This window comes from Sutcliffiella horikoshii, assembly GCF_021991925.1.
Lineage (GTDB): Bacteria > Bacillota > Bacilli > Bacillales > Bacillaceae_I > Sutcliffiella_A > Sutcliffiella_A horikoshii_F.
The window spans coordinates 115,343-172,313 of the sequence record NZ_RXZI01000004.1; the positions used below are offsets into that span (position 1 = coordinate 115,343).

Sequence of the window (56,971 nt, forward strand, 5' to 3'; positions counted from 1 at the left end):
CCGGTACTAATTGCAAAATAACTATAATTTTAAATGTTGCAGGTTTCCATTAGGGAATCTGCTTTTTTTATTTGGCTCTTTTCTTAAGATTGTTGCTATTCACGAGTAAAAAGTCGGCAATTGGACTTTTTACTGGATACCAACTCTAGAAATGCTCGTAAAATGTTTTGTCGTGCAAGGAAAAGAGCACGACAGCAAGGAATATATCGGTTTGTTTATTGATGCGAAAAAAACAAAGTATGGAAAACAACCTTTTATTTTCACCATCCTCTGGGCATATGCATAACGTATAGGGAACTTACTTGAAGGGAGAAATCCTATGTATCCTTATCGTCAACTTAGTTTCCCGCCATTTGGACCGCCTCCCGGTGGTGGCCAAGGTCCTGGCTTTGGACCACCATCTGGAGGCCCTCCTGGCTTCGGGCCCCCTGGAGGACCTGGCTTTGGACCACCGGGTGGGGGACCTCCTGGAGGAGGACCGGGAAGTGGGCCACCACCAGGACCACCACCTTCCAGCCCGCCACCTCAAACAGCAGCAAGTTTAGGGGCACCAGGTGGGCCAACAGCATTCGCGGTGGATCCCGGAGCATTTTTCGGTTGCTTGTACCGCTATACATGGGTCAGATTAAATAATGGGGAACAATTCTGGTTCTATCCCACTTTTATCGGAAGAAGATCGGTCGCTGGTTATCGTTGGTTCTTCTTTACTTGGGTGTATTTCGGAATTGATACAAACCGCATCCGTTCTTTCCAATGTATCTAATGGTTTTCCATTACAACAAAACACACCACATCTTTCAGTGGTGTGTTTTGTTATCCCTGTATTTTCTTTGCTTCAATATTTACCTCTTCATCATTTTCCTTCATCTTATTTACCATATTATGAAAAGCGCTCCATTTGGAAAGCTTATCAATGGCTTCCTGTTCTGAATTAACACCTGTGACTTTGAATGAATTATCGTTCACATACACTTCATACGCAGGTTGTGCCGCTTTTTGCTCTTTACGATTCTTTTCCCGCTCCATGTGCCGGTTAATCCTCCGAACGCTCTTTGCATCTTTCTTCAGGCCAGATCCTTCTTCTGCATACTTGGCCTTTTCCATCAAATTCTGATTCTTCTTTTTCAACGTATTTTCACCCAAAGCAGTCCCCTCCTTATTGTTGCTGTTCTTTTGGTGTAGGTCGATGTGTATTGCTTTGTGCTCTCTGACGCGAGGCCACTAACCGATTGGTGTGTCCAATGGCACGGTGCTCAGATTGTGATTTAAAAAGAGCTTGTCTCTTCTCCAACTTAGCTTTCAACCGTTTTTTCACATCAATTCCTCCCTCATCTCTTAACGTTTAAATACCCCAATGGTTAAATATAAAACCCAGAATATTTGATTTACCCTACCGGCCGTTATATAATGATTTTGCACCTAACGAACGTTAGGTAGTTTTTTGTAAGGAGAATATTTTATGTCAACTTCCACACCTGAACGAATTAAACATAGCGCCATTCAGCTCTTTGCCCAAAAGGGGTATTACGGAACGTCGTTAAATGAGGTGGCGTCAATGGTAGGAATAAAAAAACCTTCCCTTTATGCACATTTTAAAAATAAAGATGATTTGTACCTTTCTATTCTCCGGGAACTGATGGATACGTTTTTAGAACGTGTAAGCATTGACCCATCTGTTATGGACCAGCATTCCACCAAAGAAGTATTATATATGTTCTTAAAGAACATGGTGGACTTTTGGAAGGATGAAACATTGGGGCTTTTGTACAAAAGGACCTTTTTATTCCCTGAAGAGCAATTCCGCGTTTTCATCCATGAACAATTCATCCAAACAGAAGCACATACCACGGCTATCCTTAGAAAAATTATGGGAGCGGGACAATTAAATAAAGAGATTTCCAATCAGTCCATCGAACCATTAATCGATTCTTTTTATTGTCTGATTGACGGCCTCTTTGTCCAGCGTTTCTTCTACCCCTTACCTGAGTACGACAAGAAGGTGGAGCATGCCTTTGAGCACTTTTGGAAAGCCGCAAAGATTGGAGGTCAATAATCATGCAATGGGTGTACATTTTTATAGCTGGGCTTTTAGAAATAATTTGGGTTTTAGGCTTGAGGTTTTCAGAGGGATTTACGGTTCTGGTACCAAGCATTGTCACTGTCATTACGTTGGCAATCAGTTTTTATCTATTCTCTAAGTCACTTAAATATATCCCTATTGGGACAGCTTATGCCATTTTCACCGGATTTGGAGCTGCTGGCACTGCTGTTGTCGGAATATTGTTTTTCGGAGAATCGGCCAGCTTTTCAAAGATATTTTTTATCAGTCTTATGTTGATTGGGATTATCGGGTTAAAAATGACCACTCCTGATGAAGACAAAGAAATGGTTAAGGAGGGGATTTGAGATGGCTTGGATATTTCTTACGATTGCAGGTGTATGCGAAATTGGAGCGGTAGTTTCATTAAAAATGGCTGATGGGTTCAAAAAACTCATACCTTCCATCAGCTTCGTCGTCATCGGAATGTTGAGTTTTTACTTCCTATCGCTTGCCTTAAAAGAAATCCCCATGGGTACCGCTTATGCAGTATGGACGGGAATCGGATCAGCAGGGAGTGTATTACTTGGGATGATCTTATTTAAAGAATCCAAAGAGAGAATTCGAATTGTGTTACTATCTCTAATTATCATTGGGGTGATTGGGTTGAAGATTACTCAATAAGCAATATAAAAAAGCCATTCCGACCATAATGATCTGGAATGGCTTTTCCTTCTTATATTTGTTGTTCTTTAGGTATATTGATTTCGCCTTCTTCGGACTTCGCCACAATAAAGGCACATGCGGCGTCACCGGTGATGTTGACTGCCGTTCTTGTCATATCCAATAAACGGTCAATACCTAGAATAAGAGCAATTCCTTCAACCGGAAGGCCTACCTGGCCAAGCACCATGGCTAGCAGGATAAAACCTACTCCAGGAACACCAGCTGTTCCGATACTCGCTACAACTGCTAACCCTACAACTGTAAGCAGCTGAGTCAAGGACAGGTCAATACCATATACCTGAGCAATAAAGACAGTGGCTACACCTTGCATGATTGCAGTGCCGTCCATGTTGATAGTCGCACCGAGCGGCTGGACGAAACTGCTGATTCGTTTTGGAACGCCAAGGTTTTCCTGAGCCACATCCATCGACATCGGAAGGGTTGCATTACTGCTGGATGTACTGAAAGCAACACTCATTGCAGGAATGAATCGTTTAAAGAACGTAAACGGATTGATTCTTCCTAATAAGAATAAAGCGCCTCCGTAAGTGATAAAGAAATGCAGGAACAAAGCGATCAGTACGACGATGAAATAGGCACCCATCGCTTTAATAGCGTCTATCCCTAGTCCACCAACCGCTGAAGCGATTAAACCGAATGCCCCATATGGCGCGGTTTTGATAACAATATGGACAAGGAACATTACAATATCATTTGCTTGCTCTAGTAAAGTTTTCACTCTGCCTGCTTTTTCTCCCAATGCATTAATGGCAAAACCAAGGAGTACGGAAAAGGAAATGATTTGGAGCATTTCCCCCTCTGCCATAGCCTTGATAGGGTTTGTCGGAATGATATTTAATAGTGTTTCCATAACTGGCGGGGCTTCTTCTGGTTTTTCTTCTTCAGACAGCTCATCCACCATCATATTTTCAAAGTCACCTGCAAGTCCCGGCTGGATGACAGAAGCAAGTGATAGGCCAATTGTGATGGCAATACACGTGGTAGCCAAGAAGAAAAAAATCGTCTTTAACCCGATGGTTCCCAATTTCTTGGTATCACCCAATCCGACAACACCAAGTGTGATGGAGATAAGGACTATCGGAACAACCAACATGGTGATAAGATTCAAGAATATCTTCCCTAAAGGTTGAAAGAGATATGTATCAAATGGTTTAAATAGCGATGGAGCATAAATATTCAAAGCAAGACCAACTAAAATACCTAAGATAAGACCGATAATTATTTTCTTTGTTAATGTCATTTTCACATGAAATACCTCCCTTTTGTAATATTAATATAATTTCTTTCTTCAGAATCTTCGGATGAATTCTGCAATTCGACAAAAGGCGACTTTTTTCATTCTAAGGGGTATTTTTAAATCTGTAAAGTGATTTATGATAGACCGGTCTATGGTTGTCTGTTATAATACACTATAAAAAGTCCAAAAGCCTTATTGTTTTCCTTTCTACTTTTTGATATATTTAACAACGATTTTCTACTTTTATTTACCCATAAATTTAACTTTTATAGCATTTACAAATAGAAAATTTTTCATGCAATGATGGAGGGGTTCAGATGAAATTACTTTGGAGGGTTATTGTGGCAATATTCATCCTTGTTGCAGCTAAAGTTGCCATAGATTCTTACCAAATCATTAAAATGGCTGCTGGCGGGGAACACATTAGAATAGATCCTGCTCTCTACTTTAACTTGTCGTATGTCATTTTCGGCTGTGTCGGATTGATGTTTTTGTCTGATGTGTACAAAAAATTCGTGGAAAAGAGAAACAATCAATTTAAGTTTTGATGGAAAAAATGGATATCGCAATTAAAAAAACCAGGACATATGTCCCGGTTTTTTTATTATTAAAATATAATATTTATGCCACTTCATTTCCTTTAGACGATTCCAGTATTTCAAACCACTGCTGCCTTGAAAGTTTAAGTCCCAATGCGTCAACCGCTGATTTTACTCGATTAAGTTTCCCCGACCCGACTATCGGTATGATCTTAGCAGGGTGAGAAAGCAACCAAGCATATAATACTTGATCGATGGAGGTAGCCCCTGTTTCTTCTTTTATTTTCTCCAAAACATTCCGGACGCGTACCATTTTCTTGTCCCCACTCGTGAAAATACTTCCTCCACCAAGTGGAGACCATGCCATCGGAGTGATACGATCGGTTTGGCATTGCTCTAACGTTCCATTCTCAAAATGCTCCAAATGCGTTGCGGAAATCTCGATTTGATTGGTCACCAATGGATCTTCCAAATAGGAGTTTAGCAAGTTATATTGGGACGGTAGGAAATTCGATACACCAAAGCGCTTGACCTTCCCCTCCCCTTTCAATCGGGTAAATGCTTCTGCCACTCCACTTGGGTCCATCATGGGATCTGGTCTATGTATTAACAAACAATCGATATAATCTGTTTGGAAGTTTCTTAAAGATTGTTCTACAGACTGAATGATATGTTCCTTGCTTGTATCATAATGTTTAATTTTGTGTTCAGGTCTATTGCTAGAAATCAATTTTATCCCACATTTTGTTACCAGTTCTATCTGCTCTCTTAGCGAAGGCTTCAGTGCCAATGCTTGGCCAAACTGTTCCTCCACCGTGTAATTCCCGTATATATCAGCATGATCAAAAGATGTAATTCCCATATACAAACAGCTTTCAATAAAATTCAAAGTCTCTTCCTTGCTGTATCCCCAATCATTCAACCTCCACATACCATGAACGATTCTCGACAAAGATACATCTTCCGCTAACTGAACCCGCTCCATACTATCACTCCTATTCATAAATTATTTAAAAATTATACCCCTTCCACTCCCCATATGCCAAAAATACGCCTTTCTTCTAGCTTATTCCACTAAAAGATATACAACTCATAAACTTTTCTTTAAAATAGTTAATAACTATTACAGGTTTAGAAGAAAGGAATACCTATTATGACATCGGCACAAACACTGATAGGGAATAGATTGATAGATTCACAGTATGAGGTAGCAGAAAACATACTTAGAGAAATCCAGAAAACATATCCAGAAGTCCCTCAATACAGAATGGAAGAGACAGAAGAAAAAATCAAAGAAATCTTCCAGACCCTCATTCAGTTTCTGGGAGAATACGTACTGGACTCAGAGAAATCCATATTAGAGCATGCCAAAAATTGGGGGGGATCCATAGGTTTCTTGTCTGTAAAAGCTGGAGGGTCATTAGAAGAAACGCTTTCTAACATGACATTGTATAAGAGGTGCTTATGGGCCTTTATCCAGAAGGAAGGGACAAATGAAGGATACCAGATGAAACAAATCACGGAGATCTTCATCCTTATAGATGAGTTGTTCAATATTATCGTCTACGGATTCAGTCAGGCCTTTTCCATTGCAACCGAACAGAAGATGTTGGATACAAGAGCCTCCCTGATCAGACTGTCCATCCCCATTGTCCCACTACACCAAGGAATGGCCGTACTCCCCCTTGTCGGGGAAATGGACGATGTACGTGCAAGCATCCTGATCGAGGAGACATTGGAAAAAAGCAAAAACCTCTCCATCTCCAAACTGATCATTGATTTTTCCGGTATATACAAATTGGATAGAACGGTCCTTCATACCATGGACCTCCTCCTCCGCTCCTTAAAATTGATCGGCATCACGCCTATCATAACAGGACTTCGGCCGGAACTAAGCCTGCAATTCATCAACTCAGGGCTTATCCTTCGGGACATTCCTATCAGTGGATCTATTGAACAGGTATTACAACAGCAATAATAAAAAATTCCTGCCGGGGTCAGACCCCGGCAGGAATTTTTCACTTCATGTCGAACCCTCAAAAAATCCTACTACCCATTCTAAAAATCTTGCACATGAAATGTCTTGCCATTTGATTATGTTTCATTTATGATTATACTATCGCTCATGAATAACACTATATATTGTGTTCTAAACAAAACACAACAACTACATACAGTATTTAAATTGATAATGCGGTAAAGGTGTCTTTTAATAGACTTAATAGGGAATCTGGTGAAATTCCGGAACTGTCCCCGCAACTGTAAGTGCAGACGATCTTGAAAAACCACTGTATAAATGGGCTTAACGGCTCTTATATGGGAAGGATCAAGATAGGAAGAAGCACGAGTCAGGAGACCTGCCTTTAGCGATTAGTTTCTCTTTCTTCGGGAGTTGAGAAGATGAAACGATCACTAGAACCATATGGAGAGAGCAGGTATATCTGGAAACCCCAATATTCCGCTGGCACTGTTTTTGGATAACCCCCTTCCTCCATTCTCCCTTTCTATGATCGTTTGATCCACTCAGCTGCCTGAGTGGATTTTTTTATTCCCGTAATTTCCTCCCCTCATGCCCCATTTGGGGAACGAATACAGCCTTAATTAAAAACGAAACGGAGTGAAGAAAGATGACCATACATACAGAAACACCACCCAAAGAGAATCTGCAATCGTTACAAGCCTTTCAAGTATTGCTTGAATCAACCCTAAGGGAATTCCCTCATCTTGAAGCGGACTTATTTTTACAAAAAGCGGAGAAGCTTTCCGAGAAGCTGTTACCCCTAAACCAAGTACAAGAACTTTATAATCAACTAATTTTAGAAGCGCTCAGTCATTTGACGGAAGAAGAGCCAGATTGGACCTATATAGCATCCAGGCTGCTTGCTCATCAACTTCAACAGAATGTCTGCCATAACCGGAAGACGACGATCTCTTATACAAATCTGTACCAATTAATTGAAGCGTTAACCGATAAAGGAATCTATCATTCTCAACTTTTAGAGTCTTACACAGAAAAGGAAATCCAAGAATTAGAGGCTTTCTTACAACCTGAAAGAGACCATCTTTTCACTTATATTGGCTTGAAGACTCTTTCCGATCGATATTTAACACGTGACCACAATAAACAGCTTTGGGAGCTTCCACAAGAGCGGTTCATGATAATCGCCATGACACTTATGAGAAAGGAACAGAAAAATAGGCTTCAGTATGTAAAAGAGGCTTATTGGGCTATGAGCAATTTATATATGACTGTAGCCACCCCCACCTTTGCAAATGCAGGTAAAACCTACGGCCAGCTTTCTAGTTGTTTCATTGATACTGTCGATGATAGTTTACAAGGAATATATGACAGCAATACAGATATTGCCAACCTCTCCAAATCCGGCGGAGGAATCGGTGTATACCTCGGTAAAATCCGAAGCCGTGGCAGTGATATCCGTGGTTTTAAAGGAGTATCCAGTGGCGTCATTCCATGGATGAAACAATTGAACAATACAGCAGTCAGCGTGGACCAACTTGGCCAAAGGAAAGGGGCAATTTCGGTCTATCTCGATGTTTGGCATAAAGACATCTTTTCCTTTCTCGACAGCAAGCTGAACAACGGGGACGAGCGGATGCGTACACATGACCTTTTCAATGGTGTCTGTATTCCCGATATTTTTATGGAGCAAGTAGAGAAAAGGGGGGATTGGTATTTATTTGACCCCCATGAAGTAAGAAAGACGATGGGATACTCCTTGGAAGATTATTTTGATGAGGTAAAAGGCACCGGTACCTTCCGGTTAAAATATGAGGAATGCGTGAACCACCCTGATCTTGCAAAAGAAAAAGTGGCAGCCATCGACATCATGAAAGCGATCATGAGAGGGCAGCTTGAAACGGGAAGTCCATTCATGTTTTACCGTGATGAGGTAAACCGCATGAATCCCAATCATCATAAAGGGGTGATTTATTGTACAAACCTGTGTACAGAAATAACCCAGAACCAAAGTGCCACGGTAACCCATACTCAAGCCGTGAAGGACGGAAGCATCATCACTGTCAAAACACCAGGGGATTTCGTTGTTTGCAATCTATCGTCCATAAACCTTGCACGTGCGGTGAAAAAGGATGTGCTAGAGCGTCTTATTCCCATTCAAGTCCGCATGCTTGATAATGTGATTGATTTAAATGATATTCCTGTCCTTCAGGCAAAAATAACCAATGAAAAGTACAGGGCTGTGGGGCTTGGCACCTTTGGCTGGCATCACCTGCTGGCATTGGAAGGCATCAAATGGGAATCTGAAAAAGCGGTAAAGTATGCGGATGAACTTTACGAAAAAATCGCCTTTTACACGATTCAAGCAAGTGCGCTTCTTGCCAAAGAAAAAGGTGCTTACCCTGCTTTTGAAGGATCGGACTGGCAAACGGGGAAATATTTTTCAAAAAGAAATTATGATTCCAAAGCGGGATTGGACTGGGCTGTGCTTAAAAAGAAAGTGGCAACTACTGGTATCCGTAATGGCTATCTGATGGCAGTTGCCCCAAATGCGACCACTTCAATCATTGCCGGAAGCACAGCGAGTATCGATCCGATTTTCCTGAAGGTTTATTCAGAAGAGAAAAAAGACTATAAAATACCGGTAACGGCACCTGACTTAAATTCAGAAACTACCTGGTTTTATAAGTCAGCCTATCATATCGATCAGCATTGGAGCATCAACCAGAATGCAGCAAGGCAAAAGCATATTGACCAGGCCATCTCCTTTAACCTGTATGTCACCAACACCATAAAAGCCAAGGCCTTATTAGATCTTCATTTGGAAGCATGGAAGCAGGGTCTTAAAACCACCTACTACGTACGGTCGACATCTAAGGAAATAGAAGAATGCGATTCTTGCGCAAGTTAATAGGGAGGAAGTCAAATGAGTAATTATCTTCATAAACGTTCCATCATGGACACACATGCACCTAATAGATCTACCAGAATCATCAACGGCGAAAGCTCCAATATACTGAATTGGGATGACGTAGCGTTTTCATGGGCATATCCCAAGTACAAGAAAATGCTTGCCAATTTCTGGTCTCCTTTTGAAATAAATATGTCCCAGGATATTAAACAATTCCCTACGCTGACAGCAAAAGAACAGGATGCGTTCCTGAAGATCATCGGCCTGCTTGCTCTCTTGGACAGTATTCAGACTGACTATGCAGGCAAAGTCGCTGATTATTTAACCGACTCCAGCCTGAACGCATTGATGATTATGCTTGCGCAACAGGAGGTCGTGCATAACCACTCCTACTCCTATGTCCTATCAAGTCTTGTATCCCGTACAAAACAGGAGGAGGTTTTCGAATACTGGCGTACCGAACCGACCTTGAGGAAGCGGAATGATTTCATTACAGATGGTTATAAAGCCTTTGCAGAGGACCCAACCGTCGAAAATTTGTTACGATCGATTGTGTATGATGTGATATTGGAAGGTCTTTTCTTTTATTCGGGCTTCGCTTTCTTTTATCACCTTGCCAGAAACCAAAAAATGGTCGCATCTAGTACGATGATCAATTACATCAATAGGGATGAGCAGATTCATGTCGACTTGTTTGTAAAAATATTTCAAGAAGTTCTATTGGAATATCCTGAGTATGATACAGAAGCACTTGCTCAATTTGTAGAGGAGACCTTTAAGCAGGCCGCAGAATTGGAGATTGATTGGGCGAGACAAATAATCGGAAACCATTTTACAGGTATCGAACTTGAGGATGTGGAAGCTTATATTAGATTCTACGCCAATGTCCGGTCCAATCAGCTTGGTTTCAACCGCCCATTTGAAGGCTACCGAACTAACCCATTAAAATGGATCAAAGCATATGAGGAAGTGGACCTTGGTAAGTCGGATTTCTTTGAACAAAAATCAAGGCAATACACAAAAGTGAATGTCGTGGATAATGGATTTGACGATTTATAAGATGCTTTCCCGCCGTGGACCAATGCAGTCCACGGCCCTCTTTACCAGATAGGATATACAAAAAAAGAAAAGGCGAGATAGAAAGCCCCCATAAGCATATAGCCCATATAGCTTTGTTTCTCCAACAGTAGCCGTTCCATTCCCCTAATAAGAAAAGCACCTGCAAATAACCAAAACATCCACCCCAAATGTGTAGGGCTATCAAGGTACGCTCCCATCCCCCCCAGAATGAGCCCACCTATAACAAGCAGCAGTTGAAGGAAAACAATAGGTTTCTTTCTTGTTTTTATATCTTTGAACACAGAATACTCCCCCTTTGTCCTCCTTCCATAATAACAGAATGTTTTGTGAAAATGAAAATCCAACTATAAATGAGTTATGGAATTGGTGATTTAAGCAAAGGGCTGTTTCACCAGAACCATTAAAATAATCCCAGATATTGCAGACTCAACACCACAACACCCAATATCCACACATAGACAGCAAATGTGCGCAGGGAATGCTTTTTCAAGTAATTGATCATCCATTTTACCGCAATGTACCCAAAGAAGCAGGAAGCAAGAATTCCAATCATCAATGAAGTCAGTGATATATCCTCCCTACCCACCTGTGCGACCTCGACAGTCTGGAGAAACACCGCTCCTGCAATTGCTGGTGTGGATAGCAGAAAAGAAAAATAAGCTGCCGTTTCCCTATCCAACTTTCGGAAGAGGCCTGCTACAATGGTCAGCCCTGAGCGCGATATAGCAGGGAAAATGGCTGCAGCTTGGAAGGAACCAATGAACAAGGCATCCTTCCACGTTATATCCTCCATTTTTTTTGCACCTTTCTTGATGGAATCCGCAAACCACAGAAAGGCTCCCGTTATCAAAAACTCCCAACCGATTGTAACGCCTGTTTTAGAAATATCCTCAAAATAATCTTTAAAAGCAAGCCCTATTATGACAGCTGGAATGGTCCCGATCACCAGTAAAAAGGACAGCTTGTGAAATGGGTTACGGATGATCTTAATAAATTCCTCACGGTAAAAATATAGAACGGCAATCAATGTCCCAAAATGTAGCATCGTATCAAGCAGCAGTCCCGCTTCCTGCAGGCCAAATAAATTCCGTCCCAAATACAAATGCCCCGTACTTGAAATTGGAAGAAATTCCGTAAGTCCTTGAATAATACCTAAAATGAACGCCTCAATTTTGGACATGCTCTTCCTCCTCCTATATCGAACGTTTCCTATCAAAAACAAAATAAGTGATGGCCCCTAAAATGATTAAAATCATCAAAGGGATAATGAGTGGCTGTGCAGCGTGTTTGATATCACGCCAGTTTTCTCCCAATTGGAAACCTATATAGAGAAACAGGATCGTCCAAGGTATTACCGCAGCCACCGTGTAAAGAAGAAAGGGCAAGAACTTCATCTTTGCAATGCCTGCCGGTATCGATATGGCATGCCGTACCACCGGAATGAACCGGGCTGTGAAGACCACAATCGGTCCATAGTTCTCAAACCACTTTTCCGAAATATCCAAGTGCTTCGGCTGAATTAATATGTACTTTCCATACTTTTCAAGAAAAGGCCTTCCTCCAATGCTCCCGGCCCAATACAAAAATAGTTGCGCAAGGGTACCTCCTGCCACGCCGGCAACAAGTGCTCCTGTAAAACCAATCTTGCCGATTGAAATCAAATAGCCCCCATACCCCAATACAATTTCGCTCGGAATAACTTCCACCATCAACCCTAACGCAATTCCCCAGACTCCCATCGCCTGGAAAAATTCAAACATCGATAAAAAAAAGTGCTCCATATCCTCGCCTCATTTGTAAGAGAGTTGTCCCTAACAATGTATGAAGGCAAGTCCATGAAAAGCACTAAAAAAAGTATGTAGTTATTTTTCATCCGGGATGTGTGCTTTCTCCCACTTTGGTTAACGTCAATCAGGGAATGTTCATGAATGGAATAGAAACACCTTAGTTATACTAGTGGCGAAAGGCTATTCAATGGTGGGGGAGTTTCCTATGTATATTGCATTAACAGCAACGATAATATTGTCCATCTTTCTACTGCTTTCACTCCGTTTTATAAAAAGTAAATTCGAGGTCCTCGAACTGACTTTCTTGTTTCTATTTACATCCTACATCTGTCAAAATACATTCTATAAACTATTTTCCCCATATGACCGGATTAGCATTGCTGATAGCGGATGGGCGAAACTCACAGTAAAATTACATTTTGGTATTACCCTCCCCGTCCTATTGATCATTGTATTGTATATGTTAAAGAGCACCCGTTTCAGCATTTATGTAGCAAGTGGTATTGGATGGATCCTGTTTGTAATTGCAAGTGAGAAAGCTTTATTTTTATCGGAAATATTAGAAACACAAAATGAAAAGTGGTTCCCACTCATTGATATAGCAGCAGCTACCTTCATATTTCTACTAACGCATTTTATTATGAAAAACATTCGTATACTTTTGATAAAAGAAAAGGTCATCACATGAATAGTCAAATTAAATCTATCTTCACTCCCATATCCCCAAAAAATTTTGATGAAAACGAAGTATTCACTATTCTAATTTCCTTATTGGTAATTGGAGTCCTTTGGTATTTACATACACACTACCGAACACTAACCAACACGGAACTGGCCAGTGTGTATCTATTCAATCTCTTTTTAACCACCACCTTGGAAGCATTGTTAGCCGAACACCCATTAGATTTTTACGATACGATGGACTACGCCCATGCAGAGATTTTCGATGTTCTTTTACAAACCATTCCCTATCCAGCGACCATTGTAATTGCTATGCATTTTTATGCAAAATTCAGACCTTCGACAATCGGATATATAATTGGCTGGGCTCTCATTCTGACATCCCTGGAATGGATCTCGCTCCTTTTCAACCTTTTTCAATATAATGAGTGGACACTCTTATACTCGTGCATGTTTTATGCATGTATAATGACTTTAAATACACTCTTTTTTAACAAAGTCAGAAAGCACCTTCAGGAGAAAAGAAGCTAGACCTATAAAATTTAAATTATCAGAAAAGGATTTCTTAAAAATATGTCGAATAATACTATTTGGAGGTGCTGATATATGAAGAAACTCATTCTTCTATCCCTATTCCTCCTTTTTCTAACAGCCTGTGGTATGCCAACGCACATTCCAGATCGCTTTTCGTACATTGAAGTTGTCGATAAGAAAGAAGATGCATCTCTTTCTGAAGTGGAGGATATTGATACCATCTTGAAAGACAGTGAAGTGGTGGTCGGATTGGATGAGGCAACCGAGAATTACCCCAAATATAATATTGAACAAACTCCTGCTTATATAGTGTTTGAATATACAGGGTATCTTACCGACGACATGATTTTATTCACCTATGACAAGGAAGAGGCTGTATCGTTATTGAAGGAAAAGATTCAAGACGAGAAAGAAAGAGCGGAATAAGGCAAAGCCGAGACGAGGGTATAAAGACAGAAGTCCCCAGTTCGGCTTTACTAATTTTCATATATGTAAACGCTTACTATTAGGCATAAAGTGTTTTTTTTCACATATCATTAAATTATTTATTGGAGGGCAAAAATGGGGAAATTATGTCTTCAAACTTCTTGCGTCGGTTATGATCTGATTCTGATTACATTGGGATGCTTATTTGTTTTATATATCGGTTATCGATTCCTTGGCCATGAAGACTGAATCCTCATGATTTCACTTCTTTTGCTCCATACTAACAAAGAGGTGATGAAAATGAGAAAAATCTTCTTTTTTCTACTGCTTACCTGGGGAATACTGGCCATCCCTGTATCGGCACAACCCCTTCAAATAGAAGTATTTGATGTAACACAGAGTAAGGTGACAAAGTCCATTCCGTTGGACGAAAAAAACAGATCGGAGGCCCTTAAGCTTGTAAAAAGTATAAACGCCCTCTATCCGAAGCTGAACCCCACACCAAAAACGGGCTTTATGGTCAAGGTGCCTTTTGAACCAACAGAAAACATCGACACGGATGTGTTAAAGCAATCCGTCAAGCAAGTAATCTTTATTTTTCCTGAAGGAGAAAAACCGTATTTGCTTATCTTCAATGAAAAAGAACAACCAATGTTCTACTATTTCAGTGAAGATAGCACAGGGTTTCTCAAGATGCTGGAAATGAATAACTAAAAGGCTATTTTCGTAAGCTTTGTTTCTTTTACGTATTTTTAAACCGACCTATATATTCAATACTATCGTGCTCTTTTCCCTGCAATACTGAATATGCTACATGCATGTCTAGAGTAAGTAAGCAGTAATAATTCCAATTGCCGACTTTTTACTTTAAATAGCAACAATCTTTGAGAAAAGAGCCAACTAAAAAAAGGAATAGTGGGTACACTATCATCAACTTGAACCTTTCCAGGAGGGGTTTTATTTGAAGAACGTACTCATTATTCTTTTTATTGGTATTCTTTCAGCCGCAACCATTGGGTGCGGTTCTGCCATTGAAAATGTTCCGGGTAAAGCTGAAGAACCACCACCTTTGCTGCCATCTACAGGGGATTATACTTTTCAACGTTACATTGAAGAAAAAGAGCACACAGAATACAGGGTGCTTTATAGCAAGGTCCCAGACAGCAAAATCGTTGAAGTAAAAACGGTTGTGGATCTAGGTTCCGAAGAGACTCCAACAGATACTTCGGAAACAATCAATTTTTATGAAGAGAAAAAAGATGGAATCTATGGATATATCGTTTTATCGGAGGACTTCCCGACAGAATGGGATGCAGATGATATTAAGAAATTCCCAAAAACGAAAATCATTGCCTATCCATTGGAAGAAAGTAAAGAATGGACCGAAACAATAGAGGATTTCGACTTGGACATCACTTATCATATCAGATCAATAAATGCTGAAATAAAAACACCCGCAAAGACGTTCCAGGATTGTATCATTATTGATTTCGAAGAAAAGGATCAGGATGGCACTACACTCCGTAAAGGAAGTTCCGTTTTCGCCCCACAAGTAGGATGGATCCGGCATGAAATTAAAGAAGAAGTATTAAAAGATGTTCATAAGTTAATAAAGATTAATGAAAGATAATGAAAAATCACCTTTTCATTCAGACTGTTGACAAACCTAATAAACTTTAGATTAGCATATACACGTTGATCTTCGTTCCAGGCGCTTCGCTTATCCGTGAGGCGGTCCGGAAGCCTCCTCGGGCTATGCCGAGGCCACTGAAAAACCCGAAAACTTATCTTTATTACGTTTTCTAGCTGTTGATTGCAGAAATAGGCGAAGACTCCTGCGGGGGGATAGCGACATTCTTGAGACCCCGCAGGGCGTAGCCCGAGGAGGCTCAAGGTCGCCCCGCGGAAAGCGAAGCCTAGTGCGGAAATCAACAGCGGTATGGAACAGATTACTAAAATTATGATCTTTTTCAGTGGCCTGGGCTATGCCCTGCGGGGTCTTCCCTGTCCCTAACTCCCGCGGGAGTCTGCGCGCCTTCCACAACGATCAACTTAATAAACAGCTTTGTATTTTTCTCTGTCTACACACTGCCATGAAAGATAATGCAAAATTATCTTTCATTTTTTTGGATCTATATTTATACTTCGATGGAACCTTTTATCCATTCTTACCGTCTTACTAGTAGATCCTTCGTTTTACGAAGATTTTACATAACTGTAATGAAGAGAAAACCATAATTGTAGTATAATTACACACATATCATACCCTAATCATGGGTATATAGATACCGAACGCACTTATTATGTTATACTTCTATAATTAAGGAGGAGATGTAGCATTGAGTTTGAGTAAAATTATTTTCGTCATTAGTATAATGGCTAGCTTTCTTATGCTTGTTGCATCTGTCATAGCATTTGTCATTCATGACATCGGTTATTTTTGGACAATGTTCATTTTAATGGTTGTCAGCATTCTCCAGAATATATCCGTGTATAAACATATCTCCACAACTGATGAACCTGTTAAAGGCTAGACCGCTTCTAGTTAATGAATCTCGAGCGGTCTTATTGCTAATAAGAAACCTTCTCCGTACACTTACCCTGAGGTATTTACTTCCTTTCTAGTTTCCAAATTTACATATGAGAAAAAGCCAGCATTAAGCTAGCTCTTCATCTCTGTTCGTATGTAATTTCCGTCCTTATCATAAAAGTGGAATTTCTTCACAATATTTTTATCGGACTCCAGAACTTCTGGGCGAGAAATATAAATGAGGAACTGATTAGCAACCACATCGCTCGAAAACTGATAGATCACTTCATCTTTCCTTTTCACTTCAAGCACTACTTTTTGAACCTCATCCCCTTGTGGTACCAGGCCATGAAGATATGTTTGCTCTATATGATGAACTTCTACCCTCTTCTCTTCGTAACAAAAGCTCTTTTCTTCATTCATTGTATAGTAGTTTGGTTCTTCTACTCCTGTAACGATAAACCCTTCCTCATTCTGTTGAAAACCGCCAAGTACCGTTTTTAACACTGCATTCTTTTCAGAATATATCAGGAATGATTGATTGTTTTCGTCTACAAACATCAACTCCATCCCCCCCAGTTCTCTCGCAGCGCCCGCAATTGCCCCCTTTAAATTAAGGTAAACGTAAATTGGTTCTTTATTAATTTTTATGGCATTCTCCATTTTAGTTATGTGAGTGAAATATTTTTGTGGCGGAATTGCCAGTTTCACTCTTTCACCTTGGTTGACAATGTCTGTTTCAATCGTCTTTACGGACATTTGCAGGTTTTCCCCTACGAAAAGAACTTGAATTCCATCTCTTGTATTCAACACCTCCGAATAGTAGGAGCGGTCAAGTAGAAACTTTTCAAGTTTTAGCTTGCCATAAACACCTTTTATAAAAATGGCCACTCCCAATTTACTTTGATTATATTCAAATGTTGCTACCACTTTGTTTGAATCCTCTATTTGAAATGCTTCTAATAACAATGGTTCCTTCTGTTTGGGACCCAGATGTTCGTGGATGAATCTTGTGATTTCTCTTTCTGTATATTTCAAGGTGTAACTTGTATATTCATAGATAGAATATCCTCCAAGTACTAGTAGACTGGATATTGAGATGATGATAAATAACCTTTTCAATGTAGTTACCCCCCATTCCTTTTCTACTGCTTAGAAAATAAAAATTATAGTTCCATAGACCCACCTTTAATATTAAGACAAATAATCTAAGGAAGCTATTGGGAAAGTAAAGTAGCATTAACCCTTTTAATTCAACATTTCAGTTGAACACTTTCCTAGCGCAAGGAGCCACTCTATTATATGGTTTTCCCTACTTAAAAATATACAATTTCCGAACTTCACGCTACATCATAATATTTTTATTCGTGTTTTTGATATAACCCCCTTTTCAAATCTCCCTTTTTCCTATATAATCACTTCATAATCCAAACAACTCTATATAACAACTCGTATAATAGTAGGAATATGGCCTACAAGTCTCTACCAAGCTACCGTAAATGGCTTGACTACGGGTGATACTTTAATTTTCTCTTTCTTAGGCTTGGCCTGAGTAAGTTTTCGCATTCCCGGAAGTTAGAGATGGTCACTTGTAGTATTCGTGCCATTTCGACTTTCGGGATTTTTTATTTTAGAAGGAGGACATTTTTATGAAACTATTACAACAAACCATTCTTGATAAAGGGACCGTCTTACCAAATGGAGTTTTAAAAGTTAATACATTTTTAAATCACCAGGTGGATACTGGATTGATGATCGAAATAGGCAAAGAGTTTGCAGATCGCTTTGCAGACGCAAACATCAATAAAGTGGTGACGATTGAATCATCCGGTATTGCCCCAAGCTTCTTTGCAGCCCACACTTTAGGTGTTCCACTTATTTTTGCAAGAAAGAAAAAATCTCTAACATTGAAGGACAATGTGTATACAAGTGAAGTGTTTTCTTTTACTAAACAAGAAACAAGTGATATTACAGTGGCAAAGGAATTTTTAGAGGAAAATGATAGAGTACTGATCATTGATGATTTCTTGGCAAATGGCCAAGCTGCACAAGGTTTGATTGATGTAGTGAAGCAAGCCGGGGCAACCGTGGCCGGTATTGGGATTGTCATTGAAAAATCCTTCCAGCCAGGGAGGCAACTATTAGAAGATAAAGGGTATCGTGTGGAGTCGCTTGCAAGAATCCAATCTCTTCAAAGCGAAAATATAACTTTTGTGGAAGAAGCTACTACTGTTACAAACTAAGAAAAATGGAGGTCATCTTATGAAAGCAACAACTGTACAATATCCATGGTATAAAAAAGAAGATACAGATGCATTCTTTGCACTCTTTCAAAATAATTTAGCAAACTTTGTCATCATTGCTGTCACCATGCTTGGCATGGGTTTTCCGGCATCCATTGTATTCGGAAAAGTGATCCCTGGTGCGGCGGTAGCCGTAATGGTCGGTAACCTTTACTATGCATTCATGGCGAAGCGATTGGCACAGAAAGAAGGACGGACAGATGTTACTGCCCTCTCATATGGAATTAGCACTCCTGTTATGTTCGTTTTCTTGTTTGGGGTATTGGCACCTGCCAACGCATTGACTGGTGACCCAGAGCTTGCATGGAAGATCGCAGTTGCTGCTGCATTTTTGAGTGGATTAATAGAAACCTTGGTCAGCTTCACAGGAAACTGGGTTCGAAACCATCTTCCTCGTGCAGCCATGCTCGGGGCACTTGCAGGGGTAGCTCTTACATTTATTGCTGGGGAGATGTTATTCAATACTTTCTCCATCCCTGTTGTTGGCCTAGTTGCACTTGTTATTATCATTGTTGGGGTTGTCGGAAAAATGTCCATGCCTTTCAAAATCCCAGCTTCCTTATTTGCAGTCATCATTGGTACTGTTCTTGCTTTCGCATTGGGCTATCAATCTCCATCGCAGATATCTGATGGACTTGCCAACATCGGTTTCTACCCAATTTTACCTACTTTAGCTGCTTTTGAAGGGATGACCTATCTATTTGGGGCACTTATCGGACTGCTGGCAATCATTTTACCGATCACACTTTATAATGCGATTGAAACAATGAACAATGTGGATGCCATGTCTGCAGCAGGTGATTCCTATGACGTACGTGAATGCCAAGCAGTGGATGGGGTCGGAACGATGCTTGGTGCCGTTTTTGGCGGCCTCTTCCCTACTACTGTTTATATTGCGACAGTCGGCTCCAAATGGATGGGTGCCGGCAGAGGATATAGCATCTTAAACGCCATCGTTTTTGGCATTGCGGCCATGACAGGCGTGATAGCAGCACTTGCTGCCATCATTCCTCTTGCTGCCGTAGCGCCAATTTTGGTATTTGTCGGGATCTCCATGGTAGCAACTGCATTCCAGTCCAATGACAAAAAGTACTTCCCGGCGGTTGCGATTGCGATGCTACCATACTTTGCAAACTACGTAATGACACGCTTTAACAATAGCGCAGGCGAAGTGGTCGCTGGCATCTCTGAGGGGATTGTCCCTCTTGGTCAAGGTGCCATGTTTACCGCCATTGTTCTTGGTGCTATCACTGTTTATATTATCGACCAGGACTACCGCAGGGCATCTTACTTCGCATTAATTGGCGCACTCCTATCCTTCGTCGGATTTATGCATGCACCAAAGCTTGCCGTAAATGCAGCCCCTGACTTTGCTATAGGCTATGTGCTTGTTGCTGTATTCTTGGTTTATTGTTCGTACCAGCAAGCATCAACTGCCGTCAAACAGACGAAACAGAAGGTTGCTGTGAAACGGCAGGTTGCTTCATAAGATGAATGGTTCAAGTCGAGAGTTTTGCTCTCGGCTTTTTTTTTGAGTCTTTCGTATATGTTCTTCCCCCTTTCTATCACATAATAATTTCCTCTTCCATGCAAAAGTATTTCAAAATATTCCTGCTAACAAGGCACTAGCCCACGAGTTTTGGACGAATGCACATACAATACAAAGTAGGCAGAGATAGGAGGAGAAGGAATGTATTTACAAAATCATATGACCGGAGTATCTCACCTTGGACACCGTTCCATCGGACCAGGATATGGAGGTAGGCCAGGATATGGAGGTCTTGGCTTTGGTGGCTTTGGATTTCCACTATTAGGAGGACTTGCTGGGGGGCTGTTAGGCAGTGCCATTTTCAATAACTTTGGATACGGCGGCGGTTTTGGTGGTGGACCAGGTTTCGGTGGATATCCTGGTATTGGATATGGAGGGCCAGGTTTCGGTGGTAGACCAGGTTTTGGCGGTGGACCGGGATTCGGCGGCTATCCTGGTATTGGATATGGAGGATCAGGATTCGGCGGTGCACCAGGCTTTGGCGGCGGACAGGGATTCGGCGGCACACCAGGGTTCACCGGCTTCCAAGGTAATTTTCAATAAATTAATCAAGGACCCTTATAAAGAAACTTTATGAGGGTTTTCTTACTCTTTTAACGACAGGAATGATTGGAATGGAAAAGGATAAGGAAACAAAAGAATTGGAGCAACGCCTTCAAGAAAATATAGCTTTTGCTGTATGGTTTCAAGTAATAGGTCAAGTCTTGGAGGCTATAAACCTGAGTAAGTTGTATAATTTAACGAATGATTCATTATCCGATGTTGAGAAAGGTATTCTTACGGGGGTATGGGTACAGACGATCGGAGACATTGTAGGGGCTATTGGGACGACTGCTGAGGTGCTTTCAGATGATCCCCAAATGGAATTAAAAGCCCAGATTGTTGCCACACAGGGGCTCTGGATCCAAACTTTTGGTACAGGGATAGAGGCTTCCAGTGCTACAGAAGCCATCAAGCGAGAACTACAAACCATTCCACCCCCACCTTTTATATTCATACCAGGCTCCTAAACCATAATGTATCATTTATCCAAAAACAAGAAAAACTACTGATACCTTTAATAATGAGAGCAGGAAGATATCATGTCCATTATGCAACAATACATTGAAATTTATGATAAAAATCAGTCATCTGTCCAATCGCATGTTAACTTTTGGCTAGAACATGTTGTTTTTTCTTGGCGATGGTGGTTAATGATTGGTATTTTCATCCTCTTATGGGCCTTGTTCTGGAAGCTTAAAAAGCCGGGAGAACTTCCGAGAATATCCATTTTCGGGCTGCTTTGGATTATTGTTGCCTCTAACCTTGATGGATTGGGTTATGAATTCGGTCTATGGGGATATACATACAATCTTAGCCCCTACTTGCCAAAATCCTATGTGTTTGATTACTGCTTGATTCCCGTTACATTCATGCTTATATACCAATATTTCCCTAAAGGAAAGAAGTTCTTCTGGGCCAATATAGTGCTTGCAATCGGCGCCTCTTTGATTGCAGAACCTGTAGCCGAGAAACTCGGGCTATATACCCCTTTTCATTGGAACATATTGATCTCAATCCCACTATATATCATAATTTCTTACATACTGAAATTCTTCACAGAAAAGATTTGTAAACCTATTAACTAAATAAAGGATGCCCAAACTAGGCATCCTTTTTTATATGGTTTCTTTCATTTCCTCTTTATTTGATTCTTCTTCAGCGGTGTCAAGTGGATCTTGGGAGTCCATACTTTCATTGGAGGCTTCTTTCTTCTTTTTCAAAAACTCCTCTAATGCAAGCTTACTCTTTCTGGATGTAAGGATATATAAGAAATCCTTATCTTTGATTTCTGTATCACCAGATGGCGTTACAAGTATGCCAGCTCTTATGATAGCATTGATTAAAGTTTTATCCGGAAATTCCAGCTCAGCAAGAGTTTTTCCAACCATGTCTAAATCCTCCTCCACCTGGAACTCGATGATTTCTGCATTTGCTTTACCAATCGATACCAGCTCTAAAGAATGTATAGGAGCAATTTTCTTCGGCCCGGTGAGATTCAATTTTTTCGCAAGCATCGTAATGGTTGACCCTTGAACCAGAGTGGATGTCAAAACGACGAAGAAAACGACATTAAAGAATAATTGTGCATTCGGAATTCCTGCAATCATCGGAAATGTCGCGAGAACGATTGGTACTGCCCCACGAAGACCAGCCCACGATAGAAATACCTTCTCTTTCACACTGAAATCCATGCCTATTGTAGAAAGAAATACCGCAATCGGCCTAGCTACGACAATCAAAATAACCGATAATAACAATCCTTTAAGCATGATGTCCCACTGGAACAATTGTCCTGGGAAGACCAGTAACCCCAATATAATAAACATTAGAATTTGCATCATCCATGCAAACCCTTCATTGAATCGGAAAATCGACTGGCGATAGGTAAGTTCATTATTACCTATTATCAAAGCTGCCACATACACAGCTAACAATCCACTTGCTCCCATCAATGCAGCTATACTATAAGTTAATAAGGCAAATGCCATGGCAAAGACAGGGTATAGTCCAGATGAATCAAGATTGATCTTATTGATGGAAAGCGAAGCGAGCTTTCCAAGTCCTAACCCCAATAGTAAACCAATTCCCATCTGCCAAAAGAAGCTTCCGATGAACCCTATGTAACTAGGATTAGAGGCAGTAAGCAATTCAATAAAGGATAATGTCAAAAACACTGCCATCGGATCATTCGTACCCGATTCTGCCTCAAGGGTTGCCCCCATACGCGCTTTGATGTTCTGTCCTTTTAACACTGCAAATACTGCTGCTGCATCAGTTGAACCAACGATGGCTCCAAACAGGAAGGCTTCTAACCAAGACACATCCAAAATAAGCTTGGCGGAAGCCGCCACCAATGCTGAAGTCAGAATCACCCCAACAGTGGCCAATGATAAAGATGGTTTGACAACCTTGCGAACAGTTGCCCATTTTGTTTGCAAACCACCTTCAAATAAAATAATGACGAGTGCAAATATACCAATTAATTGAGCATACTTCACATTATCAAAATAGATGAAACCAAGTCCATCACTCCCTGCCATCATTCCAATAATGATGAAGAGAACCAATGCGGGAACTCCGAGTCTTGCCGAGAATTTCGTGGTAATAACTCCAACAATCAGAAGAAATGCGGTAAGCATAATAAAATAATCAACATTAAATGCTCCTTGTAACATCTTATCCCCCCTTATAAATTGACATCAATTTTAACTGGTATATTTTCTTGTTTGTTGATTCCCAAGTAACGAAGTGTTTCCGAAGGTGTAGCATGATGAAAGTGTTTTTGAAGTAATGAAACAGCGACACCACTTCTGTATGCATGATAGCCGAATGTTTTACGCAAGGTGTGAGTTCCCACCTTTCCGGGCACTCCTACATCCTTGGCGGCTTTATTTATGATACGGTAGGCTTGTTGCCGTGTAATCGGGGAAGAGCATTTTTGTGATTTGAATAAATAGTCTGTGGAGCCAAGCTGTCTTTTATGAAGATATTCCATAATTGCCTGCTTGACGTGTTTGTTCATGTAGATACAAGGTTCATTACCATAAAAATCTTTGACCTTGCCGCCTTCTGCTACATCCTCTACTTTTACATGTAGGAGTTCACTAAGGCGTAGGCCCATATTGATTCCCATGACAAAAAATAAGTAATCCCTTAAGGAGTAGTTCTTTAAATACTGTTTAATTTGTTTGATATATTTTCGATCCCTTAATGCTTCAACATACTCCATTAAACACCCTCCCTAATGTTACTTATCTTTATTATACCATATATATATGTAACATTTTAATGATATGCCTGAAATAAGAAAAACCGGGCGATTTTTGTCCGGTCCATCACCACTGTTCTTTTTAAGGGGTTTACAAACTGTTCATGAAGACCTCTCCTTAACGATAACTGGGTCACACAGGTCTTCATCCCGTTCATGAAGACCTCTCCCTTGCGATTACTGGGTCGCGCAGGTCTTCATCTCATTAATTTGAATAAACTAGATCATTTTTACTCGCAGTCCATTGCTATACTCTATTTATTCCTATCATAAAAAAAACACCGCTTAAGAGTGGTGTCAGTGTGTAGAAAAAGTTATTTAAAATGATGAGATTCTCGTGTTGATTGTAGTGAAAGGCGCGAAGACTCCCGCGGGAGGAAGGGACAGGTAAGACCCCGCAGGCGTAAGCCGAGGAGGCTTACGGACCGCCCGCAGGAAAGCGAAGCGCCTGGAACGAAGATCAACAGTTACTTTTAGATCTTCCGCTTAAGAGTGGTGTTTTTAGCTACCAATTATAAGAAAAGAACAACAAGTGTTCCCACGATGAAACAATAGATAGAGAAGTAAATCAAGTTCCCTTTTGCCATTATCCCCATAAACCATTTTAATGAAAAATAGGATGCAATTAATGACGCAATAAACGCAAGCGAATAAGGTAGAATAATTTCATTTAAGTTATCCATACCAAGCAAATCCTTTATTGCAAGAAGGATACTCCCTACACTAACCGGGATGAACAACAAGAAAGAAAATCTCAATGCGGTTTCTTGTTTCATTCCACGCGCCATTGCCGCAACAATGGTTGCACCAGATCTGCTGACACCAGGAATCAAAGCTACCGCTTGGGCAAATCCAACAATGATAGCATCCAAGGTAGATAACTCTGCATCATTTTTTCTTCCTCTAAGGTTACGAATCAACCAAAGAGCGATACCTGTGGCGATAAGTGTAAACCCAATCACTTTAATATTTTCCAAAGCACCGGAAATGGCATCACCGTAAACCACGCCAATAATTCCAGCAGGAATCGTTCCAATGATCAGATAAATGACAAACATGAAATCAGGTTTATCATCTTGACTCTTCTTCGTGATAAATCTCAATGCGCCAAAGAAAAGCCTGGAAATAGATTCACGGTAGATAATAAGGATTGCTATCAAGGATGCCGCATTTACCACGATTTCAAATGTCAAACCTTCAAGCCTCATACCCATTAATTCTTGCAGAATCATGACATGCCCGCTTGAAGACACTGGTATAGGCTCTGTAATACCTTGGAATATCCCAAGGAAAATATACTTTAATAAATTTATGATATCTTCCATGTAACTAAACCTCAATTTCTAATAATAATGAATACTAAGTATAACACATATGCCACTGCTAAAAAGCTACCTTCAATCTTTCCTATACGATAATTGGTTCTTGAAAAGACTAGCAGAATAACAGTCAGTATCAACATCAGGCCGATATCCACAAAGACTTTTCCGTTTACAGGAAGCGGGGTAATCAATGATGATGTACCTAGAACGAAAAAGATGTTAAAAATATTGCTTCCAACTATATTACCCAGGGCAATTTCACTTTGTTTCTTAATGGCTGCCATGATGGATGTCACCAGCTCAGGTAAAGAAGTACCTATTGCAACGATGGTCAGACCCACCAAAGTCTCACTCATCCCAAGAGAGACCGCAATCTCCGTACTGTTTCTTACTACAAGCTCCCCACCAAAAATAATGGCCGCTAATCCGATTACTGTCCGGATGCTATTTTTCCCCCAAGTGGCTTTTTCGGAATCCTCTTGCACTTCCATCTTGTCCCTGCTATTTCTTGCAACCTCAAAAATATAATACATAAAGATACTAAAAATCAACAGAAATATTAATCCATCGCTTCTTGTAATCAGATTTTCTGTGAAACCTTGAAGGACCACATCACTAATAAGCACTAGTAGTACCGTACTTCCGAGTAGGGTGAACGGTATTTCCTTTCTGATTGTCTCGCTTTCCACTTTTAAAGGGTTCAATAATGCCGTAAGACCCACTACAAGCGTAATATTAAAAATGTTACTTCCGATGACATTGCCCAGAGACACCTCTGCACTGCCATCAAGGGCAGCTAAAATACTAACTGTCGCCTCTGGTGAACTTGTTCCAAAAGCAACGATGGTCAGGCCGATCAGTAAGGGAGAGATTCGTAGGATCTTCGCGATCTTTGATGCTCCATCAACAAACCAGTCTGCCCCTTTAATGAGCAAAGCGAATCCAACTACCAGCAATAAGTAACTCATGACATATTCCCTTCCTTAGGAAAATAAAATATTTCCTTCTCTAACTTTATCCGGATTTTCTAACCTGTTCTTTTAATAGATCATACCAATCTTTTGTTTGATCTGCACTTTTTGAGTTAATAAAGATTTTATCATGTCCTGTTTCGATATATAAATAGGGAGAATTTCCTTTATAAATGAAGAGCAAGCTGTTTCCTACATCCTTGATCCGGAAATGTCCCTTAGAAATGGTAGGGGTACCATACCCATTTGTTCGAAGGGTGACTTCTGGCATTTCATCTACAAGTTCTATATGTGTTACTTCACTGTACTTCCATTCCTCTCCATACACACCGCTAATGACGAAGGTGTCTTCATTAAATGACATTTTCGGCTCTTGAAAGCCCAAGAAGAAGACAACCGCTAACGTACCAACAGTGATTACCGCGATAAGAACACTAATGATATAACTTCTTTTCCGCTTGCTGGGCAAATCATATCTGGAAACATAAATGAATCCACCCAATAACATTATTACCATTACCCCGATATGCATTTCTAATGCATAAGGGAAGGAAGTGAGCAGTAAAGGTAACAATGCCATCAAGACAAGTCCTGTTACCAATAACATTTTCCCCGTTTTTTGAGGATAACCATTCTTTATAAGCTCTTCCTGCTCGGATTTCGGACGTGAACGGAAGCTAGAAATCAAAACGTATGCCTCTTTCTTTAAGATCGCCCAGCCAATCACCAAGAAAATAAGTACAACCGAAAGTTGAATAAAAAACAATACCCACATATCTTCTTCCCCCTCTACCCCTCATTCTTACTATTCTTACGAAATTCAACGTCTATAAGTTTCAAAAAGAAAATACCTTATAAGTAAATAGATGGAGGTGATCTTGCATAAATGAGTTTAATGATCATCCTGATTCCTGTCGTAATCTTGCTTTTCCTATTTTTATTGATCGGTTTTCTAATCAGTAAAGGGTCCACCACATTTGAAGAGAAAAGGAGTGCCGGTATGATAAGAGTAGTTTATTATTATCTAATCCTGTTCATGACATTGATGATGACAATCGGAGGAAGTGTCGCAGCCTTCATGGCCATCGCTGATATCGTTTCCCCTTCCACTTATTATCAGACATACAGCGACTATAAGGAGATGAAATTAGCAAATAAGACTAAATACGACGAATCCGGAAAGCCAATTTCAGTACCGGAAATAGATGAGGATGAACTGCTTGCCGAGTACAATACGGTGGTGGCCCAGGAAAAAGAACGTAATAGAGAAATGGCTTGGAATAGCCTGATAAAAAGCTTCGGCTGGATTATCATTCCGCTTCCAGTCTTCATCTTCTATCAAAGAAAGGTTAGGAGAAATGAATAGATAGATGAAAGGTCACCTAGCATCGCTAAATCCTCTAGCGACCAGGTGACCCTTTTTGCCATGAAGGCTATTTATTTTCACAAGAAAAACTAGCTGATGATTGGAGCAAAAAGCGAAGTCATTCGCGGAAACCATCAGCGGTATATACTAGAAACTATTCAATCCTCTACCTTAGCCAATCTCTTTTTTTCCTGTCTGCTTGTCAACAAACTATAGATGACCGGAATAACGACTAAAGTTAAAACAGTAGAGCTCATCAATCCTCCAATTACCGCGATGGCCATGGGAGCCTGCAATTCAGTTCCTTCTCCCAAACCGATTGCAAGTGGTAATAAACCTAACATCGTTGTCAGGGCAGTCATGACGATTGGTCTTAGACGTGTTGCCCCGGCTTGAATCAACGCTTCACGCACCAGCATCCCCTTTGCTCTAAGCTGGTTCGTATAATCTATAAACACGATAGCGTTGTTTACTACTATCCCAACCAGTATAATGATTCCAATGAAGGCAGTAACCCCAAATGCATAGCCTGTTACAAACAATCCAAGTATCACTCCGATAATTGCCAGTGGCAACGTGAACATGATGATGAATGGTTGCAACAATGATTCGAACTGACTTGCCATTACCATATATACAAATACTATCGCCAAGACGACCGCCAATAATAAACTTGCGAACGCATCGTCCATCATTTCAGCCCCGCCACCTGTTTTGATGGTGTATTGATCGGTATCGATACTCAAATCCTTCACCATTTCATTAATGGCGTTTTGGACATTCATAGCGACGGAACCCATGTCTTTTCCTTCAAAGGTTGCCGTTATCACAATGGAATCCTGCTGATTTTCACGTACGACCGTAACAGGTCCTTCTCCCCTGATTACTTCACCGATATCCTTCAGAGCCACTTCCTGACCGGACTGGTTTGGTACAAGCAGGTTTTCAAGGTCCTCTTTCGAATTAGAAATCCCATCCATGTGCACTCTTACATCAGTGTCAAAAATGGTAGCCGCAACATTCCCTTGCAGTGATTCATTGATGAAGTTACCCACCTGTCCTGCTGTCAGACCATACTTAAAGGCTTCCTCTTTATCAAGAATAAATTGGTATTCAGGTTTCCCCGTTTGGACACTGTCCGATACAGAACGAATCTCTTCCAACTCATTCAAACGATCCGAAAGCTCCGCTGTGTACTCTTCTAACTTTTCTTTATCATTACCAAGAAGCATCACTTCCACCGCATTTTGTGCGCCACTCATGGCCTCCATGGAATTGCTAAGGTTGAAAGTCAGTGTTGCTTCCTCTTCCCATTTCTCTATATCATCTTTTACTGCATTCATCACCTGTTCTGTGGAACGCTCCCGATCTCCTGCTCCAACAAGCTTCACCGTCAAACTACCTTGATTTTCCCCGCTTCCAGTTGCTGCGGCCATCAGGGCATCGGCATTCCCAACAGAAGCTGTCACGATGTCCACTTCCGGAGTGGCCAATAATTCAGCTTCCATTCCTTCTACCACTTCCAATGTCCGTTCAAAGGATGCCCCTTCCGGAAGTTCCACGTCAACAGTGAACGTTCCTTCGTCTTGGGAAGGCATAAATTCTGTTCCGATTCTCGGAGCTAGGAATAAAGAACCTACCAATGTCCCTACCGCTAAAAGAATAATAATTAAACGATGATCCAGCGCCCATGAAATCACTTTTTTATAAGCCTTGTTTTCTTTCTTTTCTTTCACTTTATCAGATTTTAAGAGTATTCCTGCGAGTGCAGGTACTACCGTTAAGGCAACAGCCCACGATGCAAGCAATGCAAAGGTCACCGTTAGTGCGAGTTCCTTGAATATATCTCCTATCATTCCTCCGACGAACACCATCGGTAAGAATACTGACAGGGTGGTCAGCATGGATGCTGTAACTGCTCCCCCTACCTCTGTTGCACCCGTGATGGCCGCCTCTTTACGGGAGCCTCCTTTGACAAGATGACGATAAATGTTTTCAATAACGACTATCGCATTATCAACAAGCATTCCTACTCCGAGAGCTAACCCTCCAAGGGACATGATGTTCAGTGTCATACCTGAGAAATACATCAAAACAAAAGTGGCGACGACTGAAAAAGGAATCGCAATACCTACGATAAGTGTTGAAGCAGCCGACCGCAGGAATACGATAATGACCGCCACTGCAAATAGACCGCCAAACACTAGCGCAAGTGTTACATTGGAGATGGACTGTTTAATGACTTCCCCCTGGTCCATCGCTATATCAAAGGTCAGGTCATCATTGGCTCTTGCAATGGAATCCAATCTTTCCTGTACCGCAGATGATACTTCTGCAGTATTGGCTGTACCCTCTTTTTGGATACTGACCATCAAGCTTTCTGTTCCATTTGTTCTGGCAAAGGAAGTGACATCCTTTGGAGCCAACTCCACTACAGCCACATCGCCCAGGCTGATTATTTCCATGTCGGTCCCATTTGGCTTCATACTAACAGGAAGTTCTCTTAAGGCTTCGACTGTTTCTACTTTCGCAAGGATACGAAGGTTAAGCTTTTCGCCGTTCTCTTCGATGACACCACCAGGTAGCGTCAAATTGTTCCCTTGAATTAGCTGTACAATCTGTGATTGGGTTAGATTGTTTTCCTCAAGCTTTTCTTCGTTCAATGTTACGTTGATTTCCTCTTCAAAACCGCCAGTAACATTGACGCTTGCCACACCATCAATATTCTGTAATGGAGGCACGATCTGATCGTTAACCATTTCCTGAAGGGCTTCGATCTCCTCTCCACTCGAAACAGAGAATTGAACGATGGGCATCATGGTGGGATCAAATTTGATGATCGTCGGTTGGCCCACTGCATCTGGCAATTGAACCATATTAAGAGAGGAGCTGAGGTCCTCCCTTACTTCTGAAATATCTGTTCCCCACTCATATTGTGCAATGATGAGGGAGGAGTTGGAGCTGCTGCGAGATTGTAAGGTCTGCAGACCAGCACTCGTACCAACCACATCTTCAATCGGTTTGGTGACGATATCAGCCACTTCTTCCGGTCCGGCACCAGGATAAGTGGTCATCACAGCCAAGACTGGAGGGTTAATATTAGGCATTAAATCCATTTTCAAATTCGTTAATGATACAAAACCCAATAATAGAACCAGCATCATCATCATGATGGTGGTAACGGGTCTTTTCACTGCAATTTTTGGTATTTTCATTAGCTATCTATTCCTCCAAATAATGTTGGTAAGAGCACTAGTCTCCTCTTACCTTACTTTTCTGTTTTTCTATTATGTCAGTCTTGTGTTTCACATATCGGTATAAGTAAAAGCTTGGAATAAATGCAAGCAGCAAAGAGACAAGAAGATACCCCTCTATTTCCGCAGACAATAGACCATCCGCAATAAAACTCAACAAAAGGAGATAGAACGCGTTTCCTATGAGTGTAGCTGAGAAAAAGGGAATAAAACGGACAGAACTGACACCCCCAGTAAGGTTGATAAAACTAGATGGGATGAACGGGATCACCCTAAGCAACAAGACAAATAAGAAACCATTCTTCTCAAGTTTCTCTAGATAGCCTCTTTTCACTTTGTGTATCAAAAGGGATTGAAACCAATATCGAAAAACAATAAACCCCATCATTGCTCCCACTACACTAGTAGCAAGGCTCCATAGGTATCCTTGGACAAATCCAAACAACGCTATATTTATAACAATAATTCCAACAATGGGTATTACCGTAAATAAGTTCTGTATAAGCATAAGCAAGAAAGTAATCACGAGAGTCGTGAACATTTCTTCTCTGAGGAATAGTTTAATCTGTTCTATCTCGCCACTTTTGAATATGGCAAACCATTCTGATTGAACCACCCATATCAAAGACCCAGCCACTGCCGTGAAGGATAGTATTTTCCAAATCTTTCTCCTGGGAATGAAAGCCCCCTCCTTTCCTTGAATATTGTTTGCATTTTTAGAACTACTGACTTCTACCTTATACAGGGTACTATGTGAATATGAACACAAAATGAACATTCCGCATTACATTTTATAATTTTCCGCTAAAGGTAAGGAAAAGGTGAAGGTTGTTCCTTTTCCGAGGGTGCTATCTACCGAGATGGCAACCCCATGCTGATCTAGGATTTGCTTTACGATAGAAAGCCCTATCCCAGTTCCCAATTTACTGGACCTGGCCTTATCCACCTTGAAAAAACGTTGCCAAATGAAGGGAAGGTCCACTTCACTGATACCTTTGCCATAATCCTTTATCGTGATAGAGGCTTTGCTGTCTTTTTCGGTGAGAAACACTTCCATCCTGCTGCCTTTAGGTGAAAAGTGTATCCCATTTTGAATAAGATTTATTAACACTTGCTCCATTCGGTCTGCATCCGCTAACACTTCCATCTCTTTACCAGGTTCGAAAAACTCTATTTCTATTCGTTGCTTTGTCAGATTCGTCTCCATTTTAGCAATCACTCTTCTTACCTGTTCCGAAATATTATAAGCCTCTGGTTTCAGCGTAATTTGATTTGATTCCAGTTGTGTCATATCAAGCAGGTCATTGACCAGTTTGATTAGCCTATCCGTTTCATCTCTCATGATGGTTAAATAATGCTCCCTGCGGTGCTCAGGAATCGTACCATCCTGAATGGCCACCAGAAACCCTTTAATGGAAGTCAGAGGAGAGCGCAAATCATGGGAAACATTCGCAACAAAATCCCGTCTGGCCTGTTCCATACCGGCCAATTCTTTTGCCATGTAATTGACGGATTCCCCTAACTGTCCTATTTCGTCCTTTCTGTTGATGGTGACTTCCCTTGAGAAATCGCCTTTAGCGAATTCCAGTACGTTTTCATTCAACTCCCGCAATGGTGCAGTAATTTTCCTGGAAGCAAAGAAGATAATCATTCCTGTTATGGTTATGGTAATAAATATGGCTCCAAGATTTAGTAGACGAATTGGATTAACATCCCTATCAAACCCATGAAAGACTACCACCATTGCATGGTCCGGCTTTTCTTCCGTGGCTATCTCCATAGGCAATGCGATAATGAACATATGCCGGTCTTCCACTCTGATTTTCTTTACGGATTCTTCCTTGTTCAAAGCCTTTGCGATATATTCCTTGTCTATAATGGATAATAACTCAGTTCTTGAATCACTTAAGAACTTGAGCTCTCCGTCCTCTCCAAAAATAAAGCTTGTTTGATCTTCTTTATGCATACTCAGTTCCAGGGATGAGTCAAAAGTTCCTTTATCCAATTCTTTGGTTGATACTTCATTTATAAAACTTGTAAGCTGGTCCCTTTGATAGTAGATGGAATCTTGGTAATTCTTAAATAGAACACTGTGCAGCATATAGTTGAAAATCACAGCAAAAATTAAAAAAGAAACGAACAGGATAAGCAAAGAAGTCAGAAATAGTTTAATGAAAATGGATTTCCTGTTAATCAATTTCAATCATCATTCACCTCAAGTTTATAACCGATACCTCTTATCGTTTTCAATGCCCAGCTATCCGACTCCGGTTCGAGTTTTTCCCGGATTCGTTTAATGTGGACATCAATTGTTCGTGGATCACCGTCATAATCATAGCCCCATATCTTGTCCAAAAGCTGTTGTCTTGTAAAAACCTGATTGGGATTCAACGAAAGAAAATAAAGCAATTCCATCTCTTTAGGAGGCATTAATAATTCTTTATTTTTATAGGTAGCTTTGTATTCACTCATGTTAATCACTAAATCAGGTAATGTGATCAATTCTTTCAAATTTATCGAATTTGTTCTTCTCATAACTGCTTTCACCCTAGCAATCAATTCATTGGGGTCAAATGGCTTGACGATGTAATCATCCGCTCCAATAGTCAGCCCCCTTATTTTGTCGTAGCTCTCTCCTTTGCCCGTAAGCATGATGATAGGGATATCTGGGTTATCCCTACGAATTGCCTGACATACTTCCCATCCGTCCATCTCCGGTAGCATGATATCCAATATGATGAAATCCGGACTGTTGTCAAAGTATAAAGAAAGGCCTATTTCGCCATCCTCTGCACAAATGGCTTGGAAGCCTTCTTTTTCTATATACAAAGAGATGAGTTCCGATATATGAGGATCATCTTCCACAATTAATACTCTCAATGTCTTTTGCATAATTACCCCCTTCTTCTCATCAGAAACTGTATAAGAATCCTGCTGGTTTACGTTATACCACTTGCTGGTAATTGAAACGAAAGGTGTAGACTCCAGTGGGAGGTAGAGCGTGATGGAGACCCCGCAGGCTTGCCGAGGGGCTCCAACAGCTCCCTTCGGAGAGCCGTATCCTTTTGCAGAAATCAACAGCGTTGATTAACAGAGTCACCATAATAAGTGCTTTTTTTTATTATAGCCCGACAATATGAACAATCGATTAACAAATACTAAGAAAGCGCTTTACACATTTTTTACAAATTCCCTATTGACGAAGTGAAAAAAGGGGAGTAAATTAAGTATCATCATTTCATACATTTTAACCTATTGCTTAATCTTTACAGAGCGGGGGAACCATATTGATATTCGGTTATATCTGAATATCTTGGGGTGAATCGTACATTGTGCGAAGGGGACTCTCATCCTCTAATCCGGCAGCTAACCTCGTAAGCGTATTGAGAGAAGGGTCTATTATTAAAAATGGAGACCATTCTTTGAGTTGCAAAGATTGGTCTCTTTCTGATTTAAACAGGGGTATTTTATGACAGTAATCCCCCCTGGTGCCTTGAGTGCAGGGTGTGAGACTCCTGAGGGAGATAGCGGTAGCTTGAGACTCCACAGGCGAAGCCTAGGAGGCTCAAGCTCCGCCCAAAGGATAAGCGAACATCCGGAACGAAAGGCAACAGGCGAGTTTACGCAAACCCATTTACCTATTTTTTAAGAGAGAAGGAATAACCATGAAAAAGCAATTCGTTGTCATCGGCCTAGGCCGCTTCGGGGGAAGCATCGTTGAAGAATTCTCCACACTAGGCGTAGAAGTACTCGCCATAGACAAAGACGAAGACAACATCAACAAAATAAGCAAATATGCCACACATGCTGTTCAAGCAAATGCAACAGACGAAGCAACACTTAACTCACTGGGTATCCGCAACTTCGACCATGCGATCGTCTCCATGGGCGACGATATTGAATCAAGCATACTAACAAGCCTGCTACTAAAGGAAATGGGCATCAAACAAGTGTGGGTAAAAGCGACCAATAAATATCATCAAAAGGTATTAGAAAAAATAGGGGTGGACCGCATTATCCAACCCGAACGGGACATGGCTAAAAGGGTTGCCCATCATGTTGTGTCCGATAAAATCTTTGATTATATCGAGCTATCCAATAACCATAGTATCGCCGAGCTATTCGCATCCAAAAAAGTAAGCAATAAAAGCTTGACTGAATTGGATTTACGGGCAAGATTTGGCTGCACATTAATTGGCATCCAACGAAACGGCGATATAATCATTTCCCCATCTGCTGATGAAATTATTTTAGAAGGAGATTTACTTATCATCCTTGGTCGGAACGAAGATATCCATCGATTTGAAGATATAGGGGTGTAACATGTCAGGACTCACTTTTATTAAGTTGAATCCTCCACAATTACTCATAGTAGTATTTTTATTTTTTGCCTTTTCAGGGATGCTTTTATTGAAGCTTCCAGTTTCAACTACCGATTCCATCTCCTTAGTTGATGCTCTTTTTACAGCTACCTCTGCCATGACAGTCACAGGACTTGTTGTGGTGGATACAGGAACGGCATTCACCTTATTCGGACAGCTAATCATTCTGTTTTTGATTCAAGTCGGCGGGATCGGCATTATGACTTTCGCGGTCCTTATTTTTATCATGCTCGGTAAGAGAATCGGCTTTCAGGAGAGGTTGATTTTGCAACAGGCACTGAACCAAACGTCCGTAGGGGGAATTATCCTATTGGTCAGAAGGATCATTATTTTTGCCTTTCTTATTGAGGGTATGGCAGTTTTGCTCTTGTCTTATCGATGGATTCCGGAATACGGCTGGGTGGACGGATTTTATTACAGTGTTTTCCACGCCATTTCAGCATTCAATAATGCAGGATTCTCTATCTGGTCAGACAGTTTAATGCAATATGTAGGGGATCCTGTAGTGAACATCGTCATTTCCTTTCTATTCATAATAGGAGGAATTGGCTTCACCGTTCTGACAGACCTTTGGTATACAAAGGAATTCCGCAAACTGACCTTGCATACGAAAATCATGTTGTTCGGAACACTAGCAATAAACTTGTCCGCCATGTTCGTCCTTTTTGTTCTTGAATACTCCAATCCTGCCACTCTAGCAAACTTAAGTTTGGTGGAAAAGTTGTGGGCTTCCTACTTTCAGGCTGTGACGACCAGGACAGCGGGATTTAATTCTATAGATATCGGTTCTCTGGAGACTGGCTCCATCATATGGATGCTGCTATTGATGTTTGTTGGAGCAGGGAGCACATCCACTGGTGGAGGGATCAAATTAACGACATTCATCATTATCATTTTGGCTGTAAACACTTTTATAAAAGGCAAGCATGAGATTGTCGTTTTCAAAAGGTCCATTCATCAAAATTATGTACTAAAAGCGCTTGCTATATCAACCATCAGCATATTATTCATCTTTGTATCTTTGTTTATTTTATCCATTACTGAACAAACAGACTTTCTTCTCCTTCTTTTTGAAGTGATTTCCGCTTTTGGTACAGTCGGTTTATCCATGGGCATTACATCCGATTTAACTGATATCGGAAAAGGGGTCATCATCTTCATTATGCTACTCGGGAAGCTTGGTCCCCTTACACTGGCATATTCCCTCGCTAAGCCGCGTCCTGCAAAAGTCCGTTACCCCAACGAGGACCTTTTGACTGGATAATGAAGAAAGCTCCCAACGCTAAATCGTGTGGGAGCTTTCTAACTTTAATAGTAACGCTTACGGAACCCTTCTTCCATAAGGTATTGCTTGGCTTCATTATAGGAAGGAAACGTTCCATCGAGGTTCTTGCCTGCATATACATTCCACATGTCATCTTCTTGAACCATGTGCAAAGTATGCCCTTCATCATTTGCCCATTTCTCTTCTTCGAACACTTCATCGTTTGTTTCCACTTCATAATCTTTACTCAGTTGATCAATTGATTTCCCGATCAACTCCTTCAATTCTTCCGCTTTTAACTCACGGATATTTACCATTCCCTTATCATCCGTTTTATAGCCTTGGATTCCTTTTGCGTAAACGAAGCCATTGCCATTAGGATGAAGATGATAAACAACGTTCTTTTTATCACTTAAACTCTCTTCGTATTGGAAGTTGACCCGTTTAAGGGATACATCTTTTCTTGTCAATTGTGGAAAGGATTCTATGATTTCAAGCTTTTGTTCAAAAGTTAGCATAATGCCTCCAATGTACATTTATTAGTATCGGTACATTATAGCATTTGCAGGGAATGAAGAAAAGGAGCCATCCCTTTAAAAGGAAAGCTCCTTTGTTGCACCTATTAGAATGTGTGCGCTACATCTTTTGCACGTGCAATGGCATTTGCTTTGATTTCCTCAGCTTTGTCAGGCATTGCGTTATGACCTTCCACAAATAGTCCATCAAAGGAAGGAACCCCGAAGAATTGCATAAGGACGGAAAGGTAACGGTGTCCCATTTCCATTCCAGCCGCAGGGCCTTCAGAGTAGATTCCACCTCGTGCTTGAATATGAAGTGCCTTTTTGTCTGTCAGTAATCCCACTGGTCCTTCTGCTGTATATTTAAATGTTTTCCCTGCTACTGCTACAGAATCTAGGTATGCCTTCATTACAGGAGGGAACGAGAAGTTCCAAAGCGGTGTGACAAACACATACTTATCCGCTCCGACGAATTGTTCCGATAATTCGGACAGACGGCTCACTTTTCCTTTTTCCTCTTCAGAAAGTTCCTCAAACCCTTTACCAGTCTGTAATTTACCCCATCCACTGAATACATCAGCATCAATGTGTGGAATATGTTCTTTGTAAAGATCTACGTGGACAACCTCATCTGCTGGGTTAGCTTCCTTGTATGTGTCAATAAATGCTTTCCCAACAGCCATGCTGTAGGATTGGGTGTCATCGTGTGGATGAGCTGTGATGTATAATACTTTTGCCATGTTGTATCTTTCCTCTCTTGTTTTGAAATATTGATTAGTTTGTTACAAAAAGACATATCTTACCAACTATCTCGAAATGAATTATTTTTAATTCGAGATAATAATATAAGATATTTTTAAAAATTGCAAGTAACATGCTCCCAATAAAAAGCTATGTTAAACACCGCTGTTGATTTCCGCTAACGACTGCGCTTTCCGCGGGGCGACCTTGAGCCTCCTCAGGCTGCGCCCTGCGGGGTCTCAAGATTGTCGCTACCTCCCCGCTGGAGTCTTCGCCTTTTGCTCCAATCAACAGCTACGGTGCTGCAATCATCAACAGTATGCTTTAACAGAGTTTTAAAAAAAGACTTGTCAATATGATTGACAAAGTCTCCATTCACAGTTTCTATTCTTCATTATGCAGGACAAATGGATTACCGCCGATATTCTTCCTCATATCGTCAGTCACTACAAAAGACCCAGCCCCTACTCCTGTTTCATTCTCTTTCCCATCTGTTTGAACACTGCCATCATAGTGATTTGGTTTACCTTCCATCATATATCCCCCCATCAATAGTAGATATAGTTTACACAACTATTGTACTATTTTATCCACCTAATTAATAGGTATTTATGGAATGAAGAGGTATTTAATCCAATTATTTTCAACATGATATCCTATCTCTGATCCGTTATACTCCCCATGAAGTCATTCATCTTTTGTTCATCCGATAGCGTCTCATTTATAACTTTTTTATTCCACAACTCTTTATCTGACTGAAACTCTCGGACGTCTCTTCCATATAATTCCTCTATTTGCTGCCTGGTTATTGTGTATATCTGCATATCTCCAAGGTAATTAATGTGGAATGTCACATAATCTCCGTTTTGGAAAAAAGCAAAATAGGTGGTTGCATTAAAAGTGAGCGTCATAGGGAGATTATTACTATCAAATGCATCTTTCTCATAAGCAAGTGCAGATGTTTCATCCGTAACCTTGTAATGCATATTGATTCCCATCGGGTCTTCAGAAGTCTTTAGCTCCATTCCATTGGCATAGTATTTTCCGGGTAAAACCTGCCCATGGTACTTTCCTAGAGCTCCGTTATTGCCTATAAAAGCCCTATCTTCATCTATCTGATCATGAACGTTGATATCCCTTAAATAGGAAACATAATTCTCATAGTTCTTTTCTTCTGGTACAGCGGATCTTGGTGAATCCCCTTCACTACCGGTAAACAGAATAAACGAGAATAAAGCAACCGCTATGGCACTGGCTGTTATCAATGCTGCCGCTTTCAGTTTTTTCATCCATCCATCACGCTCCTTTTCCTTTTGCTCCATGATTGCTTGATGCATGGAATCTTTCCTATCTTCTTTTATTTTCGGTTTGGGCAATGATTGCAACTTCTTATCCAACTGTTTACTCATGGCCATCCCCTCCCAATTTCGTCTGCAGCGCCAATTTAGCCCGGTGTAGCGTGGAGCGTACTTTATTCTCGGTCCAGCCTAAGGCTGCGGAAGTTTCCTGGACAGTCAGATCCTTGATTGCTCGCATAATAAGCACCTCTTGATACGATTCTTTCAAGCTCCTAATCGCGTTCAACAGTTCCTTCTGCTCCACAGAAATGAAATAAAGCTCCTCAGGTGTTGCCATTGTCATGTTCTCAGGCACTTTTTCGCTTTCAAACGTCAACAGCCACTTCCATTTATCCCGCTTCCTTTTTCTATGAGCATCAATGGCCACATTCCTGGCAATGCTATAAAGCCATGTTTTCGGGGCAGCTTCTCCCTTAAACTTATCCAGGTTTCTCAAAGCCCTAAAAAAGACCTCCTGCACAAGGTCTTCTACATCGTAATGTTTGGAATGAAGCCGGTAAAATAAAAATTGATAAATATCATCGCTATATAAATAAAACCATTTCGAAATGACTTGTTTATTTGACATCCTTTTCCCCCGTTTGTGGCAGTTTCCATTTAGTTAGACGATACTATTTTCATTTTATCGCAGTTTTTTCAAATAAAATTAGATTATTAAAACAAAAAAACCACTCTTCCCTTTAAGGAGTGGCTCTCAAATAATAAATCGTTTTAATAAGTTTCTTTTATAAAAATGCGCAATCAACAATAATAGCTTTTGAGGTAGCTTCTTTGGAAACAGTCGTTTTTTATAAAATTTATGATAGGCACTTTTCAAATCTTCCCATTGGGTACAATGCTTGATCTGATCGAATCGAACCACATCAATTAGTTTTATCCCTCCCTCCGTAGTGAGCAGTATATTGTGCAGATGGATATCGGAAGGATTCAGACCCATTTGTCTCGCTTTCGCGATGGACCGGTCCACTTCCTCAAGTACCTTTTCATTTATGTGTATCCCTTTGACCAGACACTCAAATATGGTATGCCCTTCTATATAGTCAATAACAATGTAATTCTCACCTGACTCATAAAGATCTGGAAAGGATGAAATACATTTCAGTTTGTCATAGATTTCTGCCTCTTTTTTTGCAAGATGTTCATAGGGGGGATAGAAAACTTTTACAGCTTTATTTGTCCCTTCCAATTTAAATACATAAGCACTTCTCCCAGAACCGATGATGGAAAGATGTGTTCTATCAAATGATTGCACATGTACTTCTTCCTTATAACGCATAAAAGCGACAGATTGAACGAGGTGTTCATATAGTAATGTTTCTTTGTTTGTAGTTCCCTTCATCCGTCATCTCCTACTCTCATTAAGAATAACCCCTTAGCCTCCTAGGTCTTCAAGCAGGTTCATCATGGTTGTGACTTCGTTTATCAGGGTAAAGAGTTCAGACTGTTCCAGTTTATCCAAAGCTAACTCCCCGTTCACCATAGAACTTTCGATGACCTCTTTGAGTGCTTCATTCTTTTCAACAATCTGGTTATGAACGCCTTCAGCAATGGCAGGTGCCTCTGTATTGTTAAACTCTTCTATATCCTTTAGAAGTGTATCTAACTCAGTTTCCAGCTCTTCTTTCACTGTAGCGTCTGTAGCTGCCTCCTGAATCATTTGAGGTGCTCCTTGGCCAAAATCCTGCCATGTATTAATGTGTTCCGTTGCTTTATTAACGTAAGCCAACGAATCATTAACTTCTTCGAGAACGGAACAACCGCTTAATAGAATCGTTGTTAGCAATGTTGTAACCATTAGCAATTTCCGCATATAAAAGGCCTCCTATTTTTTCATTCTTTTTTTGACTTCTTTCATTACAACCGGCAAGACTTTGTTTTTGGCTACTGTGACACCTTTTTTCAAAATGAATGCTTTGACCAATTTTTTTATCATTATGAATACCTCCATCTATTTTTTCACCCCATAAGAAAAGACCTTTCACCAGAATGGCGAAAGGTCCGAAAATAGAAAAAGACCTTTGCCAGACTAATGGTACTGACAAAGGTCTCGCTAACAACTGAATGTTGCCAACAAAGCCGAGGACTATGGGTCCCGTAATGACGACTTTGTTGCATGAGCTACTCCCCTTTGGGATGAACGTTTAAAATTGTACCTTTATAATAGCCCAGATTCTCTTAAAGGTCAACCATACGAGAGTTTGTAAAGCTTTTGTTAAGTCTTTTCGTAGGTGTTGGGACAAACTAAACCTTGTGATATAGTAATATCGAAAACCGATATCGATAGTCGGTTGAGCGATGAGGGGGCAATCGTTTGGAAGAGAAAGTGTTGAGAAAACTATTCCTTGGATTTATACAAATTCATATTCTGCATCATGCCAAAGAACATCCTGTCTATGGAGCCTGGATGCTGGAAGAACTCCGGGAGCACGGTTACTCAATCAGTGCTGGCACCCTCTACCCTATCCTCCATTCGATGGAAAAGGATGGGCTCCTTACAAAAGAGGAGAAGAATGTTGAGGGGAAAATCAGAAAGAATTATACCATCACAGAAAAAGGCAACATCATTTTAAAAGAAGCAAGAAATAAAGCTTATGAACTATTTAAAGAAATCAAGGAAGGTGACAATCATGAAAAAGAATAGAGGATTAAAATCATTATTGGAAATCCTTATCGTTTCAACAAGACTAGGACTTACTTCCTTCGGGGGACCTGTAGCCCATCTTGGTTATTTCCACACCGAATATGTCCGTCGCAGAAAATGGATGGATGAGAAAAGCTATGCCGACCTTGTTGCCCTATGTCAGTTCTTGCCCGGACCTGCCAGCAGTCAGGTGGGAATAGGGATTGGCGTCATGCGAGCAGGGGTTCTTGGAGGCATCACTTCCTTTTTAGGCTTCACACTCCCTTCTGTATTAGCTCTTATTGTTTTCGCTATTATTCTGCAAGGATTTGATGTTGGGAACGCCGGCTGGATTCATGGGTTGAAGATTGTTGCGGTCGCCGTTGTCGCTCATGCAATAATGGGGATGGCAAACAACCTGACCCCTGATGTAAAGAGGAAGGCCATCGCTTTGTTCGCATTGGTTGCCACATTGATGTGGCAGACTGCTTTTTCCCAGGTTGGTGTGATCCTTATCGCAGCAGTCATTGGCTTTCTGTTATTTAAGCAAAATGTTACAGAAGACGATTCACGTCTAGCGTTTCCAATCTCCAAACGGTTGGCCGTCATTTGTTTAACGCTATTTTTCGGACTGCTAATTTTATTACCATTATTAAGAGAAGCTACATCACTAAATTGGGTGGCATTGTTTGATAGTTTCTATCGTTCAGGATCCCTTGTTTTTGGCGGAGGCCATGTGGTCCTTCCATTACTAGAGCGGGAGTTTGTTCCAACAGGCTGGATCAGTGAGGAAGCATTTCTGGCAGGGTATGGAGCTGCACAGGCAGTTCCTGGACCATTGTTTACATTCGCCGCGTATATCGGTGCTGTCATTGATGGCTGGAAGGGTGGTTTGTTAGCAACATTCGCCATCTTTCTCCCTGCCTTCCTATTAATACTGGGTACTTTGCCGTTTTGGGATTCTTTGCGTCGCAATTCCAAAGTGAAGGCAGCATTAATGGGAGTGAATGCTGCAGTGGTAGGAATCTTAATATCCGCCTTCTATTTTCCTATTTGGACAAGCTCTATTTCAGCTCCGATTGATTTTGCCTTTGCTGCGATTTTATTCAGCATGCTTGTCTATTGGAAGCTTCCACCTTGGATGGTAGTGTTAACGGGTGCCATCGGCGGGACTTTGATAGGATTGTTATAATAAAAGAAACCGACCTCTTGCTGGAGAAGTCGGTTTCTTCAGTGTGTAGACAAAGACTAATATAATGAAATTCTCTAGTTGATCGCAGTGGAAGGAGCGAAGACTCCTCGAAAATGCTAACGCATTTTCTTCGTGCGATGAATTGCTGTCGAAGTATTCCTTGTCCAGCGGGAGGAAAGGACATGGAAGACCCCGCAGGGCGTAGCGAGGCCACTGAAAAACCCAATAACTTATCGTTCAAATGATTTCTAGCTGTTAATTGGAGCAATAGGCGCAGACTCCTGCGGGGGGATAGCGACAATCTTGAGACCCCGCAGGGCGCAGCTCGAGGAGGCTCAAGGTCGCCCCGCGGAAAGCGAAGCCGTTTGCGGAGATTAACAGCGGTGTTAACCAGATTATTAACAATCATTACTTTTTCAGTGGCCTTGGGCGTAGCCGAGGAGGCTTCCGGACTGCCCGCGGAAAGCGAAGCTCCTGCAACGAAGATCAACTCTTTCAACAGATAACCTAACTAGTTTATAGTTTGTCAACAGTCTGAAGAAAACGACCTCTTGCTGGAGAAGTCGGTTTCTTTTTTATCCTTTACTTTCCGTATAGAAAAACAAAAACCACACCGCATGGTTCTGTTCATCCGCTGCAGCTCTCTTAAATACCCTCCGGATGTATGGGTTTTGAGTAGAGTCAGCGATATCCAAATAAAAATCGACCGTCTCTTGTTCATCTTTCATCGATGCCACCAATGCATCTTGGTAATCTTCCGGACACTCTTCAGATATTTCCGGTGTGGCTGCTTTTCCAGTCAATGATTGATAGATTTGACTAAACGTATTATAGTGCTTTATTTCGTCTTCTCTTATTTCAGATATCCTCTTTTGTGTCTCCTCATCTGGTGCCATTTTGGCCAGTTTTTCGTAACAGGCAATGGCACTATATTCTCCATTGATGGCCTTTGAGATATTCTCTATTAAAGTTTCATCCTGTGGTGCCCTTGTATAGTATGGATAATAATACCCGTTCACATTTCTCATCCCCTTTATAATCATTCCTTCTTTTATTCTATGTAGCAATATTTTTAATCATTCCAGATAGTAGCCATACTCATAGAATGGAACTAGACATCTTTCTATAAGGAGCTAGAATTATGCAAACACATCTGCTTGTATGCTTCCATCTCCTCACCGATAGACAAGGAATGATTTTCTTTTTGAATCATTAACCATTTCATCAAGAAATTAATATATTATGATACTAAGTAATTCTTGTAATAATGGACAAAGGGGGATTTCGATGAAAGAAAATATCTTAGTTTGTGTAAGCAATCCAAAGCATGTGGAGAAGCTCATCCAACGGGGCAAGATCATTGCAGATACTTTTGGGGGAGATTGCTTTGTTTTATTTGTCTATACCATTCCTTATGATGACTTGGATTTGAATCAGATCCGTACGAAGCAATTCTTTAAAAGCATTGCTTCAAAATATGATGTGCCCATACTAATTGAATACTCCAAAGGCAAAAAAGTCTCGGCAGTCATTGCGGAAACCTCTATTAAGCACGACATCACTCAGATTATATTGGGTCAACCAATTCAGAGCAAGTTAGAAAGGATCGTTAAACATTCTTTAATTAATGAAATTTTCACAAAGGTTAAGGGTGTCGATATCCATGTGGTGGAAGTGGGGCGTGAAAACATCCCTCAACCTGAAGCCTATGACCGCGGCCTACATGCCCACTTGTTACAAAAAAATAACAATTATGAGCTTGCTTTTGATACTCCTTGTGAGAATGCCATCAAAGGTATTTTCTTCAAACAATCATCCACAGACTTTCTGAATGGTTTTTTCGTTATTCACCAAGGTGAGGAACATAAGGTTTTGAAAGTTAGTAATGGAGTGGTGGAAGCCGGAGCACTCTCCTCTTCCTAGAAAAAAACCCAGTTCACGGCCTTCACATGCCTTGACCTGGGTTTTTTCCAATGATTGCATCAGCGACCATCCATCCACTCAAGCTACTCCCTAATGACCCGGCACCTGGGAAAACGGTATCTCCACAAAACCAAAGCCCTCCCACCCGTGAATTCGGAGAATAACTTTTAAATAGACTATATTTGCTTTTAGGAATATAACCACCAACCTTTCCATATGCACGCTGTGTATATCGCTTAAAAGTCACGGGAGTTCCCGCCATCTTTACAACAATATTGGAAGAGAAAGTAGGAAATTTCCTATCGATTGATCCGATTATTTTCTCCATATATGCTTCTTTTCTGTTTTCATAAGTCCCCCTATCCCACCACTTGTCGACATTTGTGTGCGTGGAAATAGTAATGGACCGTTTTCCACTTGGTGCAAACTTGGTATCTCCTTCTTGTGATATGGAAAATAAGAACTGATTCCCTTCTGATAACGGGGATTCATAAGAGGAGATAAATTGGTGAAATGGGATGGAGCTAGCTTCCGGCATCATAAACGAGGGGTTAGCTCCAATATATAGAGTAAAGGCTCCCCACGCTTCCTTTTGTTTTTCTTTGTGTTCTTTGATAGGAAGCCTTTGATGCAACTCGGGCTCCATCAAGGTGAAGATATTATGAATCGGCGCATTCAAAATCACTTGCTTCGTTCTGAATACCTGACCACGTTTAGTCACAACCGTCCAAACAACTCCATGTTTGGCTATACTGACAACCTTATGGCGCAGGCGCAGTTCTCCCCCTGAAGCACGATAGTTTCCCGCCAAATGCCTGGATGATAGATGCCAAACCTCCCTCCACGTAAAAAGCTCCCTTATGAAAAATACTTAATGCCATGTACCCTAACAAAGAAGGACTATATTTTGCCGTCGACTGAACGCTATCCATCAGTTGCCCATTAATAAATGCCATAAATGGCTTATTAGTCGTCAGACCAAATTTGGATAGACGGTCCTGTACAGATTGGGTCAAATATGGAGTCAGGCCTAGAAGGCTCATATTTATGTTGCTTAGTAGAGTAAAATACTCTGATATGGTAGAGGGGGGGAAAACAGCTCGTTTTTCTACAAATCTCTGCAGAACTTCCGCCACCTTAAAAACTTCTTCAAAGAATGCCAGGATTCGATCTTGATCTTTGTCAAATTTATCGGTGACTTCCTTGTACCACTTTTCTTTTTCTGAAAAATAAGTGATCGTCCGGTCTGGAAGGTACACCTTCATGATTTCATCTAGTCTTTTCATTGGGGGAATGGGGGCGTCCAACTCATCAAATAGTCTCTTTAACATCCCCCCATCCTCAAAGCCCATTCCAACAGTCGCACCTGCATTGAAACGGAATCCGTCACGGTCAAATTTGCTAGCACATCCACCAAACTCATTTGCAGCTTCAAGGGTCAATACATCGTAACCGGCTTTTGAAAGGAGCGCCGCCGCTGTCATTCCACCGAATCCCGTTCCAATAACGATTGCATCTTTAAGCATGCTGTCCCCTTCTTTCCTACATGTATGAATCCTATTATATAGAATCTTGATGAAGTCTCTAAAACTGAATGTGTTGGCAAGTTTTATAGAAAGATACTGTTAAACACAGCTGTTGATATCCGCAATCGGCTTCGCTTTATACGGGGCGACAACCTTGAGACTATTGCTCCAAAAAACAGCTTATTGCTATAAAAATCAACAGTATGCTTTAACAGAGCCTATATAAAAAAGTGATGGGATAACCCATCACTTTTTTTATAAAATCACACAGTAACCCTCTTCTTCAACAACCCGACCATAACCGCCGTCACAGCAGCTCCAATCAAGATAGCCAACACATACATGAAAATACCGCCGGTCACTATCGGAATAACAAAGATTCCACCATGAGGCGCAGGGAGCCCTATTCCAAATAACATGGCAAGCGCACCGGCAACTGCTGAACCTACGACTGCAGAAGGGATGACGCGTAACGGATCCGCTGCGGCAAACGGGATGGCACCCTCTGTGATAAAAGAAGCTCCCATGATATAACATGTTTTTCCTGCTTCTCTCTCTTGCTTGTTGAATTTACTCTTAAAGATGGTTGTAGCAAGTGCCAACCCAAGTGGTGGCACCATACCTGCTGCCATGATCGCTGCATGCGGTGCGTAGTTTCCTGCATCGATCATCGCAATACCGAATGTGAAGGCCGCCTTATTGATAGGACCTCCCATATCAATGGCCATCATCGCACCTAATATGACTCCTAATACAATCAAATTTCCTGAGCCTAAACCACCCAGCCAAGACGTCAATCCTTGATTAAACGCTTTTAGGGGAATCACCAATTGTAGCATGATCATTCCGGTTAGAAAGATACCGAATAGTGGGTACAGCAGGACAGGTTTAATCCCTTCAAGAGATGCAGGTAACCCACTGAAAACTTTCTTTAAACCTAGAACGAGATAACCTGCAAGGAAACCGGCAATGAGACCACCCAAGAAACCAGCTTCACCCGTATAGGCAATCAATCCACCGACCATTCCTGCAGCAAATCCCGGACGATCCGCAATACTCATTGCAATGAATCCGGCAAGGACGGGAATCATCAAGTAAAAGGCATTTCCGCCACCAATGGACATAAGTGCTTCTGCAAACCAATGGTAGCTAGGATCATTGGGATCTGATGCATTGATTCCAAACATGAGGGAAATAGCAATAAGGATTCCACCACCAACAACAAATGGTAGCATATTAGAAACACCGCTCATCAGGTGCTTATAGAAACCTGATCGCCCCTTTTTCCCTTCTGAACTTGAGCTGCCTGATCCTGATCCCCTATAAGTTTCGCCTTCGCCACTGCTTGCTTTTGTCAAAAGTTCCTCTGGTTTGCGTATTGCTTGGGCCACAGGCACCTGGATGATTTTTTTGCCATTAAACCGTTCCATTTCTACTTGCTTATCGGCAGCAACGATAATTCCAGATGCATTGTCAATTTCTTCTTGTGTCAGTTGATTCTTCACTCCACTTGAACCATTCGTCTCCACCTTAAGATTTAAACCCAATTCCTTTGCCTTCTTCTTTAATGCATCTGCCGCCATGTAAGTGTGGGCGATTCCAGTCGGGCAGGCCGTTACTGCAAGAATCAACCCCTTGTCAGCAGAAGAAGATCGTCCTTCCACTTCTTCCTCTTCAAACAATTCCTTTTCCTTGTTATCTATTAATCTGATAACTTCCTCCTTAGACGATGAGGCTAATAAAGCATTGCGGAATTCCATATCCATCAGCATGGAAGACAACCGAGATAAGGTTTCTAAGTGTTCATTGTTGGCCCCTTCACTTGCTGCAATCATGAAAAACAGTTGACTTGGCTGACCATCCAAGGACTCGTAATCAATTCCATCCTTTGCCACACCAAAGGCAATCGCCGGAGACTTCACCGCATTCGTTTTCGCATGTGGAATCGCTATTCCCTCACCAATTCCAGTCGTGCTTTGTGCCTCCCTGGCAAGTATCGCTTCTTCATACTTCCTTTTGTCTGCTAGCTTTCCAGCACGATCCAATGAGTCGATCAATTCCTTAATGACATCAGATTTGTTACTTGATCTTAATTGAAGAGTAACGGTTTCTTTCGTGAGTAAATCTGTAATTTTCATGGTCCTTTCCCCCTTTATAACTTTTCTATTTCTACTAGATTTATCAGTCTATTAACATCTGTTTTTTGACAAAGGTCATAGGAGAATGCCGTGGCACTCCCAGAAGCTATTCCGTAACGCAATGCTTCTTCACTCTTGTCTGTATTTACATATCCCGCTAAGAAACCGGCGACAAGGGAGTCTCCTGCACCTACGGAATTTTTCACTTCCCCACGTGGCGCTTTAGCGGAGTAAACACCAGATTTGGTGTAAAGAATGGCGCCTTCTCCAGCCATGGACACAACGACATTCTGAACACCCTGTTCGTGAATTTTGCCAGCGTAATGGATGACATCATCTTGTGATTGAATGGTGACACCAAACAGATCACCAAGTTCATGGTGGTTTGGTTTAATGAAAAAGGGTTTGTACGAAAGGAGTGATTGTAATGTTTGTCCCCCAGTATCCAATACCACTTTTGCTTCATGCTGCTGACACTTTTGTATGAGCGTTTCATAAATGTTAGATGGCACTGTCCCTGGGATGCTTCCCGCCAGCACGACAATATCTTCACTTGAAAGCTGGTTCAGCTGTTGAAGCAATCGTTTAACCGCATCTTCATCCACTATCGGTCCGGTGCCATTGATTTCGGTTTCCTTATCCGCTTTCAGTTTTACATTGATTCGCGAATGGCCTTCGACTTCTAGAAGCCTGACCGCCACTTGTTCCTCTATCAATTTCTCTTTTATAAAATTTCCGGTAAACCCTGCGGCATAGCCTAGTGCCATCGTGTCCGCACCAAGCCTTTTTAAAACCCTGGAAACATTGATTCCTTTTCCACCGGGATAATAATTTGTATTGGATGCTCTATTTATGGTACCTTCTACAAACCCTTCCAACTCTATTACATAATCTATAGAAGGATTTAATGTAATTGTATATATCATGAGTTCACACCTCTATCACTGTTGTTATCTCTCTGAAAGCTGCTGTTAGGACTTCATCACATTTATTGGTTATGAGCGTTCCTGATTGAAGTGGCGCAATTTTTGCAAAAGCCGCTTCATTTATTTTGGAGGAATCCGCGAGAAAGAAAGTTTCGTTCGCAAGCTTAATTGCCAAATTCTTCACACTCGCTTCTTCAGGATCAGGAGTTGTATAACCACTTTTAGGGTGTACACCATTGGCCCCAATGAAAGCTTTATCAAAGTTGTATTCCAATAAAGATTGACTAGCTTTGCTGCCGATAATGGCGCCTGTTTTATTTTTCATGAAGCCTCCCACTATATATGTGGTCAGTCCTTTTTCCATTAAAGATTGGATATGGGCGAACCCATTGGTAACCACCGTTATCTGCTTGTTTTCCAGATAAGGAATCATTTGAAATGTCGTGGTACCTGCATCGAGGAAGATACAATCGCCATCCTTTACATGCTCTGCAGCTGCTTTAGCTATCTGTTGTTTTTCGTGAAGATAAATGGAAGATTTCTCGAGTATGCTTGGTTCTTCGCCCTTCTGATGGATCCTTGCAGCTCCACCGTGCACCCTTTTTAATTTATTCATCTCTTCCAGTTGGCTCAGATCTCTGCGTATTGTCGATTCCGATGCCCCTGTTACATCTATAAAATCTTGCAGCTTCACAATCTCCTGCTTTTGTACCAAGTTTAAAATCCTCTGTTGCCTTTCTGGTGTTAACATGAAAATCACCTTTCCACATGTCGTTTATCTTTATTTTTATTGTAATGTAAGCTCTTTCAAAAATCAATCAAAAACATTCATAAGTTGCCAATACCAATCAAAAGCGAGCAAAAATAGTTATTAGATTGATTGGGAAGACACCTATTTATTTTCTAAAAAATAAATTAGTAAGTATATTTTTTCATTAGTGTTATAATGAAGGTTGAAATCCTCTAGAATAAGCAAATTATGTATAGCTATTTTGTTACAACTTAATAGGGGTATGAATGATTGTTTTTTTCGGTTGAAAGAAAATACATATATAGAGGTGAGACCAATTACTATATCATCGACCCAAAGTCTAGAGAGTATTACAGTAGGTCACGTCTATTATCTTTTTCAAGATAAAGACGTCTATATGGACCACTTAATATCTTTTGTGAACACAGGAATCAAGAGGGATGAAAATATCCTTATCATAGAAAGCATGAAAAATATTCCGAAGATAAACACAGAATTAAATAAACATTTTAACGAGGCACAAAAATCAAATATACGAGTAGTAAATAATTTCGATTACTATTTCGCAAGTGGAGACTTCAATACAAAGGCTATGTTAGCTCATTTTGCAAAAGATGTAGTACTATTCAATGAGGAGAATAATTCTATCCGCACATGGGCCAATGTGGAATGGGCTTCAGATGATCCAGATGCAGAAAAGTTAAAACTCTATGAGGCAACCATAGACGATTTTGTACTGGACGAAAAAATGGTTTCGGTTTGTGCCTACTCCCACAACTCAATCACTCCAATGTTAGATTTAATCTTAAAAAAGTTACATTACTATCAAATGACTGATGAAAGCTTTTCAGTGTCAAACTTATATAAAAAACCTTGAGGACTTCCCTCAAGGTTTTCTTTATTATATATACTTCCGATGCACACTCTTGCCATCATACGTAAACAATACATTCTTGGTCTCAATCACCGATTCCATATGGACAGGTCTACCCCAAATTTGAAAGATGTACGGCATTACTTTCTCTAGGTATTTAAGGTCTAGCTCAATTCCCTCAAACCAATGTTTCAAATAAAGCTCCCCTGCTCGTAAGTAATCCCCATCATTTACCGTAATGTACGGGAAACCACCGTTTACCCGCATGTTCACCAGCTGGTCGCGCACCCCTTCCCAAGCTTTATCGACAATTTTGTAATCCTTGCCTTGTTTTTGGAATAGGTACATATCCTCCCGCATGACAAGATCCTTGTTCAGGTAGTTTCTAAGGAAGGAAATATCTGACTCCACTTCCCTTACCTCAAACATTTTCTCCCGTCCTGAGCCAGGTACCACCCCATCCCTCTTCATCGCTTCCGTTGGGTTGTTATATCTTTCTTCTATATCCTCAAATATTTTAATGCCAAGATAGTATGGGTTGATGCTTGTTTTGGATGGCTGGACAACACCGGCGTTCAGCTTTGCATACTCCAGGGCCTCGTCGCTTGTGAGGTCCATTTCCCGAAGGATCCGTTGATGCCAATAGGAAGCCCAGCCTTCATTCATGATTTTGGTTTCCATCTGTGGCCAGAAATAGAGCATTTCTTCACGCATCATGGTCAGAATATCACGCTGCCAATCCTCAAGTTCGCTGCTGTATTGCTCGATAAAAAGAAGAATATCCTTTTCTGGCTGGGGAGGAAATTTCTTTTTTCTCTTTTTGGGTACTGCTTTCGGTTTACTTCTATTATCAAGATTCCACAAATCATCATATTGACTTACTTTTTTAGGTGCTTCTTCCTCTTCTTCCATATCCTCCATGCTCCAGGCAAGCTTGGAGCGGACCAGGGAAGGATCGATATGCTCCTGTATCGCAAGCACCGCATTTAGGAAGTCCTCTACTTCCCTTTTTCCATAATCGTGTTCGTATTGCTTGATCCTCTCTGCCGTGGCTGCCATGCTTTCCACCATATCCCTGTTTGTATTCTGGAAACGACAGTTGTTTTTGAAGAAGTCACAATGAGCCAGGACGTGTGCGACAATCAGCTTATTTTGTATTAATGAGTTAGTATCCAGTAAAAAGGCATAACAGGGATTGGAGTTGATCACCAGTTCATATATTTTGCTTAATCCCAAGTCATAATGCAATTTCATTTTATGAAATTGTTTCCCGAAGCTCCAGTGGGAAAAGCGTGTAGGCATTCCGTAGGCTCCAAAGGTATAGATGATGTCGGCAGGACAAATTTCATAACGCATTGGGTAAAAGTCCAGTCCAAAGCCCTTTGCTATCTCGGTAATCTCGTCAATGGCATGAAATAAGGCCTTTTCGTCATTTGCTTTCATTAAAACTACCTCCCTTTTCCTCTTATCACAATGTATGAACAAGGTGACAATATCATGAGAGGGGATTGTTCAAAGACAACATTTTTCCTTAATTCACGTTAACTATAGGCAAGGAATGTTATACTATTTTAGAGATTATTAAAGGGGTTTTTACATATATGGAGTTTCTACTTTTCATCCTATTAGGCTTTTCCATCAGTATGCTTTCCGGTTTTTTCGGCATTGGTGGGGGGCTTGTCCTGACACCTGTGCTTCTATTGTTGGGGTATACCCCCATTGAGGCTATTTCGACAAGTCTCCTCTATACAATCGGCACATCGTTGGCAGGAGTGTATGCACATTTCAAAATGAAGAATATCCAATGGAAGGCAGCCTTGATTATTGGGGCGAGTGGTGTAGTGGCCACACAGGTCGCCTATCCAGTCGTCAGCTGGCTTGAATCAAATGGATACGATACGACCGTTGTTCCAATTCTGTATCTTGCTTTACTGACTTATTTTGCATATAAGATGTTAAAGAAGGAGAAAGATTCTACAAAAACACCTTACGATGCGTCTGCAAAAGGCCAAGGAATCCTGAAATTCATTTTCATTGGAATTATTGCAGGGTTTTTATCCACAACGCTTGGCGTAGGTGGTGGATTTATCATTGTGCCATTGTTGATCGCTTACTATGCTTTCTCTTCCAAACAGGCTGTCGCAACAAGCTTGGCTGGGGTTATTTTGATTGTCAGTGCAGGATTCATTACATATGCGATCAATAATCCAATCAACTTCAGGGTAGGACTGCTTTTAATCGCAGGAGCAATTATCGGCTCTCAGCTGGGGGCACGGGCCACTTCCTTCTTCAAAAGCAGAAGCATCCAGAAACTCTTGGGGTTCCTGTATATTGTGACCATGCTCTCCTTGATATTAGAGATGCTCGAGCTTTCTACTGTCGGCTTAATCGCCTTAGGGTGCTATACAATTTTCATTAATATTTTCCTCATTACTAGGCTTCTAAGAAAAAAAGTACAGCCCTCCTTGTAATGTAAGAATCTTTTATCACAAATAAAAAAACCGTTCTTCATTATAGATGGGAAGAACGGTTTTTTTCATTTACTTTTCATACTCTATCAGGAAGCCAAATAGGATAAAAATGCTGTTGCGATACCAAAGTAGATCATTAACGATAAAATATCGTTCAAAGTGGTGATCAGAGGCCCGGATGCTATTGCTGGGTCAATGTTAAGTTTATATAGGATCAAAGGTATAATGGTACCTGCTAGCGTTCCTATTATTAATGTCAGGAATAAAGACGACCCTACAACGACACCTAAAACCCAGTTACCATCTTGCCATACATAAGCTATCAATGTTATTAATATTGCACAAGTTATACCTATGGTGATCCCTACTCTGAATTCACGCAATACCAATCTAAAGACAACCTTTTTATCAATTTCTTTAGAGATTAACCCACGTACAACCACCGCTAATGATTGTGTTCCAGTGTTACCTGTCATTCCAGCTATCATCGGCATAAAAAATGCTAATGCCACTACTTCATCTAACGTTGCTTCGAATCCACTTATGATACTACCTGAAATTAGTCCAATAAATAATAATAAAATAAGCCATGGAAGCCTTCTTTTAGATGCAACTAGTGCTGGGGTATCGAAGTCGATATCCTTACCCGATGCGGAGAGTTTTTCAATATCCTCATTTGCCTCTTGAATAACGACATCGATTACATCATCGACCGTTACAATCCCTATAAGTGTTTTCTCATCATCGACTACTGGTACAGCCAAGAAATCATAACGCTCGATTACTTGTGCCACTTCTTCTTGGTCAGTATCCACATGGACAGATATTACACGTGAAAACATGATATCTTGTATCTTTTCATCTGCATCAGCTAATATTAGGTCTCGATAGGAGACAACTCCTACAAGCCTTTTGTGTTCATCAATTACATATAAATAGTTGATTGTCTCTGCCAATTCAGCAAAGGTCTTTAATTTATCAACCACTTCTCTAACCGTATATTCCTGAGGAATCCATACATAACGGTTAGTCATCAATCGGCCAGCTGTTTCAGCTTCATATTTCATTAAATCCTGAACAGCAGTCGATTCTTCTTTGTTCATTTTTGATAAGAATCCACTTTTTGTTTCTGGATCCATTTCTTCAAATAATACGGCAAGATCATCATTATCCATTAAATCCATGACCTTGGCTGATTTATCCACACCAATTTTCTGTAAAATTTCTAACTGAAGTTCCTGGTTAAGCTCACCGATTAATGCTGTCAATTGATCAATTGTCAAATATGTTAAAAAACGCACCTTGTGCTTTTCGGGTAGCTGTTGATAGATGATTCCTGTATCATATGGCTGAAGTTCTTCAATGATATCTTGAAATGCTTTTCTTTTTCCCTCTTTTAAAAAACTTATAATGTTTAATATGATTTGATCCTCTGTCATGTTTTTCACCATGAGCTTTGCCTCCTCTGCGTGCTAAGGAGCACAAGGAATCACACCATTAAATTTACCATTGGGGTGGATAACTAAAAATGGTATGTATTCTCTTGTACTTCTTATAATTTTCGTCCTCGGACTTGGACTACTATCCATTTTCGTTACCACCACCTTGATTTATCTTTAAATTTTTTTGTGTAACTCTCTGTTACTTTTCAGAGGTGTTCCCTTTTGGCACTAGAGGAAAATCATGGAATTCGCGTTCCCACTCCCATTAAAAAAAGCACCTGTCATCCAATGAATGAAGGTGCATGAAGGCATGGTTAATCCTTATGATTTCCCTCATTCGTAGAGCTTTAGCACTGTGTGGCATAGGAAAAAATCCAGCTGCATTAAATACCACCTTATATCGATGGTCTCTGTTGACCCATTGGCGTCTTTGGACGTTTCTGGGCAGCAGCATATCTCCACACAGGAGCCTCACCTAACGAAGGTAAATGAGTTATTTTGAGTTTCACAATTACTACTCTACAAGGGGAAAACGGATTGTGTCAACCTTTTTCGGCAACGCTTTTTCTCTTGGATGACGATTTTTTGATCTGTTTCTTTTCACACTGAAATGTAAGCGCTACAATATATGTTTAAGGGCTTCTTCTTCTTTTATCTAATATCTAAACTATTAAATACCCCATATTCCTTCCATACAAACCACTTCCATTACTTCTAAGTTATTCTGCCTCATTATTAGAGGAAACATTACTGTTGAGAAACAGATTTTTGGACTTGGCTGCGAGATAAATTCCAACCTTCTTATTGCGATTCCACTCTTCCTGAAAGACAGATATTGGTGGGTTTGTATCTTCCACAAAGTATGATATTTCGGGAGTAAACGACGGCCTTTTGAACTCTGTTACGAACCAGTCGGAAAACCCTCCACCTACAGCATGTTCCTCTGGCTGATCAAGGGGATACCCTGTGATTGCTGATAATTGATCAGCTATTTTTTTATCCCGCTTTACAACTGTCTGATCATTTTTGAAATACCAATATAAAACCCGACCTGAGGAATGGTAGGTGACTGCCATCAAAGGATCGATCTCTCTTGTAAAAGTCACAACCGCTTTGACCTCTTTCGCCTGCATAGGGAATTTCCCTTTGTAGTATTGGTAAGAAGGATCGATCGTTTTTTCTTTGATGCTTTCCCAGCCTGCTGGATATTGCCTGTTCAAATCTATTCCAAGCCCATTTGCTTTCCAACGATCAAAATCAGTGCTGTTATTGTTCATCTCCACTAATCGTTTCTGATATTGTTTGGGTAAGAATCCTATTCCTTCTTGTTGAATTCGGATCCCATCAGGATTCACCATTGGGATGAACCAAATAGAGACTTCATCCAAAACTTTTGAATCGTATCCGAATATTTTTTGATTTGTTTTATATGCATGTAAGTAATATTCCAACTTTGTCATGACAAGACTTGTGGTAAGCCATTCTCGACCATGGTGCCCTCCTAGGATGAGGATGTTATCTTTACCATGTCCTAATTTAGCAGCCCAAATATTTTGACCGAACTCAGATTTCCCAACCAACTTAATAACCATCTCATCCCTATATTTTCTTTTCAGCAACTTCAAGTCTTCACGCATCCTGTCATACGTGTACCATTCCTGAGCGTTGACTATTTGCTCTGCCTGTGTAAAGGAGGGGTGGAATTGTATCATAACCAAAATCAAAATGACCGCTTTACATCTCTTCATTTATACACCTCTGAATTGCATTTCATTTATTTT

General features: G+C 40.8%; 62 protein-coding genes and 4 riboswitches (1 of these 66 only partly in view). Of the genes, 28 read left to right on the top strand and 34 right to left on the bottom strand.

The annotated features are described in order from the left end of the window. Positions 1 to 21, top strand: the end of a protein-coding gene (locus EKQ44_RS12775) for a universal stress protein (protein WP_237663943.1). The gene continues 495 nt to the left of window position 1, outside the view; the window shows 21 of its 516 coding nt (coding positions 496–516); its start codon lies off the left edge, out of view; it ends in the stop codon at positions 19 to 21. 298 nt (positions 22 to 319) lie between these two features. Next, complete coding sequence (locus tag EKQ44_RS12780; protein ID WP_237663944.1) at positions 320 to 763, top strand: hypothetical protein; 444 nt, start codon at positions 320 to 322, stop codon at positions 761 to 763. Between the two features lie 50 nt (positions 764 to 813). Here EKQ44_RS12780 and EKQ44_RS12785 read toward each other — a convergent pair whose 3' ends face one another. Both EKQ44_RS12785 and EKQ44_RS12790 read right to left on the bottom strand, forming a co-directional pair. Next, complete coding sequence (locus EKQ44_RS12785; RefSeq protein WP_237663945.1) at positions 814 to 1,143, bottom strand: hypothetical protein; 330 nt, start codon at positions 1,141 to 1,143, stop codon at positions 814 to 816. A 13-nt stretch (positions 1,144 to 1,156) separates the two neighbouring features. Further along, positions 1,157 to 1,315, bottom strand: coding sequence for a hypothetical protein (locus tag EKQ44_RS12790; RefSeq protein WP_237663946.1), 159 nt, complete (start codon positions 1,313 to 1,315; stop codon positions 1,157 to 1,159). 144 nt (positions 1,316 to 1,459) lie between these two features. On the opposite strand from EKQ44_RS12790, the gene EKQ44_RS12795 reads away from it, so the two are divergent. The 3 genes from EKQ44_RS12795 to EKQ44_RS12805 are packed head-to-tail and all read left to right on the top strand — an operon-like array spanning position 1,460 to position 2,722. Then, positions 1,460 to 2,053, top strand: coding sequence for a TetR/AcrR family transcriptional regulator (locus EKQ44_RS12795; RefSeq protein WP_237663947.1), 594 nt, complete (start codon positions 1,460 to 1,462; stop codon positions 2,051 to 2,053). Positions 2,054 to 2,055: 2 nt separating this feature from the next. Continuing rightward, positions 2,056 to 2,406 carry a DMT family transporter gene (locus tag EKQ44_RS12800; RefSeq protein ID WP_237663948.1) on the top strand — a complete coding sequence of 117 codons (351 nt, stop codon included), beginning with the start codon at positions 2,056 to 2,058 and terminating at the stop codon, positions 2,404 to 2,406. Between the two features lies 1 nt (position 2,407). Beyond that, the gene (locus tag EKQ44_RS12805; protein WP_237663949.1) at positions 2,408 to 2,722 is read left to right on the top strand and encodes a DMT family transporter; all 315 of its coding nucleotides are present in this window, start codon (positions 2,408 to 2,410) and stop codon (positions 2,720 to 2,722) included. Between the two features lie 52 nt (positions 2,723 to 2,774). On the opposite strand, the gene EKQ44_RS12810 is transcribed toward EKQ44_RS12805, so the two are convergent. Beyond that, positions 2,775 to 4,025: a dicarboxylate/amino acid:cation symporter gene (locus EKQ44_RS12810; RefSeq protein WP_237664087.1), complete on the bottom strand. Its 1,251-nt coding sequence runs from the start codon at positions 4,023 to 4,025 to the stop codon at positions 2,775 to 2,777. A gap of 314 nt (positions 4,026 to 4,339) precedes the next feature. Between EKQ44_RS12810 and EKQ44_RS12815 the strand changes: the two genes are divergently transcribed. Then, the gene (locus EKQ44_RS12815) at positions 4,340 to 4,570 is read left to right on the top strand and encodes a hypothetical protein (protein ID WP_237663950.1); all 231 of its coding nucleotides are present in this window, start codon (positions 4,340 to 4,342) and stop codon (positions 4,568 to 4,570) included. 73 nt (positions 4,571 to 4,643) lie between these two features. On the opposite strand, the gene EKQ44_RS12820 is transcribed toward EKQ44_RS12815, so the two are convergent. Further along, positions 4,644 to 5,546, bottom strand: coding sequence for an aldo/keto reductase (locus EKQ44_RS12820; RefSeq protein WP_237663951.1), 903 nt, complete (start codon positions 5,544 to 5,546; stop codon positions 4,644 to 4,646). A 168-nt stretch (positions 5,547 to 5,714) separates the two neighbouring features. On the opposite strand from EKQ44_RS12820, the gene EKQ44_RS12825 reads away from it, so the two are divergent. From EKQ44_RS12825 to EKQ44_RS12835, 3 genes are all read left to right on the top strand, one after another. Continuing rightward, positions 5,715 to 6,539 (top strand): STAS domain-containing protein, encoded by an 825-nt coding sequence (locus tag EKQ44_RS12825; protein WP_237663952.1) that lies wholly within the window; start codon positions 5,715 to 5,717, stop codon positions 6,537 to 6,539. Positions 6,540 to 6,744: 205 nt separating this feature from the next. Then, positions 6,745 to 6,940: riboswitch (cobalamin riboswitch) on the top strand. 248 nt (positions 6,941 to 7,188) lie between these two features. After that, positions 7,189 to 9,450 carry a ribonucleoside-diphosphate reductase subunit alpha gene (locus EKQ44_RS12830; protein WP_237663953.1) on the top strand — a complete coding sequence of 754 codons (2,262 nt, stop codon included), beginning with the start codon at positions 7,189 to 7,191 and terminating at the stop codon, positions 9,448 to 9,450. A gap of 15 nt (positions 9,451 to 9,465) precedes the next feature. Further along, a complete protein-coding gene (locus tag EKQ44_RS12835; RefSeq protein ID WP_237663954.1) occupies positions 9,466 to 10,509 on the top strand; it encodes a ribonucleotide-diphosphate reductase subunit beta in 1,044 nt (347 codons plus the stop codon). A gap of 41 nt (positions 10,510 to 10,550) precedes the next feature. Here EKQ44_RS12835 and EKQ44_RS12840 read toward each other — a convergent pair whose 3' ends face one another. The 3 genes from EKQ44_RS12840 to uptA all read right to left on the bottom strand — a co-directional run bounded on the left by EKQ44_RS12840 (position 10,551) and on the right by uptA (position 12,311). Next, complete coding sequence (locus EKQ44_RS12840) at positions 10,551 to 10,811, bottom strand: hypothetical protein (protein WP_237663955.1); 261 nt, start codon at positions 10,809 to 10,811, stop codon at positions 10,551 to 10,553. A gap of 119 nt (positions 10,812 to 10,930) precedes the next feature. Continuing rightward, entirely contained in the window at positions 10,931 to 11,710 is a 780-nt protein-coding gene (locus tag EKQ44_RS12845; protein WP_237663956.1) for an undecaprenyl-diphosphate phosphatase, read from the bottom strand. Between the two features lie 13 nt (positions 11,711 to 11,723). Further along, entirely contained in the window at positions 11,724 to 12,311 is a 588-nt protein-coding gene (gene uptA, locus EKQ44_RS12850; protein WP_237663957.1) for an undecaprenyl phosphate transporter UptA, read from the bottom strand. A gap of 211 nt (positions 12,312 to 12,522) precedes the next feature. Between uptA and EKQ44_RS12855 the strand changes: the two genes are divergently transcribed. The 6 genes from EKQ44_RS12855 (at position 12,523) to EKQ44_RS12880 (ending at position 16,492) form a co-directional block, all read left to right on the top strand. Continuing rightward, positions 12,523 to 13,005 carry a hypothetical protein gene (locus tag EKQ44_RS12855; protein ID WP_237663958.1) on the top strand — a complete coding sequence of 161 codons (483 nt, stop codon included), beginning with the start codon at positions 12,523 to 12,525 and terminating at the stop codon, positions 13,003 to 13,005. Further along, positions 13,002 to 13,529, top strand: a complete 528-nt coding sequence (locus EKQ44_RS12860; protein WP_237663959.1) for a CBO0543 family protein — start codon at positions 13,002 to 13,004, stop codon at positions 13,527 to 13,529. The genes EKQ44_RS12855 and EKQ44_RS12860 overlap by 4 nt, the downstream gene beginning before the upstream one ends. A 75-nt stretch (positions 13,530 to 13,604) precedes the next feature. Further along, complete coding sequence (locus EKQ44_RS12865) at positions 13,605 to 13,958, top strand: hypothetical protein (RefSeq protein WP_237663960.1); 354 nt, start codon at positions 13,605 to 13,607, stop codon at positions 13,956 to 13,958. Positions 13,959 to 14,258: 300 nt separating this feature from the next. Then, entirely contained in the window at positions 14,259 to 14,672 is a 414-nt protein-coding gene (locus tag EKQ44_RS12870; protein ID WP_237663961.1) for a hypothetical protein, read from the top strand. A 247-nt stretch (positions 14,673 to 14,919) separates the two neighbouring features. Continuing rightward, entirely contained in the window at positions 14,920 to 15,588 is a 669-nt protein-coding gene (locus EKQ44_RS12875) for a hypothetical protein (protein ID WP_237663962.1), read from the top strand. Between the two features lie 709 nt (positions 15,589 to 16,297). Next, a complete protein-coding gene (locus EKQ44_RS12880; RefSeq protein WP_237663963.1) occupies positions 16,298 to 16,492 on the top strand; it encodes a hypothetical protein in 195 nt (64 codons plus the stop codon). Positions 16,493 to 16,620: 128 nt separating this feature from the next. On the opposite strand, the gene EKQ44_RS12885 is transcribed toward EKQ44_RS12880, so the two are convergent. Next, positions 16,621 to 17,610, bottom strand: coding sequence for a hypothetical protein (locus tag EKQ44_RS12885; protein WP_237663964.1), 990 nt, complete (start codon positions 17,608 to 17,610; stop codon positions 16,621 to 16,623). Positions 17,611 to 17,917: 307 nt separating this feature from the next. Then, a riboswitch (purine riboswitch) is annotated at positions 17,918 to 18,019 on the top strand. A gap of 118 nt (positions 18,020 to 18,137) precedes the next feature. Here EKQ44_RS12885 and EKQ44_RS12890 point away from each other — a divergent pair. From EKQ44_RS12890 to EKQ44_RS12910, 5 genes are all read left to right on the top strand, one after another. Continuing rightward, positions 18,138 to 18,731, top strand: a complete 594-nt coding sequence (locus EKQ44_RS12890) for a xanthine phosphoribosyltransferase (RefSeq protein ID WP_237663965.1) — start codon at positions 18,138 to 18,140, stop codon at positions 18,729 to 18,731. 19 nt (positions 18,732 to 18,750) lie between these two features. Beyond that, positions 18,751 to 20,280 (top strand): NCS2 family permease, encoded by a 1,530-nt coding sequence (locus EKQ44_RS12895; protein ID WP_237663966.1) that lies wholly within the window; start codon positions 18,751 to 18,753, stop codon positions 20,278 to 20,280. Between the two features lie 201 nt (positions 20,281 to 20,481). Next, positions 20,482 to 20,883, top strand: a complete 402-nt coding sequence (locus EKQ44_RS12900) for a hypothetical protein (RefSeq protein ID WP_237663967.1) — start codon at positions 20,482 to 20,484, stop codon at positions 20,881 to 20,883. Positions 20,884 to 20,954: 71 nt separating this feature from the next. After that, complete coding sequence (locus tag EKQ44_RS12905) at positions 20,955 to 21,350, top strand: hypothetical protein (RefSeq protein ID WP_237663968.1); 396 nt, start codon at positions 20,955 to 20,957, stop codon at positions 21,348 to 21,350. A 72-nt stretch (positions 21,351 to 21,422) separates the two neighbouring features. After that, entirely contained in the window at positions 21,423 to 21,968 is a 546-nt protein-coding gene (locus EKQ44_RS12910; protein WP_237663969.1) for a CBO0543 family protein, read from the top strand. Positions 21,969 to 21,998: 30 nt separating this feature from the next. On the opposite strand, the gene EKQ44_RS12915 is transcribed toward EKQ44_RS12910, so the two are convergent. The 6 genes from EKQ44_RS12915 to EKQ44_RS12940 all read right to left on the bottom strand — a co-directional run bounded on the left by EKQ44_RS12915 (position 21,999) and on the right by EKQ44_RS12940 (position 27,219). Further along, on the bottom strand, positions 21,999 to 23,558 hold the full coding sequence (locus tag EKQ44_RS12915) for a potassium/proton antiporter (RefSeq protein ID WP_237663970.1): 1,560 nt from the start codon (positions 23,556 to 23,558) through the stop codon (positions 21,999 to 22,001). A gap of 11 nt (positions 23,559 to 23,569) precedes the next feature. Next, positions 23,570 to 24,112 (bottom strand): tyrosine-type recombinase/integrase, encoded by a 543-nt coding sequence (locus EKQ44_RS12920; protein WP_237663971.1) that lies wholly within the window; start codon positions 24,110 to 24,112, stop codon positions 23,570 to 23,572. A gap of 56 nt (positions 24,113 to 24,168) precedes the next feature. After that, positions 24,169 to 24,309: a hypothetical protein gene (locus tag EKQ44_RS12925; RefSeq protein ID WP_237663972.1), complete on the bottom strand. Its 141-nt coding sequence runs from the start codon at positions 24,307 to 24,309 to the stop codon at positions 24,169 to 24,171. A 354-nt stretch (positions 24,310 to 24,663) separates the two neighbouring features. Continuing rightward, the gene (locus EKQ44_RS12930) at positions 24,664 to 25,476 is read right to left on the bottom strand and encodes an undecaprenyl-diphosphate phosphatase (RefSeq protein WP_237663973.1); all 813 of its coding nucleotides are present in this window, start codon (positions 25,474 to 25,476) and stop codon (positions 24,664 to 24,666) included. Positions 25,477 to 25,487: 11 nt separating this feature from the next. Continuing rightward, positions 25,488 to 26,441, bottom strand: coding sequence for a calcium/sodium antiporter (locus tag EKQ44_RS12935; protein WP_237663974.1), 954 nt, complete (start codon positions 26,439 to 26,441; stop codon positions 25,488 to 25,490). Positions 26,442 to 26,487: 46 nt separating this feature from the next. Further along, entirely contained in the window at positions 26,488 to 27,219 is a 732-nt protein-coding gene (locus EKQ44_RS12940; protein WP_237663975.1) for a DUF3784 domain-containing protein, read from the bottom strand. Positions 27,220 to 27,330: 111 nt separating this feature from the next. On the opposite strand from EKQ44_RS12940, the gene EKQ44_RS12945 reads away from it, so the two are divergent. Continuing rightward, complete coding sequence (locus EKQ44_RS12945; protein WP_237663976.1) at positions 27,331 to 27,810, top strand: hypothetical protein; 480 nt, start codon at positions 27,331 to 27,333, stop codon at positions 27,808 to 27,810. Between the two features lie 158 nt (positions 27,811 to 27,968). Here EKQ44_RS12945 and EKQ44_RS12950 read toward each other — a convergent pair whose 3' ends face one another. The 4 genes from EKQ44_RS12950 to EKQ44_RS12965 all read right to left on the bottom strand — a co-directional run bounded on the left by EKQ44_RS12950 (position 27,969) and on the right by EKQ44_RS12965 (position 33,956). Beyond that, complete coding sequence (locus tag EKQ44_RS12950) at positions 27,969 to 31,025, bottom strand: efflux RND transporter permease subunit (protein ID WP_237663977.1); 3,057 nt, start codon at positions 31,023 to 31,025, stop codon at positions 27,969 to 27,971. Between the two features lie 37 nt (positions 31,026 to 31,062). Further along, entirely contained in the window at positions 31,063 to 31,680 is a 618-nt protein-coding gene (locus EKQ44_RS12955) for a TVP38/TMEM64 family protein (protein WP_237664088.1), read from the bottom strand. 168 nt (positions 31,681 to 31,848) lie between these two features. Continuing rightward, positions 31,849 to 33,267, bottom strand: a complete 1,419-nt coding sequence (locus EKQ44_RS12960) for a HAMP domain-containing sensor histidine kinase (RefSeq protein ID WP_237663978.1) — start codon at positions 33,265 to 33,267, stop codon at positions 31,849 to 31,851. Beyond that, positions 33,264 to 33,956 carry a response regulator transcription factor gene (locus tag EKQ44_RS12965; RefSeq protein WP_237663979.1) on the bottom strand — a complete coding sequence of 231 codons (693 nt, stop codon included), beginning with the start codon at positions 33,954 to 33,956 and terminating at the stop codon, positions 33,264 to 33,266. Before EKQ44_RS12965 ends, EKQ44_RS12960 begins: the two co-directional genes overlap by 4 nt. A 354-nt stretch (positions 33,957 to 34,310) precedes the next feature. Then, a riboswitch (cyclic di-AMP (ydaO/yuaA leader) is annotated at positions 34,311 to 34,459 on the top strand. Between the two features lie 270 nt (positions 34,460 to 34,729). Here EKQ44_RS12965 and EKQ44_RS12970 point away from each other — a divergent pair. Both EKQ44_RS12970 and EKQ44_RS12975 read left to right on the top strand, forming a co-directional pair. Beyond that, on the top strand, positions 34,730 to 35,386 hold the full coding sequence (locus tag EKQ44_RS12970) for a potassium channel family protein (RefSeq protein WP_237663980.1): 657 nt from the start codon (positions 34,730 to 34,732) through the stop codon (positions 35,384 to 35,386). Between the two features lies 1 nt (position 35,387). Next, positions 35,388 to 36,710, top strand: a complete 1,323-nt coding sequence (locus EKQ44_RS12975; protein WP_237663981.1) for a TrkH family potassium uptake protein — start codon at positions 35,388 to 35,390, stop codon at positions 36,708 to 36,710. 44 nt (positions 36,711 to 36,754) lie between these two features. Here EKQ44_RS12975 and EKQ44_RS12980 read toward each other — a convergent pair whose 3' ends face one another. The 7 genes from EKQ44_RS12980 to EKQ44_RS13010 form a co-directional block, all read right to left on the bottom strand. Beyond that, on the bottom strand, positions 36,755 to 37,228 hold the full coding sequence (locus EKQ44_RS12980; RefSeq protein WP_237663982.1) for a hypothetical protein: 474 nt from the start codon (positions 37,226 to 37,228) through the stop codon (positions 36,755 to 36,757). 104 nt (positions 37,229 to 37,332) lie between these two features. Continuing rightward, positions 37,333 to 37,968: an FMN-dependent NADH-azoreductase gene (locus EKQ44_RS12985; RefSeq protein WP_237663983.1), complete on the bottom strand. Its 636-nt coding sequence runs from the start codon at positions 37,966 to 37,968 to the stop codon at positions 37,333 to 37,335. Positions 37,969 to 38,353: 385 nt separating this feature from the next. Further along, entirely contained in the window at positions 38,354 to 38,506 is a 153-nt protein-coding gene (locus EKQ44_RS12990) for a hypothetical protein (protein WP_237663984.1), read from the bottom strand. A gap of 119 nt (positions 38,507 to 38,625) precedes the next feature. Next, on the bottom strand, positions 38,626 to 39,378 hold the full coding sequence (locus tag EKQ44_RS12995; RefSeq protein ID WP_237663985.1) for a DUF4825 domain-containing protein: 753 nt from the start codon (positions 39,376 to 39,378) through the stop codon (positions 38,626 to 38,628). Continuing rightward, complete coding sequence (locus tag EKQ44_RS13000) at positions 39,371 to 39,895, bottom strand: RNA polymerase sigma factor (protein WP_237663986.1); 525 nt, start codon at positions 39,893 to 39,895, stop codon at positions 39,371 to 39,373. Before EKQ44_RS13000 ends, EKQ44_RS12995 begins: the two co-directional genes overlap by 8 nt. 126 nt (positions 39,896 to 40,021) lie before the next feature. Beyond that, positions 40,022 to 40,666, bottom strand: coding sequence for a protein kinase family protein (locus EKQ44_RS13005; RefSeq protein WP_237663987.1), 645 nt, complete (start codon positions 40,664 to 40,666; stop codon positions 40,022 to 40,024). Positions 40,667 to 40,699: 33 nt separating this feature from the next. Next, positions 40,700 to 41,137: a DUF6376 family protein gene (locus EKQ44_RS13010; protein WP_237663988.1), complete on the bottom strand. Its 438-nt coding sequence runs from the start codon at positions 41,135 to 41,137 to the stop codon at positions 40,700 to 40,702. A 501-nt stretch (positions 41,138 to 41,638) separates the two neighbouring features. On the opposite strand from EKQ44_RS13010, the gene EKQ44_RS13015 reads away from it, so the two are divergent. Both EKQ44_RS13015 and chrA read left to right on the top strand, forming a co-directional pair. Next, positions 41,639 to 41,968 (top strand): PadR family transcriptional regulator, encoded by a 330-nt coding sequence (locus EKQ44_RS13015; protein ID WP_237663989.1) that lies wholly within the window; start codon positions 41,639 to 41,641, stop codon positions 41,966 to 41,968. After that, positions 41,955 to 43,139: a chromate efflux transporter gene (gene chrA / locus EKQ44_RS13020; RefSeq protein WP_237663990.1), complete on the top strand. Its 1,185-nt coding sequence runs from the start codon at positions 41,955 to 41,957 to the stop codon at positions 43,137 to 43,139. Before EKQ44_RS13015 ends, chrA begins: the two co-directional genes overlap by 14 nt. Before the next feature lie 575 nt (positions 43,140 to 43,714). Here chrA and EKQ44_RS13025 read toward each other — a convergent pair. After that, on the bottom strand, positions 43,715 to 44,167 hold the full coding sequence (locus tag EKQ44_RS13025; protein ID WP_414491307.1) for a ferritin family protein: 453 nt from the start codon (positions 44,165 to 44,167) through the stop codon (positions 43,715 to 43,717). 259 nt (positions 44,168 to 44,426) lie between these two features. Here EKQ44_RS13025 and EKQ44_RS13030 point away from each other — a divergent pair, with 259 nt between their 5' ends. Beyond that, entirely contained in the window at positions 44,427 to 45,062 is a 636-nt protein-coding gene (locus EKQ44_RS13030) for an adenine nucleotide alpha hydrolase family protein (RefSeq protein ID WP_237663992.1), read from the top strand. 22 nt (positions 45,063 to 45,084) lie between these two features. On the opposite strand, the gene EKQ44_RS13035 is transcribed toward EKQ44_RS13030, so the two are convergent. The 5 genes from EKQ44_RS13035 to EKQ44_RS13055 all read right to left on the bottom strand — a co-directional run bounded on the left by EKQ44_RS13035 (position 45,085) and on the right by EKQ44_RS13055 (position 50,403). Then, on the bottom strand, positions 45,085 to 45,873 hold the full coding sequence (locus EKQ44_RS13035) for a phytoene desaturase family protein (protein WP_237663993.1): 789 nt from the start codon (positions 45,871 to 45,873) through the stop codon (positions 45,085 to 45,087). Next, the gene (locus tag EKQ44_RS13040; RefSeq protein WP_237663994.1) at positions 45,824 to 46,588 is read right to left on the bottom strand and encodes a phytoene desaturase family protein; all 765 of its coding nucleotides are present in this window, start codon (positions 46,586 to 46,588) and stop codon (positions 45,824 to 45,826) included. Before EKQ44_RS13040 ends, EKQ44_RS13035 begins: the two co-directional genes overlap by 50 nt. A gap of 263 nt (positions 46,589 to 46,851) precedes the next feature. Continuing rightward, positions 46,852 to 48,726: a PTS fructose transporter subunit IIABC gene (locus EKQ44_RS13045; RefSeq protein WP_237663995.1), complete on the bottom strand. Its 1,875-nt coding sequence runs from the start codon at positions 48,724 to 48,726 to the stop codon at positions 46,852 to 46,854. Between the two features lie 14 nt (positions 48,727 to 48,740). Continuing rightward, complete coding sequence (gene pfkB / locus EKQ44_RS13050) at positions 48,741 to 49,652, bottom strand: 1-phosphofructokinase (RefSeq protein WP_237663996.1); 912 nt, start codon at positions 49,650 to 49,652, stop codon at positions 48,741 to 48,743. Between the two features lie 4 nt (positions 49,653 to 49,656). Beyond that, on the bottom strand, positions 49,657 to 50,403 hold the full coding sequence (locus EKQ44_RS13055) for a DeoR/GlpR family DNA-binding transcription regulator (RefSeq protein WP_237663997.1): 747 nt from the start codon (positions 50,401 to 50,403) through the stop codon (positions 49,657 to 49,659). Between the two features lie 262 nt (positions 50,404 to 50,665). Between EKQ44_RS13055 and EKQ44_RS13060 the strand changes: the two genes are divergently transcribed. Beyond that, entirely contained in the window at positions 50,666 to 51,280 is a 615-nt protein-coding gene (locus EKQ44_RS13060; protein WP_269151666.1) for an MEDS domain-containing protein, read from the top strand. Positions 51,281 to 51,304: 24 nt separating this feature from the next. On the opposite strand, the gene EKQ44_RS13065 is transcribed toward EKQ44_RS13060, so the two are convergent. Beyond that, positions 51,305 to 52,720 (bottom strand): SpoVR family protein, encoded by a 1,416-nt coding sequence (locus EKQ44_RS13065; protein ID WP_237663999.1) that lies wholly within the window; start codon positions 52,718 to 52,720, stop codon positions 51,305 to 51,307. A 158-nt stretch (positions 52,721 to 52,878) separates the two neighbouring features. Between EKQ44_RS13065 and EKQ44_RS13070 the strand changes: the two genes are divergently transcribed. Then, the gene (locus EKQ44_RS13070) at positions 52,879 to 53,748 is read left to right on the top strand and encodes a sulfite exporter TauE/SafE family protein (RefSeq protein WP_237664000.1); all 870 of its coding nucleotides are present in this window, start codon (positions 52,879 to 52,881) and stop codon (positions 53,746 to 53,748) included. Between the two features lie 86 nt (positions 53,749 to 53,834). On the opposite strand, the gene mgtE is transcribed toward EKQ44_RS13070, so the two are convergent. Both mgtE and EKQ44_RS13080 read right to left on the bottom strand, forming a co-directional pair. Next, a complete protein-coding gene (gene mgtE / locus EKQ44_RS13075; RefSeq protein ID WP_237664001.1) occupies positions 53,835 to 55,199 on the bottom strand; it encodes a magnesium transporter in 1,365 nt (454 codons plus the stop codon). Between the two features lie 316 nt (positions 55,200 to 55,515). After that, a riboswitch (M-box (ykoK) riboswitch) is annotated at positions 55,516 to 55,680 on the bottom strand. 229 nt (positions 55,681 to 55,909) lie between these two features. Next, a complete protein-coding gene (locus tag EKQ44_RS13080) occupies positions 55,910 to 56,938 on the bottom strand; it encodes a M14 family zinc carboxypeptidase (protein ID WP_237664002.1) in 1,029 nt (342 codons plus the stop codon). Between the last annotated feature and the right edge of the window lie 33 nt (positions 56,939 to 56,971).

Bases quoted from the DNA above. Each gene is read 5' to 3' on its own strand.
- EKQ44_RS12820 (WP_237663951.1), bottom strand. From the start codon at position 5,546: ATGGAGCGGGTTCAGTTAGCGGAAGATGTATCTTTGTCGAGAATCGTT.
- EKQ44_RS12845 (WP_237663956.1), bottom strand. From the start codon at position 11,710: ATGTCCAAAATTGAGGCGTTCATTTTAGGTATTATTCAAGGACTTACG.
- EKQ44_RS13030 (WP_237663992.1), top strand. From the start codon at position 44,427: ATGAAAGAAAATATCTTAGTTTGTGTAAGCAATCCAAAGCATGTGGAG.
- EKQ44_RS12945 (WP_237663976.1), top strand. From the start codon at position 27,331: ATGAGTTTAATGATCATCCTGATTCCTGTCGTAATCTTGCTTTTCCTA.
- EKQ44_RS12995 (WP_237663985.1), bottom strand. From the start codon at position 39,378: ATGAGTAAACAGTTGGATAAGAAGTTGCAATCATTGCCCAAACCGAAA.
- pfkB (WP_237663996.1), bottom strand. From the start codon at position 49,652: ATGATATATACAATTACATTAAATCCTTCTATAGATTATGTAATAGAG.
- EKQ44_RS13060 (WP_269151666.1), top strand. From the start codon at position 50,666: ATGAATGATTGTTTTTTTCGGTTGAAAGAAAATACATATATAGAGGTG.
- uptA (WP_237663957.1), bottom strand. From the start codon at position 12,311: ATGGAGCACTTTTTTTTATCGATGTTTGAATTTTTCCAGGCGATGGGA.
- EKQ44_RS12810 (WP_237664087.1), bottom strand. From the start codon at position 4,025: ATGACATTAACAAAGAAAATAATTATCGGTCTTATCTTAGGTATTTTA.
- EKQ44_RS12795 (WP_237663947.1), top strand. From the start codon at position 1,460: ATGTCAACTTCCACACCTGAACGAATTAAACATAGCGCCATTCAGCTC.
- EKQ44_RS12930 (WP_237663973.1), bottom strand. From the start codon at position 25,476: ATGGAAGATATCATAAATTTATTAAAGTATATTTTCCTTGGGATATTC.
- EKQ44_RS12835 (WP_237663954.1), top strand. From the start codon at position 9,466: ATGAGTAATTATCTTCATAAACGTTCCATCATGGACACACATGCACCT.
- EKQ44_RS12915 (WP_237663970.1), bottom strand. From the start codon at position 23,558: ATGTTACAAGGAGCATTTAATGTTGATTATTTTATTATGCTTACCGCA.
- EKQ44_RS12935 (WP_237663974.1), bottom strand. From the start codon at position 26,441: ATGAGTTACTTATTGCTGGTAGTTGGATTCGCTTTGCTCATTAAAGGG.
- EKQ44_RS12780 (WP_237663944.1), top strand. From the start codon at position 320: ATGTATCCTTATCGTCAACTTAGTTTCCCGCCATTTGGACCGCCTCCC.
- EKQ44_RS12950 (WP_237663977.1), bottom strand. From the start codon at position 31,025: ATGAAAATACCAAAAATTGCAGTGAAAAGACCCGTTACCACCATCATG.
- EKQ44_RS13005 (WP_237663987.1), bottom strand. From the start codon at position 40,666: ATGAAGGGAACTACAAACAAAGAAACATTACTATATGAACACCTCGTT.
- EKQ44_RS13045 (WP_237663995.1), bottom strand. From the start codon at position 48,726: ATGAAAATTACAGATTTACTCACGAAAGAAACCGTTACTCTTCAATTA.
- EKQ44_RS13055 (WP_237663997.1), bottom strand. From the start codon at position 50,403: ATGTTAACACCAGAAAGGCAACAGAGGATTTTAAACTTGGTACAAAAG.
- EKQ44_RS13070 (WP_237664000.1), top strand. From the start codon at position 52,879: ATGGAGTTTCTACTTTTCATCCTATTAGGCTTTTCCATCAGTATGCTT.
- EKQ44_RS12890 (WP_237663965.1), top strand. From the start codon at position 18,138: ATGAAACTATTACAACAAACCATTCTTGATAAAGGGACCGTCTTACCA.
- EKQ44_RS13080 (WP_237664002.1), bottom strand. From the start codon at position 56,938: ATGAAGAGATGTAAAGCGGTCATTTTGATTTTGGTTATGATACAATTC.
- EKQ44_RS12990 (WP_237663984.1), bottom strand. From the start codon at position 38,506: ATGATGGAAGGTAAACCAAATCACTATGATGGCAGTGTTCAAACAGAT.
- EKQ44_RS13025 (WP_414491307.1), bottom strand. From the start codon at position 44,167: ATGAGAAATGTGAACGGGTATTATTATCCATACTATACAAGGGCACCA.
- EKQ44_RS12805 (WP_237663949.1), top strand. From the start codon at position 2,408: ATGGCTTGGATATTTCTTACGATTGCAGGTGTATGCGAAATTGGAGCG.
- EKQ44_RS13000 (WP_237663986.1), bottom strand. From the start codon at position 39,895: ATGTCAAATAAACAAGTCATTTCGAAATGGTTTTATTTATATAGCGAT.
- EKQ44_RS12895 (WP_237663966.1), top strand. From the start codon at position 18,751: ATGAAAGCAACAACTGTACAATATCCATGGTATAAAAAAGAAGATACA.
- EKQ44_RS12830 (WP_237663953.1), top strand. From the start codon at position 7,189: ATGACCATACATACAGAAACACCACCCAAAGAGAATCTGCAATCGTTA.
- EKQ44_RS12900 (WP_237663967.1), top strand. From the start codon at position 20,482: ATGTATTTACAAAATCATATGACCGGAGTATCTCACCTTGGACACCGT.
- EKQ44_RS12970 (WP_237663980.1), top strand. From the start codon at position 34,730: ATGAAAAAGCAATTCGTTGTCATCGGCCTAGGCCGCTTCGGGGGAAGC.
- EKQ44_RS12985 (WP_237663983.1), bottom strand. From the start codon at position 37,968: ATGGCAAAAGTATTATACATCACAGCTCATCCACACGATGACACCCAA.
- EKQ44_RS13065 (WP_237663999.1), bottom strand. From the start codon at position 52,720: ATGAAAGCAAATGACGAAAAGGCCTTATTTCATGCCATTGACGAGATT.
- EKQ44_RS12920 (WP_237663971.1), bottom strand. From the start codon at position 24,112: ATGGAGTATGTTGAAGCATTAAGGGATCGAAAATATATCAAACAAATT.
- EKQ44_RS13040 (WP_237663994.1), bottom strand. From the start codon at position 46,588: ATGCTTAAAGATGCAATCGTTATTGGAACGGGATTCGGTGGAATGACA.
- EKQ44_RS12855 (WP_237663958.1), top strand. From the start codon at position 12,523: ATGTATATTGCATTAACAGCAACGATAATATTGTCCATCTTTCTACTG.
- EKQ44_RS12910 (WP_237663969.1), top strand. From the start codon at position 21,423: ATGTCCATTATGCAACAATACATTGAAATTTATGATAAAAATCAGTCA.
- EKQ44_RS12975 (WP_237663981.1), top strand. From the start codon at position 35,388: ATGTCAGGACTCACTTTTATTAAGTTGAATCCTCCACAATTACTCATA.
- EKQ44_RS12870 (WP_237663961.1), top strand. From the start codon at position 14,259: ATGAGAAAAATCTTCTTTTTTCTACTGCTTACCTGGGGAATACTGGCC.
- chrA (WP_237663990.1), top strand. From the start codon at position 41,955: ATGAAAAAGAATAGAGGATTAAAATCATTATTGGAAATCCTTATCGTT.
- EKQ44_RS13010 (WP_237663988.1), bottom strand. From the start codon at position 41,137: ATGCGGAAATTGCTAATGGTTACAACATTGCTAACAACGATTCTATTA.
- EKQ44_RS12940 (WP_237663975.1), bottom strand. From the start codon at position 27,219: ATGTGGGTATTGTTTTTTATTCAACTTTCGGTTGTACTTATTTTCTTG.
- mgtE (WP_237664001.1), bottom strand. From the start codon at position 55,199: ATGGTGAAAAACATGACAGAGGATCAAATCATATTAAACATTATAAGT.
- EKQ44_RS12815 (WP_237663950.1), top strand. From the start codon at position 4,340: ATGAAATTACTTTGGAGGGTTATTGTGGCAATATTCATCCTTGTTGCA.
- EKQ44_RS12905 (WP_237663968.1), top strand. From the start codon at position 20,955: ATGGAAAAGGATAAGGAAACAAAAGAATTGGAGCAACGCCTTCAAGAA.
- EKQ44_RS12965 (WP_237663979.1), bottom strand. From the start codon at position 33,956: ATGCAAAAGACATTGAGAGTATTAATTGTGGAAGATGATCCTCATATA.
- EKQ44_RS12925 (WP_237663972.1), bottom strand. From the start codon at position 24,309: ATGAACGGGATGAAGACCTGTGTGACCCAGTTATCGTTAAGGAGAGGT.
- EKQ44_RS12865 (WP_237663960.1), top strand. From the start codon at position 13,605: ATGAAGAAACTCATTCTTCTATCCCTATTCCTCCTTTTTCTAACAGCC.
- EKQ44_RS12800 (WP_237663948.1), top strand. From the start codon at position 2,056: ATGCAATGGGTGTACATTTTTATAGCTGGGCTTTTAGAAATAATTTGG.
- EKQ44_RS12860 (WP_237663959.1), top strand. From the start codon at position 13,002: ATGAATAGTCAAATTAAATCTATCTTCACTCCCATATCCCCAAAAAAT.
- EKQ44_RS12980 (WP_237663982.1), bottom strand. From the start codon at position 37,228: ATGCTAACTTTTGAACAAAAGCTTGAAATCATAGAATCCTTTCCACAA.
- EKQ44_RS12825 (WP_237663952.1), top strand. From the start codon at position 5,715: ATGACATCGGCACAAACACTGATAGGGAATAGATTGATAGATTCACAG.